Here is a 55,257-nt window from a genome sequence, read left to right as displayed (position 1 = left end):
GCGAAACGCACGTCCTCGGGCGCCACCCCCCGGCTTTCGGCGGCAAACGCCACCAGCCGCGCCTTGATCTGCTCGCAGGCATCCAGCGCCGCCATCCCGTTCAGGTCCGACCCCGACGAGGCCGCGGTGGCCGACGTGTTCGGCACCTTCTCGGTCGTGGTCTTCGTGATCCGGACCCGCTCGATATCCACCTGGAACGCGTCGGCCACCACCTGCGCCACCTTGGTGTTCAGCCCCTGCCCCATCTCGGTGCCACCATGGTTCAGGTGGATCGACCCGTCCTTGTAGACATGCACCAGCGCGCCCGCCTGGTTGTAATGGGTCGCGGTGAAGGAGATGCCGAACTTCACCGGCGTCAGCGCGATGCCCTTGGCGATGATCCCGCCCCGCGCGTTGTGCTCCAGCACCGCGGCCCGGCGCGCGGCATAGTCCGCGCTGGCCTCCAGCTCGTCGACCAGCCGGCCCACGATATTGTCCTCGACCCGCTGGTGATAGGGCGTCAGGTCGCGCCCCTCGCGGTAGAAATTCGCGCGCCTTATCTCCAGCGGATCGCGGCCCAGCGCACAGGCGATCTCCTCGATCATCCGCTCGGCGGCGATCATCCCCTGCGGCCCCCCGAAGCCGCGAAAGGCGGTGTTCGACACGGTGTTGGTCTTCAACGGCCGCGACCGCAGCCGCACCGCCTGATAGAAATAGGCATTGTCGGCATGGAACAGCGCCCGGTCGGTCACCGGCCCCGACAGATCGGCCGAGAACCCGCAGCGCGCGGTCACGGTCGCATCCACCGCGTGGATCACCCCGTCCGCGCCGAACCCCACCTCGTAGTCCACCACCACGTCATGCCGCTTGCCGGTGGCGATCATGTCCTGGTCGCGGTCGGGGCGGATCTTGACGGCCTGGTTCCAGCGCTTCGCGGCCAGCGCGGCCACCACGCAGAACAGGTTCATCTGGGTTTCCTTGCCGCCGAAGCCGCCGCCCATCCGGCGCACGTTCACCACGACCGCGTTCGCGGGCACCCCCAGCACCTGCGCCACCATCTGCTGCACCTCGGTCGGGTGCTGGGTCGAGGCATGCACCGTGACCTCGTCATCCTCGCCCGGGATGGCAAAGGCGATCTGGCCCTCCAGGTACATGTGGTCCTGCCCGCCGACCGTCATCCGGGCCCTGATGCGATGCGTCGCGGCGGCCAGCGCAGGCCCCACATCGCCGCGTTCCAGCACCAGCGGCGCGGTCACGTCCGGGTAGCCCGCCGCCAGCGCCGCCTCGATGCCGATCGCGGCGGGCAACGGCTCGATCTCCACCCGCGCCAGTTCCGCCGCCCGGCGCGCGGCGTCACGGGTCTCGGCGATCACGGCGAAGATCGGCTGGCCATGGAATTCCACCAGCGCCTCGGGAAAGACCGGCTCGTCGCGGCAGCCGGTCGGGCTGATGTCGTTCAGCCCCGGAATGTCGGCCGCCGTCAGCACGCCGACGACGCCCGGCGCGGCCACGACCGCCGACAGGTCCAGCCCCGTCAGCCGCCCATGGGCGCAGGGCGCGAGGCCAAGATAGCCGTGCAGCGTGCCCACCGGCTCGGGGATGTCGTCGGTATAGTCCGCCCGGCCGGTGACGTGCTTTTCGGCCGAATCGTGGGCCACATGCCCGTGCACCGCGCCCGTTATGCCCACATCGGTCTTCATCGCCGCCCCCTCACGCCCGTTCCAGCCGGGCGGGCTCGGGCCCGGCCTCCTGCTCCAGCCAGAACCGGCGCAGCAGGTTCTGCGCGACGCGCATGCGATAGGCGGCCGAGGCACGCCAGTCGGTCAACGGCGTGAAATCGCGCGGCAGTTCCTTGGCCGCCGCCAGCACCGTCGCCTCCGCCCAGGGCCGCCCCACCAGCGCCGCCTCGGCCTGCGCGGCCCGTTTCGGCACCCCCGCCATGCCGCCAAAGGCCAGCCGCGCACCGGTGATCGTGCCGCCCTCGACCGTCACGGAGAACCCCGCCGCGACCGAGGAAATATCCTCGTCCCGCCGCTTCGACACCTTGTAGGCGGCGTGCCGCACCCCCGGCGCCGCCAGCGGCACGCGGATCGCTTCGACGAACTCGCCCGGCGCGCGGTCCTGTTTGCCGTAATCGAGGAAAAACGCCTCCAGCGGCAGCACCCGCCGCGCATCGCCCCGCCGCAACACCACCTCGGCGCCCAGCGCGATCAGCACCGGCGGCGTGTCCCCGATGGGCGAGCCGTTGGCGATGTTGCCCCCGACCGTACCCATGGCGCGCACCTGCGGCCCGCCGATCCGGTCCCAGTAGGCGCCAAGGTGCGGGAACTCCGCGACCAGCGCCGCCTGCACCTCGGCATAGCTGGCCCCCGCCCCGATCCGCAGCGCGCCGTCCGCCCTGTCCACCCGCCGCAGCGCGTCCAGATGGCCGATGAAGAGCGCGGGCCCAATCCGTTTCAGCCCCTTGGTCACCCAAAGCCCCACATCGGTCGCGCCCGCGACAACCGTGGCCTCGGGGTGCGCCGCGAAGAGCGCGGCGAAATCGTCCAGATCCGCCGGCAGGATCGCCCGGCTGTCGCCCCGGGCCACCTCGACCCGCCGCCCGTCGCGCAGCGCGGCCAGCCGCGCCGCGACCCCGGCCCGGCCCGCCACCAGCGGATCGTCGGCCGGATCGCCGAAGTCCCGCGCGGATTTCGCGGCGCGCAGGATCGGCGCATAGCCCGTGCAGCGGCACAGGTTGCCCTGCAACGCGGTCTCGATCCGGGCCTCGTCGGGCGCGGGCGTCTCCATCCACAGCGCGGCCAGCGCCATCACGATCCCCGGCGTACAGAATCCGCACTGGCTGCCGTGATGTGCAACCATCGCCGCCTGCACCGGGTGAAGCCCGCCACCCGGCCCCGCCAGATGCTCGACCGTCACCACATGGCAACCATCGAGCGAGGGCATCAGACGGATGCAGGCATTGACCGGCTCGTAGACCAACCGACCATCCGACAGGCGGCCCACCAGCACCGTACAGGCGCCGCAATCCCCCTCGGCGCAGCCTTCCTTGGTTCCGGTGAGGCGGCGGTCGAGCCGGAGGAAGTCGAGCAGCGTATCCTCGGCGGCGACCGCGGCCAGCCGCACGTCGCCCGCGTTCAGCAGGAATCGGATCTCCCGGCGTTCGTCCATCGCGCGTCCCTCCATCCGGACCACTCTATGCCGGTAAAGGCACGGGGCAAACAGGCCCTTGGGCGTCGGGCGCGGCACATCGCGGCTGCCACAAGGCAAGGCAGAGACGGGCGGAGATGCCCGATCGGCCGGCCAAAGAAAAAGGGGCCGCGAAACGCGGCCCCTTTCCGTCCGTCCCGAAGGATGGCTTTACATCATGCCGCCCATGCCGCCCATGTCGGGCATGCCGCCGCCAGCACCCTGGCCCTTGGGCTCGGGCTTGTCGGCCACCATCGCCTCGGTGGTGATCAGCAGGCCGGCAATCGAGGCCGCGTCTTCCAGTGCGGTGCGGGTCACCTTGGCCGGGTCGATCACGCCAAACTTGAACATGTCGCCATATTCCTCGGTCTGCGCGTTGAAGCCGAAATGGGCATCGCTGCTCTCGCGGATCTTGCCCGCGACGACGGCACCGTCCACACCCGCGTTCTCGGCGATCTGGCGCAGCGGCGCCTCAAGCGCCTTGCGCACGATGGTGATCCCGGCGTTCTGGTCGTCGTTGGCCCCGGTCAGGCCTTCAAGCGTCTTGCCCGCCTGCACCAGCGCCACGCCGCCGCCGACCACGATGCCTTCCTGCACGGCCGCACGGGTCGCGTTCAGGGCGTCATCGACACGGTCCTTGCGCTCTTTCACCTCGACCTCGGTCATGCCGCCGACGCGGATGACGGCAACGCCACCGGCCAGTTTCGCGACACGCTCCTGCAGCTTCTCGCGGTCGTAGTCGGACGAGGTTTCCTCGATCTGCGCGCGGATCTGGCCGACGCGGGCCTCGATCTCGGCCTTGTCGCCGGCGCCGTCGATGATCGTGGTGTCGTCCTTCTTGATCAGGACCTTCTTGGCGCGGCCCAGCATGTCGAGGGTCACGTTTTCAAGCTTCATGCCAAGGTCTTCCGAGATCACCTGGCCGCCCGTGAGGATCGCGATGTCCTGCAGCATGGCCTTGCGGCGGTCGCCGAAGCCCGGCGCCTTGACCGCGGCGATCTTCAGGCCGCCGCGCAGCTTGTTGACCACGAGGGTCGCCAGCGCTTCGCCTTCGACGTCCTCGGCGATGATCAGCAGCGGCTTCTGCGACTGGATCACGGCTTCGAGCAGCGGCACCATCGGCTGCAGCGACGAGAGTTTCTTCTCGTGCAGCAGGATCAGCGCGTCGTCGAGTTCCGCAGCCATCTTGTCGGCATTGGTCACGAAGTAGGGCGAGAGGTAGCCGCGGTCGAACTGCATGCCTTCGACGACCTCGACCTCGGTCTCCATGCCCTTGTTCTCTTCGACGGTGATGACGCCGTCATTGCCGACCTTCTGCATCGCGTCGGCGATAAAGCGGCCGATATTGGCCTCGCCGTTCGCCGAGATGGTGCCGACCTGGGCAACTTCGTCGCTGTCGCTGACCGGGCGCGAGGCGGCCTTGATCGCTTCGACGACCTTGGTGGTCGCCAGATCGATGCCGCGCTTGAGGTCCATCGGGTTCATGCCCGCGGCGACCGACTTCATGCCCTCGCGCACGATGGCCTGGGCCAGAACGGTGGCGGTGGTGGTGCCGTCGCCGGCCTCGTCATTGGTGCGCGAGGCGACTTCCTTCACCATCTGCGCGCCCATGTTCTCGAACCGATCCTCGAGTTCGATCTCCTTGGCGACGGTCACGCCGTCCTTGGTGATCCGGGGCGCCCCGAAGGATTTCTCGATGACCACGTTGCGGCCCTTGGGGCCGAGGGTGACCTTGACCGCATCGGCGAGGGTGTTGACACCCTTCAGCATGCGGTTGCGGGCGTCGGTGTTGAACTTGACGTCCTTGGCAGCCATGTTGCTGTCTCCTGATTGTCCGGTTGAGTGTTGGTGCGACCGCTCAGGCGATGATGCCGAGGATGTCGCTTTCCTTCATGATGAGAAGTTCCTGGCCGTCGATCGTGACCTCGGTGCCCGACCACTTGCCGAAGAGAACGCGATCGCCGGCCTTCACGGCCATCGCGATCAGCTCGCCCGAATCCTTGCGGGCGCCTTCGCCACAGGCGATGATCTCGCCCTCGGCGGGCTTCTCTTTCGCGCTGTCGGGGATGATCAGACCGCCCTTGGTCTTTTCGTCGCCTTCCACGCGGCGGACCAGAACCCGGTCATGCAGAGGTTTGAATGCCATCTTTGAACGCTCCTTGGTTCAGGGTGTGAACTGTTGTCACTCGCACCCATCGAGTGCTAACAGCGCTGACCTAGGCACAACCCGGATATCTGTCAAGCACCCCCTGCGGCAAAAAATATCGGCCGCCGTGCCACATGCACCGGCCGTGCTGCCGTCACGAAACCTTCGCCCGCCGCCCCCGTGACAAGCCCCGCGCCCCTGCCTATAAGGGCGCCCGACTGACATTCCAGACAAGCGGACGCACCCCCATGACGATCAAGGTTCTTGGCCACAAGTCCCCCGATACCGATTCCACCGGCTCGCCCATCATCTGGGCCTGGTATCTTTCCGAGGTCAAAGGCAAGGCCGCCGAGGCCAAGCTGCTTGGCGAGCCCAATACCGAGGCGAAATTCGTGCTGAAGCGCTGGAGCCTCGCCCAGCCCGAGATCATTGCCGACGTGGCCCCCGGCGAGGACGTGGTCGTTGTCGACACCAACAACCCCGCCGAACTGCCCGCACATATCAACGAGGCCAACGTGATCGCGCTGATCGACCACCACATGCTGGTGGGCGGGCTCAAGACACGCAGCCCGATCGAGATCACCGTCCGCCCCGTGGCCTGCACCGCCACCATCATGCACGACCTGATGGGCTCGGATGCCACAAGGATGCCCGAGGCGATCAAGGGCGCGATGCTGTCCTGCATCCTGTCCGACACGCTGGAATTCCGCTCGCCCACCACCACGCCCGACGACCGCGCGCTGGCCGAGGCGCTGGCCGCCGATCTGGGTGTCTCGATCCCCGACTACGCCGCCGAGATGTTCGCGGCCAAGTCCGACGTCTCGGCCTTTTCGGATGCGGAGCTGCTGCGGATGGATTCCAAGGAATTCGAGATCGCGGGCAAGAAATTCCGTGTTTCCGTGCTGGAAACCACCTCGCCCGCGACCGTGCTCGACCGCAAGGCCAGCCTGATGGAGTCCATGGTCAAGGTGGCCGAGGAAGACGGCGCCGACCAGGTGCTGCTGTTCGTCGTGGACATCCTGCGCGAAGAGGCGACGCTGCTGGTCCCGAACGATCTGGTCAAGCAGGTCGCCGAGAAAAGCTTCGCCGCCAGGGTCGAGGGTGACGCGGTGGTCCTGCCCGGCATCATGAGCCGGAAAAAGCAGATCCTGCCGAACCTGCAACTCTGAATCCCTTCCGGGGCGCCCGCATCGGGCGCCCCTTTCTCCGTCGAGGACCGCCCATGACCCAGATCATCGAAAGCCTCGCCGAGGTGTCCGGCCGCTACCGTGCGCTGTTCGTCGATCTCTGGGGCTGCCTGCACAACGGGCGCGAGGCGTTTCCCGAGGCGGTTGCCGCGCTGCAGCGCTACAAGGCGGGCGGCGGGGCGGTGGTGCTGCTGACCAATGCGCCGCGCCACCGAAAGGCGGTCGAGGGGCAGTTGGCGCAGCTGAACGTGCCGACCGATTGCTGGGACACCATCGCCACCTCGGGCGATGCGGCGCGCGCGGCGATGTTCCGCGGCGCGGTGGGGCAGAAGGTCTGGTTCGTGGGCATCGAGTTCGACCTGACCTTCTTCGACCCCATCCGGATCGTCGAGAACCCGGTCGAGATTGAGCGCGTGCCGCTGGACCAGGCCGAGGGCATCGTCTGCACCGGCCCCTTCGACGCCCATGCCGACCCTGCCGAGATGCGCCCGCAACTGCTTTACGCCAAGCAGAAGGGTCTGAAACTCCTTTGCGCCAATCCCGACATCGTCGTGGACCGGGGCGAAACGCGGGAATGGTGCGCGGGCGCGATCGCCGCGCTCTACACCGAGATGGGCGGCGAAAGCCTCTATTTCGGCAAGCCACAGCCGGCGATCTATGACCTTGCCCGGCAGCGGCTGGCGGAGATCGCCGACGTGCCCGACCATCAGATCCTGTGCATCGGCGACGGGATCGCCACCGACATCCGCGGCGCTTTGGGCGAAGACCTCGATTCGCTTTTCATTACCGGGGGTCTGGCCGCCGAAGAGACCAGGACCGCGCGCGATCCGGATCCGGCCACGCTGGAGGGTTATCTGGCCCGTGCGATGGCCAGCCCCACCTACGCAATGGGCTTTCTGCGCTGACGCACAAAGCGCACGCAACAAAGTTACGACATTCGCTCCCCGCGTAACGAAATATTACTCTTGGCCGTTGCAGGCTGAAGACCGCTTCGCTATGCTGCGCTGCAACATCACGGGCCGGGAGCCGGGGGAATGCTCGACAACATGCCACGCGGAACCATCTGCATCGAGGATCTCGAGATCGGCATGATCCGCCACCTGCGCAAGCAGGTGACCGACCGTGACATAGAATTGTTCGCCGAGGTCTCGACCGACCGGAACCCGGTTCACCTGGACGACGACTACGCGCTTGAGACGATCTTCGAAGGCCGTATCGCCCACGGCATGCTGACCGCGGGGCTGATCTCGGCGGTGATCGGCGAACAGCTTCCGGGACATGGCACGATCTACCTAGGCCAGACCTTGAAATTCATGGCCCCCGTCCGTCCCGGCGACGTGGTAGTGGCCGAGGTCGAGGTCACCGCCATCGACTATGGCAAGCGCCGCGTGACGCTCGACACCCGCTGCCTTGTTGACGGCAAACCCGTTCTCAAGGGCGAGGCCACGGTTCTGGCGCCGACCAAGAAATTCGATTGACGCCGCCCGGCCTTGGGTGCAATCCGGGGCCGATGAAGACCTTCACCACATGGGCAGGCGCCCCCTTGGGCGAACGCGGCGCGGTGGCCGCCATCGGCAATTTCGACGGGGTGCATCTGGGCCACCGCGCGGTGATCGAGATCGCCCGGAACGAGGCCGCCAGCCACGGCGTGCCGCTGGGCGTGCTGACCTTCGAACCCCATCCACGCCAGATTTTTGCCCCCGACGCCCCCCCCTTTCGGCTGATGAACGCCGAGGCGCGGTCGAACCGGCTGGCCAAGCTGGGCATCGACCACCTGTACGAACTGCCCTTCGACGCGAGGCTTGCAGGCCTCACGCCCGAGGCATTTGCCCGCGAGGTCCTGCACGAGGGCCTGGGGCTGGCCCATGTCGTCGTCGGGCAGGATTTCCGCTTCGGCAAGGGGCGTGCGGGCGACGTGGCCGCGCTCCGGCAGTACGGCGACGACCTGGGCTTTCGCGTCACCGTGGTGGAGCTGGTGTCGAACGCCGAGGGCGAGGTGTCCTCGACCGCGATCCGCGACGCGCTGACCGACGGGCGGCCGCGCGACGCCGCCGCGATGCTGGGCCACTGGCACCGGATCGAGGGCGCGGTGCTGCATGGCGATTCGCGCGGACATGCGTTGGGCTTTCCGACGGCGAACATGTCGATCCACGGGCTGCACCGGCCGCGCTTCGGGGTCTATGCCGTCCGCGTCGACGTACTGGCGGGCCCGCATGCGGGAACCTATGACGGCGCCGCCTCGATCGGGGTGCGGCCGATGTTCGGCGAGAATGTCCCGAACTGCGAGAGCTTCCTGTTCGATTTCAGGGGCGATCTCTACGGCACCCACCTGTCGGTCGCTCTCGTCGAGTTCCTGCGCGACGAGGCGAAATACGATAGCCTGAACGCGCTGGTCGCCCAGATCGAGAAGGACTGCGCGCGCGCGCGCCAGATCCTGTCCGAGGAACCGCCCCTGCCCTGGCGGCCCTGAGCCATGACCGGCCCAATCGATCGCACAGGCCTGCGCCCCCGCTTCTGGGAACGGGTCCCGATGAAGAAGCTGACCCGCCAGGAGTGGGAGGCGCTCTGCGATGGCTGTGGCAAGTGCTGCCTGAACAAGCTGGAAGATGCCGATACCGGCGAGGTGGTCTTTACCCGCATCGCTTGCAGGCTGCTGGACGACGACACCTGCCGCTGCGCAAACTACGCGTGCCGCAAGTCCATCGTGCCCGAATGCGTGGTGCTGACGCCCAAGAACATCGCAGAGATCGCCTATTGGATGCCCGCCAGTTGCGCCTATCGTCTGGTCTGGGAAGGCAAGGCCCTGTACGACTGGCACCCGCTGGTCTCGGGCGACCCCGACAGCGTGCATCGCGCCGGGATGTCCGTCAAAGGCTGGACGATCCCCGAATTCGACGTGCCAGTCGAGGATTGGGAAGACCACGTGATCGAAGAGGAGCTTTGAGCGCCCATGCATTTCGCCTCGGACAACACCTCGCCCGTGCCGCCCCAGGTCCTTGAGGCGCTGATCGAGGCCAACCATGGCTATGCCATGCCCTATGGCAACGACGTCGCGACATCAGAGGTGCGCGACGCGGTTCGCGCAGCCTTCGAAGCCCCCGAAGCCGAGGTCTATCTTGTCGCCACGGGCACTGCGGCCAACGCGCTGGCGCTGGCCTGTCTGTGCCCGCCCTGGGCCACGGTCTATTGCCACCGGACCGCCCATGTCGAAGAGGACGAATGTGGCGCGCCCGAGTTCTATACCGGCGGCGCCAAGCTGACGCTGCTGGGCGGCGAACATGCCAAGATCGACCCCGGCGAGTTGGAGCGGGCCATCGGCTTCACCGCGCGGGCGGGCGTGCACAACGTGCAGCGGGGCGCCGTCTCGATCACCAACGCGACAGAGGCCGGCGCAGTCTACACGCCCGAAGAGGTCGCCGCGATCAGCCGGATAGCCAGGGACGCAGGACTGCCCGTCCACATGGACGGCGCACGATTTGCCAATGCCGTGGTGTCGGCAGGCTGCAAGCCCGCCGAGATGACATGGAAGGCAGGCGTCGATGTCCTGTCGCTTGGCGGCACCAAGAACGGTCTGATGGGGGTCGAAGCGGTGATCCTGTTCGATCCGTCGCGTGCGTGGGAGTTCGAGTTGCGGCGCAAACGGGGCGGACATCTGTTCTCCAAGCACCGCTACCTCTCGGCGCAGATGGCAGCCTATCTCCGGGACGATCTGTGGCTGAAGATGGCCAGCCGGGCAAATGCGGCGGCGGCACGGCTTTCGGCCGGTCTCGCCGCGCTGCCGGGGGCAACACTGCTGTTTCCGACCGAGGCGAACGCCGTCTTCGCCGCCTGGCCCCGCGAGGGTCACCGGCGCGCGCAAAAGGAAGGCGCACAATATTACCTCTGGCCGATGGACCAGGGCCTGGAGGGGCCAGGCGACGTGCCACTCTCGGCACGGCTCGTCTGTTCGTGGTGCACCATGGACGAGGAGGTGGACGCCTTTCTTGCCCTGATCGATGGCGGAACCGAGTCTGTTCCGACGCAGGTGCCTCCCCCGAACAGCTGATCCGGCGGATGGACGAGTAGTTCCCATTCCTCGGGATCGTGCACCGGCCCAAAGGCCATCGGGTCCGCCCGGATACGGGCGACAGGGGGGGATCGGCCCGGATCTGGAACGCCGGCTGGACCCCCACCCGCCCGATATCCTTTTGCATCGCTTGCCGTCCCTACCCCCGCGAGCCCGGTTTTCGTCCCCTACCCAGTCGCAGAGGGGTAACGCGACTCAAGCGCCGTCTTGTCCGGCAGGCGAAACGGCAAAGGCCCCGCCGGGGCGGGGCCTCTGGAAACCGATCGGGGACCGGTCGTTCAGCCCTGCGGTTCAAATCCCATATGGGTGCCCATTGCAACCATGTCGGCCAGCATCTTGGCCGAAGAGTCGACCACATCGGGATGGGCTTCCTTGTAGGACGCGCGGGCCTCGGCGACCATCTCGTTGATCATTTCCCGCGTCACTTCCTCGACCGGATGCGAGCGCTCTGCCAGCACCGTGGCGCGGTCGGCGGTGATCTCGGCGAAACCGCCGGTGACGATATATTTCTGGCTGCCCTTCTCGGTGAATACCTCGAGAACGCCGGGGCGCAGCGTGGTGATCAGCGGCGCGTGCAGCGGCATCGCGGTCAGATCGCCCTCGAAGCCGGGAATGACCACCTGCGTGGCCCGCTCGGACGCGACACGCCGTTCGGGCGCGACGAGGTCGAATTGCATCGTATCGGCCATGTTGCCTCCTTGGGGAACCGGCGCCGGGCGGTTTGCACCCGGCGCCCAAGCCAGTATCAGGCCGCGTCGGCCGCCATCTTCTCGGCCTTGGCGATCACCTCGTCGATATCGCCGACCATGTAGAAGGCCGCTTCCGGCAGGTGATCGTATTCGCCGGCGACCACGGCCTTGAAGGACGCGATGGTCTTTTCAAGCGGCACCTGGATGCCGTCAGAACCGGTGAACACCTTGGCCACGTCGAAGGGCTGCGACAGGAAGCGCTGGATCTTGCGGGCGCGCGACACGGTCAGCTTGTCCTCTTCGGACAGTTCGTCCATGCCGAGGATCGCGATGATGTCCTGCAGCGACTTGTAGCGTTGCAGGATGCCCTGCACGTCGCGGGCCACCTGGTAATGCTCTTCGCCGACGATCGCCGGATCAAGGATCCGCGACGAGGAGTCGAGCGGGTCCACCGCCGGGTAGATGCCAAGCTCGGAGATCGCGCGCGACAGCACGGTCGTGGCGTCAAGGTGGGCAAAGGTGGTGGCGGGCGCGGGGTCGGTCAGGTCGTCCGCGGGAACGTAAACTGCCTGGATCGAGGTGATCGATCCCGCCTTGGTCGAGGTGATGCGTTCCTGCATCGCGCCCATGTCGGTGGCCAGCGTCGGCTGGTAGCCCACCGCCGACGGGATCCGGCCCAGAAGCGCCGACACCTCGGACCCGGCCTGGGTAAAGCGGAAGATGTTGTCGACGAAGAACAGAACGTCGGTGCCCGACTGGTCGCGGAACTGCTCGGCCAGCGTCAGGCCGGTCAGCGCGACACGGGCGCGCGCGCCCGGCGGCTCGTTCATCTGGCCATAGACCAGCGCCACCTTGGATTCCGCAAGGTTGTCGATCTTGATGACTTCGGAGTCCATCATCTCGTGGTAGAGGTCGTTGCCCTCGCGGGTCCGTTCACCGACACCGGCGAACACGGAATAGCCCGAGTGCACCTTGGCGATGTTGTTGATCAGTTCCATGATCAGCACGGTCTTGCCCACGCCGGCGCCGCCGAACAGGCCCACCTTGCCGCCCTTGGAATAGGGAGCGAGGAGGTCGATCACCTTGATGCCGGTCACGAGGATGTCGGACGAGGTCGCCTGTTCGGCGAATTCGGGCGCGGGCTGGTGGATCGAGCGCTTCTCAGAGGCGACCACGGGGCCCTTCTCGTCGATCGGTTCACCGATCACGTTGAGGATGCGGCCAAGGGTGGCGTCGCCCACCGGAACCGAGATCGGCCCACCGGTGTCGGTCACCTTGGCGCCCCGGACGAGGCCCTCGGTCGCGTCCATGGCGATGGTGCGCACGGTATTCTCGCCGAGATGCTGGGCAACTTCGAGGACCAGGCGCTTGCCGTTGTTCTCGGTTTCCAGGGCGTTGAGGATTTCGGGCAGGGCACCGTCGAACTGAACGTCGACGACGGCACCGATCACCTGGGTGACTTTGCCTTGAGCGTTTGCCATTTCGTATCTCCGGTTCGTCTTCTAGAGCGCCTCGGCGCCCGAAATGATTTCGATGAGTTCCTTGGTGATCGCGGCCTGGCGCGAGCGGTTGTACTCGATCGTCAGCCTGTCGATCATGTCGCCGGCGTTGCGGGTCGCGTTGTCCATCGCGGACATGCGCGCGCCCTGTTCCGAGGCCCCGTTCTCGAGAAGCGCGGTGAAGATCTGCGTGGCGACGTTGCGCGGCAGCAACTCGGCCATGATCTCGCCCTCGGTCGGCTCGTACTCGTAGATGGTCGAGCTGCCCTCGGGTTCTTCGAACCGGGCCGGGATGATCTGCAGCGCGGTGGGCTCTTGCGAGATCACCGACTTGAAACGGCTGAAGAAGATCGTCGCGACGTCAAACTCGCCCGCATCGAAACGGCCGATGATGTCCTGGGCGATCTGGCGGGCATTGGCATAACCGATGCGCTTGACTTCCGACAGGTCGACATGGCCGACGATAAGATCGCCGAACTCGCGCTTGAGCTGTTCGCGGCCCTTGCGGCCCACGGTCAGGATCTTGACCGTCTTGCCCTGCCCGGCCAGCGCGTTGATCTTGGCCCTGGCCAGCCGCACGATAGACGAGTTGAAGGCGCCGCACAGGCCCCGTTCGGCGGTCATGACGACAAGCAGGTGCACCTTGTCCGACCCTGTGCCGATCAGCAACCGGGGCGCATTCGCCGCCCCGGTGGACGACGCGGCGAGGCCGGCCATCACCTTCTGCATCTGCTCGGCATAGGGGCGCGCGCTTACGGCGGCATCCTGGGCGCGGCGGAGCTTGGCCGCCGCGACCATCTGCATGGCCTTCGTGATCTTCCGCGTGTTCTTGACGCTTCCGATCCGGTTCTTGAGATCCTTGAGGCTGGGCATCTATCCGGTCCTGACCCGCGCTCTTACGCGAAGTTCTTGGCGAATTCGTCGAGCACCGCCTTGATCTTGTCTTCCAGTTCGCCCTTCACCTTGCGATCGTTGTTGGTGATGTCATCCAGCAGGTCGCGGTGCTTGTTGCGCAGGAAGTTCAGCAGGTCCGACTCGTACCGGCCGACATCCTTGACGGCGATCTTGTCGAGATAGCCGTTGGTGCCGGCATAGATCACGCAGACGATCTCGGCGTTCGAGAGCGGCGAGTATTGCGGCTGCTTCATCAGTTCCGTCAGGCGCGCACCACGGTTCAGCAGACGCTGGGTCGAAGCGTCGAGATCCGAGCCGAACTGGGCAAAGGCCGCCATCTCGCGATACTGGGCCAACGACAGTTTCACCGGGCCCGCGACCGAGGACATCGCCTTGGTCTGGGCCGACGAGCCCACCCGGCTGACCGACAGACCGGTGTTCACGGCGGGGCGGACGCCCTGATAGAACAGGTCGGTTTCCAGGAAGATCTGGCCGTCGGTGATCGAGATCACGTTGGTCGGGATGTAGGCCGACACGTCGCCCGCCTGGGTCTCGATGATCGGCAGTGCCGTCAGCGAACCCGCACCGTGATCCTCGTTCAGCTTGGCCGAACGTTCCAGCAGGCGGGAATGGAGGTAGAAAACGTCACCCGGATAGGCTTCGCGCCCCGGCGGGCGGCGCAGCAGCAGCGACATCTGGCGGTAGGCCACGGCCTGTTTCGACAGGTCGTCATAGATCATCAGGGCGTGGCGGCCATTGTCGCGGAAATACTCGCCCATCGCGGTTGCCGAATAGGGCGCGAGGAACTGCATCGGTGCGGGGTCGGACGCGGTGGCGGCCACCACGATCGAATAGGCCATGGCGCCGGTCTCTTCCAGCTTCTTCACCAGCTGGGCGACGGTCGAGCGCTTCTGCCCCACGGCGACGTAGACGCAATAGAGCTTCTTGCTCTCGTCGTCGCCGGCGGCCTCGTTGTAGGATTTCTGGTTCAGGATCGTGTCGAGCGCCACGGCGGTCTTGCCGGTCTGGCGGTCGCCGATGATGAGTTCCCGCTGGCCGCGGCCGATCGGGATCATGGCGTCGACCGATTTCAGGCCGGTCGCCATCGGCTCGTGCACCGACTTGCGCGGAATGATGCCGGGCGCCTTGACGTCGGCGACGCGGCGCTCGGTTGCCATGATCGGGCCCTTGTTGTCGATCGGGTTGCCGAGACCATCGACCACCCGGCCCAGCAGCGCGTCGCCCACCGGCACGTCCACGATCGAGTTGGTGCGCTTGACCGTGTCGCCTTCCTTGATGTCCCGGTCCGAGCCGAAGATCACGATACCGACATTGTCGACCTCGAGGTTCAGCGCCATGCCGCGGATGCCGCCAGGGAATTCCACCATCTCGCCGGCCTGCACGTTGTCCAGGCCGTGGACACGGGCGATCCCGTCGCCGACCGACAGCACGCGGCCCACCTCTGCGACTTCGGCCTCCTGACCGAAATTCTTGATCTGCTCCTTGAGGATCGCAGAGATCTCAGCTGCTTGGATACCCATTTATCCGACCTCTTTCATGGTGTTCTGGAGTGCACTCAGGCGCGTGCGGATCGAGCTGTCGATCATCTTCGAGCCCAGTTTGACAACGAGCCCGCCGATGAGACGCTCATCGACGGTGGCATTGATCTTGACGTCCTTGCCCGCATTGGCCTTGAGCGCCGCGGCGAGTTTCGCCTTCTGCGCATCCGATAGCGGCCGGGCCGATACCACATCGGCGCTGATCTCGCCCTTGTGCTCGGCGATCAGCGCGCGCAGCCGGGCGACCAGTTGCGGCAGCGCGAAAAGCCGCCGCTTGGACGCCATCAGCCGCATCGTGTTCGCGGTCATCGCGCCGATCCCCATCTTGGGCGCAAGCGTCGCGATGGCGTTCGACTGCGCCTCACGCGTGTAGATCGGCGAGGCGATGAGAGCGCGAAAATCGGCGCTATCCGTCAGAACCGCATCGATGATTTCCACATCGGCCTCAAGGGCCGCAACGGCATTGGCTTCCTTGGCGATCTCGAACAGAGCGGTGGCGTATCGCGCGGCGATGCCGGACGAAATCGAGGCTGGTTCGGACACGTCAACCCTTCCGATATCTATGGCCCCTGTTTGCGCCGCGGGAACGGGTAAGGGGCAGATCAAGCAGCGCACCCCCACCGGCACGCTCAGAAATCGGCGTGGGTGTAGCAGAGGCAACGAAACCTCGCAACCGCCTATAGGGCCTTATTCGCGCCAGAGTCACGGTCGCGCCGCAGGCATGCGTTGGCAAGCGAAAAGGCCCGTGGCGGACGTGGCGTGGCGGCGCATGCTGCGGGGCAGCGATTCCCTTGATTGACTGGGGCTCAGGCGGGTTCGGCGCCGGGCTTGGGCAGCCCTTCGAGGATGCGCAGGGGACGGGGCATGTCGGCCCTTACCGAAAGCCCCGTGGGCCGGTAGACGCGCTTGGTTGCCTCGACGATCAGCACACCGCCCGCGTAATAGGCAGAGATGCGGCGGCCCGCGTTTTCCCACATGCTCGCCGTCCTCAGCCAGAATCGCCGGGCCGTCGGCGGCGCGAACAGCGCCGCGCGGTGACTCTCGGGCTCGAAGCCGTGGTGGCGCAATTGCGATTCGAGTTGGCCATTGGAATAGGGCCGCCCGAACCCGAAGGGCGTGCCGTCGCGCCGCGCCCAGAGCCCCGAGCGGTTCGGCACGATGAACAGCGCCCGCCCGCCCGGGCCAAGCACGCGCGCACACTCCTCAAGCACCGAGGTGGGGTTCTCGCTGGTCTCGAGCCCATGCAGCACGATCAGCTTGTCGACAAACCCGTCCGGCAGCGGCCAGGACGTCTCCTCGCACAGCACCGACACATTCTCGGCCCCCGCGGGCCAGGGCATTACCCCCTGCTGGCCCGGCATCAGCGCGATCACCCGCCGCGCGTCCACAGTGAAGGGCCGCAACAGCGGCACGGCAAAGCCGAAGCCCGCAACCGTCTGGCCCTTGGCCTCGGGCCAGATGTCCACCACCTGGTCGCGTATTGCCCGTTGCGCCACGCGCCCCAGATTGGTGCGGTAGTAAAAGTTCCTCAGGTCCAGAACGTCCAGATGCATTGCGGCGCGTGCTGCCTTTGGGCCAGTGTCTCGGGAACCAAGATAACGACGCGGAGCGAGATTGCCATGCCCCTGGAGATCGTCACCATCCCCTGCCTCGGCGACAACTACGCGTATCTCGTCCACGACGCCGCGACGGGTGCCACGGCAGTCGTCGATGCCCCCGAGGCCGCACCAATCGCTGCGGCGCTGGCCGATCGCGGCTGGCGGCTGACCGACATCCTGGTCACCCATCACCACCACGACCACGTGGGCGGGGTCGAACCGCTCAGGTCGGCCCATGGCGCCCGTGTGGTGGGGGCTGCGTCCGACGCCCACCGACTGCCGCCGCTCGACCTCGCCGTAGCCGAGGGCGACACGGTGACGATCGGCGGCGAGACGGGGCATGTGCTGGACGTCTGGGGTCACACGGTCGGCCACATCGCCTACCACTTTCCCGCCTCCGGCGCGGTCTTTACCGCCGACAGCCTGATGGCGCTGGGCTGCGGACGGGTGTTCGAGGGGACGGCCGAGATGATGTGGGCGAGCCTTGGCAAGCTTGCCGCGCTACCGCCCGAGACACTGGTCTTTTCGGGCCACGAGTACACCGCCACCAACGGCCGCTTCGCGTTGACCATCGAACCGGACAACCCCGCGCTCCTGGCGCGCGTCGAGGACGTCGCCGCGCGGCGCGCCGCGGGCCAGCCCACGGTGCCCTCGCGGCTGTCCGAGGAACTCGCCACCAATCCGTTCCTGCGTGCCGGGCGCCCCGAGGTCAAGGAAGCGGTCGGGATGGCAGGAGCGGCCGATGCGGCGGTTTTCGGCGAGATCCGGGGGCGCAAGGACCGATTTTGACCAAGGGAAATGCCGAAAAACAGGGCGTTTCCGTTGCCGCGGTCAAGATTTGAACAGAAAAAACTTGAAGCGCGCCAGCAAACACCAAAACTTAATCTCAAGAGGCCATGGTTGAGACAGGGTGTCGCCCCGATCGGCCGCATGCAGAAAGGAGCACGTCTCGTGCCTTCGTTTTCGAACACACTCGAGCAAGCCATCCACGCCGCGCTCGCGTTGGCCAATGCCCGACGGCATGAACTGGCCACGCTCGAGCATCTTCTGCTGGCGCTGATCGACGAGCCGGACGCCGCAAAGGTGATGAAGGCGTGTTCGGTCGACCTGGACGATCTGCGCAAGACCCTGACCGAGTTCATCGAGGACGAGCTTTCGACGCTCGTCACCGATATCGAGGGGTCCGAAGCGGTGCCGACCGCCGCCTTCCAGCGCGTGATCCAGCGCGCCGCGATCCATGTGCAAAGCTCGGGCCGCACCGAGGTGACCGGTGCGAACGTGCTGGTCGCGATCTTCGCGGAACGGGAGTCGAACGCCGCCTACTTCCTGCAGGAGCAGGACATGACGCGCTATGACGCGGTGAACTTCATCGCCCATGGCGTGGCCAAGGACCCCTCGTTCGGCGAGCATCGCCCCGTCACCGGAGCCAGCGATTTCGAGGAAGAGGTTCAGCCGAACGGCCAGTCCGAAAGCAGTGACGGCCGGGAATCCGCGCTGTCGAAATATTGCGTGGACCTGAACGCCAAGGCCAAGAAGGGTGACGTCGATCCGCTGATCGGCCGCGAGCAGGAGGTGGAGCGCTGCATCCAGGTCCTGTGCCGTCGGCGCAAGAACAACCCGCTTCTGGTGGGCGATCCGGGCGTCGGCAAGACCGCCATCGCCGAAGGCCTCGCGCGCAAGATCGTCAAGGGCGAGACGCCGGACGTGCTTGCAAAGTCGACGATCTACTCGCTCGACATGGGCGCGCTGCTCGCTGGCACCCGCTATCGGGGCGATTTCGAGGAACGGCTGAAGGCCGTGGTGAACGAGCTTGAGGACCATGCCGACGCGATCCTCTTCATCGATGAAATCCACACGGTGATCGGCGCGGGTGCGACCTCGGGCGGCGCGATGGATGCCTCGAACCTGCTCAAGCCCGCGCTGCAGGGTGGCAAGCTGCGCTGCATGGGCTCGACCACCTACAAGGAATTCCGCCAGCATTTCGAAAAGGACCGCGCGCTGTCCCGCCGGTTCCAGAAGATCGACGTGAACGAGCCCACGGTCGAAGACGCGGTCAAGATCCTCAAGGGCATCAAGCCCTATTTCGAGGAACACCATGACGTGAAATACACCTCGGATGCGATCCGCACCGCGGTGGAACTGTCCGCGCGCTACATCCATGACCGCAAGCTGCCCGACAAGGCGATCGACGTGATCGACGAGGCGGGCGCGGCCCAGCATCTTCTGGCCGAAAGCAAGCGGCGCAAGACCATCGGCACCCGCGAAATCGAGGCCGTGGTGGCCAAGATCGCGCGCATCCCGCCGAAGAATGTCAGCAAGGACGATGCCAGGGTGCTGAAGGATCTCGAAGCAACGCTCAAGCGCGTGGTCTTCGGACAGGACAAGGCCATCGAGGCGCTGGCGTCTGCGATCAAGCTGGCCCGCGCCGGGCTGCGCGAACCGGAAAAACCGATCGGCAACTACCTCTTCGCCGGGCCCACGGGCGTCGGCAAGACCGAGGTGGCCAAGCAGCTTGCCTCGACGCTGGGCGTGGAACTGCTGCGCTTCGACATGTCGGAATACATGGAGAAGCATGCGGTCAGCCGCCTGATCGGCGCGCCGCCCGGCTATGTCGGCTTTGACCAGGGCGGGCTTCTGACCGACGGCGTGGACCAGAACCCACACTGCGTACTTCTGCTCGACGAGATCGAGAAGGCGCATCCGGACGTGTTCAACATCCTGTTGCAGGTGATGGACCACGGCAAGCTGACCGACCACAACGGCCGGCAGGTCGATTTCCGCAACGTGGTGCTGATCATGACCTCGAACGCGGGCGCCGCCGAACAGGCCAAGGCCGCCATCGGCTTCGGCCGCGACCGGCGCGAGGGCGAGGACACGGCCGCCATCGAGCGGACCTTCACGCCCGAATTCCGCAACCGTCTGGACGCGGTTATCAGCTTCCAGCCGCTGCCCAAGGAGGTCATCCTGCAGGTGGTCGAGAAGTTCGTCCTGCAGCTCGAGGCGCAGCTCATGGACCGCAACGTGACCATCGAACTGACGAAACCCGCGGCCGAGTGGCTGGCGGACAAGGGCTATGACGACAAGATGGGCGCACGCCCCCTGAGCCGCGTGATCCAGGAGACAATCAAGAAGCCTTTGGCCGAGGAACTCCTTTTCGGCAAGCTCGCCAAGGGTGGCGTGGTCAAGGTCGGCATAAAGGATGGCGAGATCGACCTGCAGATCGAGGAACCCGAGAAACGCCGCATCGACTCGAAGAAACCGCCGTTGCTGACGGCCGAGTAATCCTCGGCGCAATCGCGGCGCTTGCCTTGTCCCTCGCGGCCCGCCCGGCCGCGGGGGATATTCTTCTGGCGGTCCCTCTCGATTGCTGGCCGGGTTACGACTGCACGATCCTTGCCCATGTCGACCGCGACCCGGGGCCCGGGACGGCGGACTATACCTGCGGACCGCTCAGCCGGGACGGGCTCGTCCGGACCGAGTTCGCCGCTCCGCCCGGCACCGCGGTCCTGGCCCCTGCCCCGGGCACCGTCATCGCGCTGCGCGATGGTCTGACAGACACCCCCCAGCCCACCGACAACACGACACCTGCCGATTGCGGCAACGGCGTCGTCATCGACCATGGCGCCCACTGGCAGACCCGCTACTGCCACCTCGCCCAGGGCAGCGTCGCCGTTCCCCTAGGCCGGCGGGTCGCCAAGGGAACCCGGCTTGGCAGTGTCGGCACCAGCGGCGGGGCGGGGCGCGCAATGCTGGGCTTCGAACTGCGGCGACGGGGTTCGGTCGTAGACCCCTTCGCCCCGGACGATCCTGTAGCCTGCGACGGGCGGCCCCGGCGAACGCTCTGGCAGGCCCCTCCAGCGTATCCCCGCCGGGACGGCGCGTTCTAGCGATTGCGTTCTTTGCCCCGCGGCGTACCCGGTCGCGGCGCCCGGGTTTCAGGATTTCCCGGAACCGCCCCAGGTGCGGCGAAGGTCCAGCACCGTGGCGGCATAGGCCAGGACCAGCACGATCACAGCCCCGGCGAGAAACAGGCCCAGCGCAACCGCCATGGCCGCACCGCCCTCTGCTGCCAGCCCGCCCGGCAGATCACCGGTCACCAGCACCACGCCGATTGTCGCCGCGAAGACAACCGCCAGCGCCACGGCGGCACCCTGCGTGGCCCGCCCGATCCCGCGGCCGCGAGCACGCAGCGCACGACGCGACGCCCTCAGTTGCCGGCCTGCATCCTGCTGGATCGCCAGAAGCGCCGGAACCACCAGCAGCACCAGCACCATCCCGAAGCCCAGCCCGTAGACCAACGTGATCACCGTCGGCTTGAGGAATTGCGCCTGCTGGGACTTCTCGAACAGAAGCGGCGCAAGCCCCAGGACCGTGGTCAACGTCGTCAGCACAACCGGCCGCAGCCGGTCGGCCGCCCCGTCCACAATGGCGGGCAACAGCCCCCGCGTCTCGGCGTATTCGTCCACCGTGCTGACCAGCACGATCGAGTCGTTGATGATGATCCCCACCATCCCGATCAGCCCCACCACGGTGAACATCGACAAGGGCACGTCCCAGACCAGGTGGCCGTAGATCGTGCCGACCAGCCCGAAGGGAATGATCGCCATCACCACCACCGGCCGCGACCAGCTGGCGAAGATCCAGGCGAGCGTCAGATAGATGCCGATCAGCCCGAAGATCAGCCCCAGCAGCGCGTCGGCCATGAACTCGGACTCCTGTTCGGACAGGCCCGAGAGGCGCCAGGCGACGCCGTGATCCGTCTCGATCCGGGGCAGGATCACGTCTTCGATCTCGCGCATGATCTCTTCGGCCCGGGCGGGGTCGTCCTCGGAAATATCGCCGGTGACCGACACGACGCGCAGCCCGTTCTCGCGCCGCACCGTCGAAAAGCCGGTGCGGCTCTCGACCGAGACGATGTCGGCCAGCGGCAGGTATTCGCCCGAGGGCGCGCGCAGCAATGTCCGCTCGAGGAAATCGGCGGTCAATTCGTCCTCGGGCAGTTCCACCCGGATTGCGGCCGAACGCGGCCCGTCGGGATAGGTCGCCGCCTCGATCCCGTTCAGGCGATGGCGCAGCACGCGGCCAAGCTCCTCCATGGTGAAGCCCAGCGCCGCACCCTGGGGCGTCAGGTCAAGGATCAGCTCGTCCTTGTCATAGGCCATCGAATCCTCGACCGCCGATACCTCGCCATACTGCGCAAGCGCGGTCTTCAGCGCCTCGGCGGCCGATTTCAGTGTACCGGCATCCGCCCCGTAGAACTGCACGTCGATCGCATCGCCCCCGGGCCCGGACCGCCAGCCGCGGAAGCTGACGGTTTCGGCCTTGGGGTGCTGGCGCACCTCGTCCTGCAGCTCGGCCACGAACTGGAACGACGAATAGGGACGCAGGTCCGGGTCGATCAGTTCGATCGCAATCGAGCCCAGCAGGTCGGCGTCCTTGGTGTCGGCGCCCGCCAGCCCGGGGCCGGTGTTCCCGCCGATCTCGGCGATCACGTAGTCGAGGGGGTTCACGCCATGTTCGGCCTCGTAGCGCGCCGCCACCGCATCGGCCGCGCGCTGCATCTCGCGCATCATCGACAGCGTGTCGGCACGGCTCGCACCCGGCAGCATGGCGAAATTGCCCGAGACGGAACTCTGCTCGGGCGCGTTGAAGAACCGCCAAGGCACGTCACCCCGGATCAGCAGAGCCACCTGGCTGGCCAGCAGCAGGATCGTCAGCGCCAGGACCGGATAGCGCCCCCGGATCACAAGCTGCATGAAGCGCCGAAAGATCCGTTCCCGAAACCAGCGAAACCCGCGGTTGAAGACGCGCGAAGGCGCGTCGTACCAGTGTTCCCTGGCGGAGTGGGCCAGCGCGTGCGCCATGTGGTTGGGCAGGATCAGAAAGCACTCGACCAGCGAGGCGGTCAGCACCGCGATCACGGTAAAGGGGATGTCGGCGATCATGTTGCCCATGCGCCCGCCGATCACCACCAGCGCAAGAAAGGCGATGATCGTGGTCAGCGTGGCCGAGAAGACCGGCGCGGCCATCCGGCGCGCGGCGTTCTCGGCGGCGGTGACGGGATCCTCGCCCAGACGCCGGACGCGGAAATCGGCGTGCTCGCCCACCACGATGGCGTCGTCCACCACGATGCCCAGCGTGATGATCAGCGCAAAAAGCGAGATCATGTTGATCGTGAGGCCAAAGGCATACATCAGCGCCACGGTTGCCAGCATCGCCACCGGGATGCCCGCCGCCACCCAGAAGGCCGTGCGCGCGTTCAGGAACAGGAACAAGAGCGCCAGCACCAGGCCCAGCCCCATCAGCCCGTTGTCCAGCAGGATGTCGAGCCGGCCCGAGATATACTCGGCCCGGGTGCGGATCAGTTCGACCGAAACGCCCGCGGGCAGCGTTGTTCGCAGCTCGGCCGCGACCTCCTCGACCTGGCGCTGCATCTCGATCGCATCACCCTTGTCGGACCGGTCCACGCGGATCGAGATCGCAGGATCCTCGCGCACGAAATAGGTGCGTTCGCGGTCCGCGCCCTCGACTCGCACGGTCGCGATGTCGGCGATGGTCAGTTTCGACCCGTCGTCGTTCGACCGCAGCACCAGCCCCCCGATCTCGTCGGCGCTGCGCTTCTCGACGCCGGTGCGAACCCGCGCATTGCCGCCCGAGACGTCGCCTGCGGGGTCGGTCGCGGCCTCGGCCGCAATGACCTGGGCGATCTCGGCCATCGAGATGTCGTGCCGGATCAGTTCGGATGACGGAACCTCGACGATGGTTTCGGGTGCGGCAAGGCCCTGGATCGTTGTGCGCGTCACTCCCACGGCAAACAGGCGCGCCACCAGTTCGTCGGCGAAACGGGCCAGTTGGTCCACGCCGACCGGGCCGGTGATGACGACATCGGTCACCCGGTCACGCCAGGCACCGCGGCGCACCTCGGGTTCCTCGGCCTCTTCGGGCAGGTCGGTGATGCTGTCGACGGCCACCTGCACATCGTCTGCGGCGCGGCCCATGTCCCAGCCGGGTTCGAAATCCAGCGTGACCATGGCCCGGCCCTCGGAGGACCGCGACTGGGTTTCCTCGACCCCCTCGACCGCCATCAGCGCGGGTTCCAGAAGCTGCACGATCCCGGCATCCACGTCCTCGGCACCCGCGCCTTCCCAGGTGATCGAAACCGTCACGCTGTCGATCACGACATCGGGAAAGAACTGGGCCCGCATCCGCGGCATGGCGGCAAGGCCAAGGGCGATCAGCACGACGAGCAGCAGGTTCGCGGCCGTCCGGTGGCGAGTGAAGTAGGACAGCACGCCCCCGGCCGCGCTGGGAACAAGTCGTGCCAAGGGCCTAGCCCCCCATCCGGGATTCGATCCGCTCGACAACCCGAGCGGGGACTTGCGACTGTTCAAGTTGCGCCCGGACGCGCGCCTTGGCCTCTTGCGGCATCATCGGGTTCGATTCGATGAAAGTGATCAGCGCCGCCCGGCGCTCGGGCGTCAGTTCGACCATGTCGGGCTGGGCGGGCGCGGCGGCGGCATCCCCGGCCCCGGGGCGCAGCGGGCGTACCCTGATACCCGCTCCCAGCAGCGGCGAGCGTTCGGTCACCACCTCGCGGCCGTAAAGCCCGGACGCCCGCACGATCACCTCGTCGCCCTGACGGCGCAGAAGCTCGACCCGGTGCAATTCAAGCCGGTCGTCGGCCGCCAGAACCAGAACCTCGGACGCGGAACTGACCGCCGTCGCGGGCAACCGCGCGACCGACTCGAGCGGCGGCTCCTCGACCCGCACGGTCACGAAATCGCCGGGGCGGAACCCCGGCGCCGCATCGAGATCGGCATAAAGCATCCGGCCCACCTGCCCCTCGGCCACGGATCCGCTCTCGCGGGTCAGCCGCCCCGTCGCGGTCAGGTCGGCCCCGAACACGTCCAGAACGACCGACACCGTGGCCGGGCGCAAGGCGCCATTCGCGTCGATGAGCCTTGTGTATTGCTCGGTCGAGACGCGGAACGCGACCTCTAGCGCGCCTGCGTCGATCAGGTCGGCCACCCGCTCGTTCGTCGAGACCAGCCCGCCCTCGACCAGGCTCACGTCGCTCAGCGTGCCGGAAAAGGTCGCGTAAAGCTCGGTATCGGCCAGCGCCCGCTCGGCCTCGGCCAGGCGGATGCGCGCGCGGTCGAGCCCCGTGCGCGCGGTCGCAAGCGCCGCCTCGGCCTGGGCTTGCGCCTGGCGGCGGGCGACCACGGCCTGGTTCGCGGCGGCGGCGGCCAGCGCCGCATCCTCGACCGCGGCATCGGTACCGACGCCGCGGGCGCGCAGATCCTCCTGCCGGGCCAGGGCCAGCTTGCGCAGCCGCGTCTGTTCCTCGGTCGCGGCCAGTTCCTCGCCGGCCAGTTCCAGCGTGCGCCGGGCGTCGCGCAGGTCGGCCTCGGCCTCGGACAGGTCGGTGCGCGCCACGTCCAGCGCCCATTGCGCGGTCGCGGGATCGACCCGCAGGATCAGTTCACCCGCCGCGACGCGCCCGCCCTCCTGAAAGGCGGGATGCAACTCGACCACCCGTCCGCCCGCCTCGGCGCGCAGCTCCAGCGTCCGCCGGGACTGCACCTCGCCAAAGGCGGTCAGCACGGGCGCAATGGTCTCGGGCGTCAAGGTCACGACATTCGCGGCAAAGACCCGCTCGCGGGCGGGGCGCTCGGCGGGCCGGTCGTTCAGGCGGGCCTGGATCGCCGAACTGACCATGTACCCGGCATAGCTCAGCAGACCGACCGTCAAGGCCACGAGGAACACCCCCACGAGGCTGCGGCGGAGAAATCTCATCTGCTGGCTTCCTTTCCGGCGCGGGGGATCAGTGGCGCGCACCAATCAGATAGTGGCAAGGCCCTGATCCGCCAAGCCACTTCCCCGTTACGGATAACGCTGTCATTTCCGTCGCCGGTGCTCGTCCAGACGCGGAAAAATCTCGACGAAGTTGCAGGGCCGGTGGCGGTAGTCGAACTGATGCACCAGGATCTCGTCCCAGGCGTCCTTGCAGGCACCGGGGCTGCCCGGCAGCGCGAAGAGATAGGTGCCCTGTGCCACGCCCCCGGTCGCGCGGCTCTGCACCGCCGAGGTGCCGATCTTCTGCATCGAGACGATGGTAAAGACCGTGGCGAAGGCCTCGATCTCCTTCTCGTAGACGTCCCGGTGCGCCTCCACCGTGACATCGCGGCCCGTCAGCCCGGTGCCGCCGGTGGAAATCACCACGTCGATCCCCGGATCGGCGCACCATTCCCGAAGCTGGCCCGCGATCTGCGCCCGCTCGTCGGGCAGGATGGTGCGGGCGGCAAGGATGTGGCCCGCCGCCGCGATCCGGTCGACCAGCGTCTGGCCCGAGCGGTCGTCCTCGGGCGTGCGGGTGTCCGACACGGTCAGCACGGCGATGCGGACGGGGATGAAGTCCTTGGTCTTTGCGCTGTGGCTCATGGCCGGGCTCCGATCTCGAACCAGTTGACGGTAGGGCCGAGGTTGACGACGCGGCTTTCGCCGATCATGCCCTCGCGCCCCCAGCAATCGTGGATGTGCCCGCATACCGCAAGCCGGGGCTGAACCCGCGCGATGGCGTCGCGGATCGCGACCGACCCGACCGGGAACCACCCCCCGGTGACATCGGCGATGCCCTTGGGCGGGGAGTGCAGCACCAGGATATCGGTCCGCTCGCACGCGGCCAGCCGCTCGGCCGCCTCGTCCTCGGTCATGTCGCAGGACCACGCCCCGAAGGGCGTCGGCGGGATGCCATAGCCCAGCCCGAAGAGCCGAAGCCCGCCGATCTCGCAGCCCTCGCCGTGCAGCACCGTGGCCCCGGGCGGCGCGGCCGCGCGCAGCTCGTCCGCGCTTTCGCAATTGCCGGGGACCATGACGCAGGGCGCGGCGATGCCCGACAGCATCGCCATCGCCCGATCCAGCCCCTCGCGCCGGTTGCAGAAATCCCCAGCCCCGATCACCAGGTCGGCCCGGGCCGAGGCGGCGACCAGCGCCTCGGCCGCGTCGTGTGACAGGTGCAGGTCGGAAAAGGCCAGGATCCTCATGGCGCCCCCCGCAATCGGGCCTGAAGCATCAAGAGGTCATGCCAGGCCTCGCGCTTGGCATGCGGGTTGCGCAGCAGGTAGGCCGGGTGGAACATCGGCAGCGCCGGCCGGCCCAGCGCCTGTGCCCAGTTCCCCCGAAGCCGCGTGATCCCCTTGCGGCCCAGCAGCGCGCCGCAGGAATGGTTGCCCATCAGGATGAGTATCCCGGGGTTCGCCAGATCCACGTGGCGTTTCAGAAAGGGCAGCATCATCGCCACCTCGGCCGGCTCGGGGTCGCGATTCTGCGGCGGGCGCCAGGGCAGGACATTGGTGATGTAAAGCGCGTGCCGGGGATCGGGCGAAGCGCGATCAAGGCCGATGCAGGCGAACATCCGGTCGAGCAACTGGCCCGCGCGCCCGACGAAGGGCTTGCCCTGGATGTCCTCGTCGCGGCCCGGCGCCTCGCCGATCACCATGACGCAGGCGGCCGGGTTGCCGTCGGAAAACACCAGCGACTTCGCGCCTTTCCTCAGTTCGCAATGGTCATAGGCTGCCATCGCGTCGCGCAGCGCCCCGAGATCACCCGTCGCGGCGGCGGCCATCCGCGCCACCTCGACCGGGTCGACGGCGCCGAAGGACGGGGCGTCCTCGGCCATTGCGGGCGCACGCGGCACCGCAACCGCTGGCCGGGCCGGGGGCACGGCCTCGTAGCGGTTCACCGGCGTCTCGCCGATCGCCTCGGTCGCGCCAAGCTCGATCTGCCATTCCAGAAGCGCCAGCGCAGTATGGGGGTCGAGTGCGGGGTCCATCGGCCCAAGGCTAGGCCGCCCCCGCGGCATCGGCAATGGCCATCGCGTCCCTTGCCGGGGCCGGGCGCGCTTTCTATAAGCGGGGCGATCTGGTCGGAGGCCCCATGACGTTCCGCTTGCGCCATCTTCTGGGCATCGAGCCGCTGACACCCGCGGATATCCGTACAATCCTCGATCTGGCAGACCAGTACGTCGACCTCAGCCGGGGCGCGTCGAAACATTCCGACGTGCTGGCGGGCCTGACGCAGATCAACATGTTCTTCGAGGCGTCGACCCGCACCCAGGCCAGTTTCGAGATCGCGGGCAAACGGCTGGGCGCGGACGTGATGAACATGGCGATGCAGGCGTCCAGCATCAAAAAGGGCGAGACGCTGATCGACACGGCGTTGACGCTGAACGCGATGCACCCCGACCTTCTGGTCGTGCGGCATCCGCAATCGGGCGCGGTGGACCTGCTGGCGCAAAAGGTCAACTGCGCGGTGCTGAACGCGGGCGACGGGCGGCACGAACACCCCACCCAGGCGCTGCTGGACGCGCTGACGATCCGCCGGGCCAAGGGGCGGCTGCACCGGCTGACGATTGCGATCTGTGGCGATATCGCGCACAGCCGCGTCGCCCGGTCGAACATCCTGCTGCTGGGCAAGATGGAGAACCGGGTGCGCCTGATCGGCCCGCCGACGCTGATCCCGGCCAAGGCGGCCGAGTTCGGGGTCGAGGTCTTCGACGACATGCGTGCTGGGCTGGAGGGCGCCGACGTGGTGATGATGCTGCGCCTCCAGAAGGAGCGGATGGATGGCGGCTTCATCCCCAGCGAGCGGGAATACTACCACCGCTTCGGGCTGGACGCCGAGAAGCTGGCCCACGCGAAGGACGACGCCATCGTGATGCATCCGGGGCCGATGAACCGGGGGGTCGAGATCGACGGGACGCTGGCCGACGACATCAACCGCAGCGTGATCCAGGAACAGGTGGAAATGGGCGTGGCGGTCCGTATGGCGGCGATGGACCTTCTGGCGCGGAACCTGCGGGCGGAACGGGCGGCCGGGGGGGGCGTCTATGTTTGACCCGAAAACCCCGATCGAACTGGAAGAGGGCGAACGTGTCGTCGCCAGATTTCGGGCCGACCGCAGCACCTATATCAAGGCGCATGTTCTCATGGCGGCGGTCGCCGGAATCGGTGCGACAGTGCTGCTGGCGCTTGTGGGAAATGCACACCCCTGGGTCGGGATCGTCGCTGCGATCCTCGGGATCGGGGTGCGGGGGACCTATCTGATGAGCGAGGAACTGGGCGCGGTCTGGACGCTGACCGACCGTGCTCTGATCGGCCCCGGCGGGCGGCGGGTGCTGCTGGAGAACATCGCCAAGGTGCGCAAGCTGGGCAGCGCGGCGCAGGTCATTACGCGCACGGGCAGCAAGCACCTGATAAAGTTCCTTGCCGAGCCCGACGCAGTGGTGAACCGGATCGACGCGGCCAAGGGGGCGCAGGCATGAGGACGCTGTTTGCCAATGCCCGGCTGATCGACCCCGAGGCCGGGACCGACGCGCCGGGCTGGCTGCTGATCGAGGGCGAGACGATCCTTGCCACCGGTAGGGGCGACGCGCCGCCCGCAGAGGCGGTGATCGACTGTGCCGGGCGCTGCCTCGCCCCGGGCATCGTCGATATCGGGGTGAAGGTCTGCGAACCGGGCGAGCGGCACAAGGAAAGCTTCGGCTCGGCGGGGGCGGCGGCGGCGGCGGGCGGGGTGACCACGATGGTCACCCGGCCCGACACGGCACCGGCCATCGACACGCCCGAGGTTCTGGAATTCGTCACCCGCCGCGCCCGCGACGCCTCGCCCGTCCGGATCAAGCCCATGGCCGCGCTGACCAAGGGCCGCGAGGGGCGCGAGATGACCGAGATCGGCTTTCTGATGGATGCGGGCGCTGTCGCCTTCACCGATGGCGACCGGGTGGTCGAGAACACCAAGGTCCTGTCCCGCGCGATGACCTATGCGCGCAGCCTCGGCGCGCTGGTGATCGCGCATCCGCAGGATCCGGGCCTGTCGGACGGGGCCTGCGCGACCACGGGAAAGTTCGCCTCGCTGAGGGGCCTGCCCGCCGTTTCGCCGATGGCCGAACGCATGGCGCTCGACCGCGACCTTGCGCTGGTCGAGATGACGGGCGTGAAGTACCACGCCGACCAGATCACCACGGACCGCGCCCTGCCCGCGCTGGACCGCGCCAAGCAGAACGGCCGCGACGTGACCGCCGGCGTGTCGATCCACCACCTGACGCTGAACGAACTCGACGTCGGCGACTACCGCACCTTCTTCAAGGTCAAGCCGCCGCTCAGGGCCGAGACCGACCGGGTGGCGCTGGTCGAGGCGGTTTCAAGCGGGCTGATCGACGTGATCTCGTCGATGCACACGCCGCAGGACGAGGAATCGAAGCGCCTGCCCTACGAGGAGGCCGCGAGCGGTGCGGTGGGGCTGGAGACGCTTCTGCCCGCGGCGCTGCGCCTGTATCACGCCGGCGCGATCGACCTGCCGCGGCTCTGGCGGGCGCTGTCGCTGAACCCGTCGCGGCGGCTGGGGCTGGCCACCGGGCGGCTGGCCCGGGGCACGCCCGCCGACCTGGTGATGTTCGACCCGGATGCACCCTTCGTGCTGGATCGTTTCACCCTGCGGTCGAAATCCAGGAACACGCCCTTTGACGGGGCCCGGATGCAGGGCCGGGTTCTCGGCACCTGGGTCGCGGGCACCCGCGTCCACGAGAAAGGCTGAGCCCATGCCCGCGATCGAAGCCGCGCCCCTGATCCTCGGCCTCGTCGCGCTGGCGGCCTACCTGCTGGGGGCGGTGCCCTTCGGCATCGTCATGGCGCGGCTCTTCGGGCTGGGGGATCTCAGGAAGATCGGGTCGGGCAATATTGGCGCGACCAACGTGCTGCGCACCGGCAACAAGCTGGCGGCCCTGCTGACCCTGGTTCTGGACGCGGGCAAGGGCGGCATCGCGGTGCTGGTCGCGCGCGCGCTGGCGGGCGAGGACGCCGCGCAACTGGCGGGATTCGCGGCCTTTCTCGGCCATCTCTTCCCGGTCTACCTGGGCTTCAGGGGCGGCAAGGGGGTCGCGACCTTCCTCGGCACGTTGCTGGCGCTGGCCTGGCCGGTGGGGCTGGCGGCCTGTGGCACCTGGCTCGCCGTGGCGGCGGCGCTGCGCTATTCCTCGCTGTCCGCGCTGGTGGCGGCGGGGCTTGCGCCGGTCTGGGCGGTGCTGCTCGGCCGGGGCGAAATGGCGGTCCTCGGCGTCGTGCTTGCGGTGCTGATCTATGTCCGCCACGCCGCCAACATCCGCCGCCTGATCGCCGGCACCGAGCCGAAGATCGGCAAGAAGGGCTGATGTCACCGGCGAGGCGGCCGGGTGACCGCAGGGTGGGGTTTCCCTGACCCTGCGTCATTTCCGCTTTGTCGCCGGTCGGCATGCACCTATTGTAATTCCAGACAAGCACATCCTTTTCTTGGCTCGGCGCCCCCTCGGGGCAGAGTTCGATCCCTCACCGGAGGTCGGATATGGATACGTTTTTCTGGTTGGTGCTCGCCACGGGCCTCACGGTGACCGGCGATTATCTCATCAAGCTGTCCACCGGTCACGCCGACGGAATGACCTCGTCGGTGTTCCTGATCGGCGCAGTCTGCTACGGCATCCCGGCGATCGCGTGGTATTTCATGATGCAGCAACATTCGCTGGCGATGATCGGCGTGCTTTATTCCTCGGCAACGCTGGTCATCCTCGCCCTGCTGGGCATCGTGGTCTTCAAGGAGGCCGCAACCTGGCGCGACGCGCTGGGAATCGGGCTGGCACTCGCGGCGGTGGCCGTCATGCATGGGGGCGACTGAGACCACGCGTCGTCCGTGATCTCAATGCCGTCCTCGATCGCGTGCAGGAAGCGGCGGTCCTCCGGCAACTGGCCTCAGTTCGGACAGGGCGCGCGGTAGGTTCCACCGGTACGTTGGTCGCGATAGAGGCAGGTCCGGTTGCTCGACCTGTTGCCAGCATTGGCGCCGATGGCCGTGCCGGCCGCAGCGCCGGCCAGCGCAGCCGCGGTCCTGCCACTGCCGGAGCCGATCTGGCTACCAACGGCCGCGCCCGTCAGGGCGCCGGTCGCGGCGTTAATGTTCCGGTCATCGGTGCAGCCCGCCATCACGGCCATCGAGCCACCAAGAACGCCGGTCAAAAAGAGACTTCTCAACATGGTTTTCCTTCCCGTCGACTGACGCGCACCCTGCCCCCGCCCTTCCGAACGTTGGGCCAGGCGCTGGACAAGGACTCACCTGACCGGATGTCAGATGCATCCCTGTTGCATCAACGCGAGAATCCGACCGGGGTTCCCGGCACCCCCTGCAATCGGCGGATTTCCGAAGGCGGGATCCTAGTAACTGAATTCTTCGTAGACCCGGCTGAGATCGCCGTTCCAATCGCCGTGATAGTGATCCAGCAACTCGTCGGCGGGCGCCTTGCCGCTTTCGATGCTGTCCTCCAGCGCGTGCAGGAAATGGCGTTCGTCCTGCACCATGCCGCCCAGCCCGGGACGGGCGCGAGCCTTCAGCCCCGCCTGCGCGATCAACAGAACCTCGGCAGCCAGCGACAGCATGGACCGCCCCCCCACCATCGCCTGCAACCCCTCGACCGAGGCAGCCACCCGCCAGGCATCGCGGGTCTCGGCATCCCAGTCCTTGACCAGATCCCAAGCCGCATCCAGCGCGCCCTGGTCATAGGTCAGCCCCACCCAGAAGGCCGGCAGCGCGCACAACCGCCGCCACGGGCCACCATCAGCGCCACGCATCTCGATGAACTTCTTGACGCGGGCCTCGGGGAAGATGGTGGTCAGATGGTCGGCCCAGTCCGACAGCGTCGGCGTCTCGCCGGGCAGCGCAGGCAGCCGCCCGGCCATGAAATCGCGGAAGGACTGGCCCAGCGCGTCGATATATTTCCCGTCGCGGTAGACGAAATACATCGGCACATCCAGCGCGTAGTCGACCCAGCGCTCGAACCCGAATCCATCCTCGAACGCGAAGGGCAGCATGCCGGTGCGCGCCGGATCGAGGTCGCGCCAGACACGCGCGCGCCAGGACTTGTGGCCGTTGGGCTTGCCGTCCAGGAACGGTGAATTGGCGAACAGCGCGGTCGCAACCGGCTGCAGGGCCAGCGCCACACGCAGCTTCTGCACCATGTCGGCCTCGGATGCGAAGTCCAGATTCACCTGTACCGTGCAGGTGCGGTACATCATCGTCTTGCCCATGGTGCCGACCTTGTCCATGTAGTCGGTCATCAGCCGATAGCGGCCCTTGGGCATCACCGGCATGTCCTCATGCCGCCAGATCGGCGCGGCGCCCAGCCCGATGAAGCCCACCCCGATCTCATCGGCGACGCCCTTGACCTCGCGCAGGTGCTCGTTCACCTCGTCGCAGGTCTGGTGGATGGTCTCCAGCGGCGCGCCGGACAGTTCCAATTGTCCGCCCGGTTCGAGGCTGACATTGGCGCCGTCCTTTTCCAGCCCGATGATGTTGCCGCCCTCGTGGATCGGCGCCCAGCCATGGCGGTCGCGCAGCCCCTCCAGCACCGCCAGAACCGACCGTTCGCCGGCATAGGGGATCGGCTTCAGCGTCGCCTTGTCATAGCCGAACTTCTCGTGCTCGGTGCCGATGCGCCAGTCGGACTTCGGCTTGCACCCGGCTTCGAGATATTCGGCCAGTTGCGCTACATTCTCGACCGGGCCGCCGCCGGACTGGGGGATGGACATCGGGCTTTGGCCTCCGGGTTCGTTCGCGTCATTCCGCCCGTCACCTGCGACGGGGGGTCGGTCAAGTCAAGGCCGGGCGACGGGTGCGCCGCCAAACCGTGACCGGGCCCTGACCCGGGCGCCGGTCGAGTGCCGCGACAATATGACCGGGACGCGCGCCCGGCAATGATACGAAAGCATCGAACAGCGCCTCGGCGCCCTGTGCCGCCGCCGGGATCGTGACGGTCGGGAAACCGGATTGCGACAGCCGCCAGAGCCGCGCGCCCGTCAGATCGAAGACCATCTCGACTTCGTCCAGTTCCGACAGCGCAACGAACCCGCCGCCCTGCGGCGCCAGATAGGTGATCTGGCCCTCGTCCACCTGCACGATGCCCGGCGCGCTGCCGCCGACGCGGAAGCGGAGTTGCCGGATCGCCGACAGGCCAAGGCCAAGCCCGGTCAGAACGATCAGGAGACCAAGCCCGAGATAGAACGCGCCCCCCCAGGTCATCACCCAGACGCCCCCCGCCGCGATCGCGAGGGCGCCGAGAAGCTCTCGCCACCGCAGCAACCTGGCGAGCAGTTCCGGGCGGATCACGCTCATCCCCAGTCCCCCAGCGCCTGCTGCCAGACGGTCAATGCGGCCACGGCGGCCGTGTCGGCGCGCAGCACCCGGGGGCCGAGGCTGACCGGATGAGCAAAGGGCAGGCTGCGAAGCCGCGCCCGTTCGGCATCCGAAAACCCGCCCTCGGGGCCGATCAGGATCGCCCAGGGGCCGCGGGCCGCATCGCCCAGGGCCGCCCCCGCCCCTGCCAGCATCTCGTCACAGAACATCAGCCGCCGCCCCTCGGGCCAGGCATCCAGAACGTCGGACAACCGTTGCAGGTCGCAGACCTCGGGCACGAAGGTGCCGCCGCATTGCTCGGCCGCCTCGACCGCATGGGCCTGCAACCGGTCGCGGCGGATGCGTTCGGCATTGGTGAAATCGGTCTGCACCGGGCAGATCCGCGCGGCCCCCATCTCGGCCGCCTTCTCGACGATGAAATCGGTACGTGCCTTCTTGATCGGCGCGAACAGCAGCCAGAGGTCCGGCGGCAGGCGCAGCGGTTTCGTCCGCGTCTCGCAGACCAGCGCCCCATCCCGCTTGCCCGCATCGGCGATCCGTGCCAACCACTCGCCCGTATGGCCGTCGAAGACCCCCACCGGATCGCCAACCCCAAGCCGCATCACGGAAAAGAGATAATGCGCCTGCTCCCGCGACAGAGGAACGGTTTGCCCCTCCCCCAACGGCTGCTCTACATAGAGCCTGACTTTCGCAGACCGGGTATCGCTCATGGGGGTCATTGATATGCCTGACACATCCGAAACGCCAGAGGCCGATGGCCAGGTCTCCGATGCCTACAGGGGCAACTGGGTCGACCGCGGGGCGCCGGAGTGGACACGGCCCTATCTGCGGCTTTCCCGCGCCGACCGGCCGATCGGAACCTGGCTGCTGCTGCTGCCCTGCTGGTGGGGGGTGGCGCTGGCGGCGGCCAGCACGGGGTTCCGCTGGATCGACATCTGGATCGTGATTGGCACCGGCATCGGCGCGTTCCTCATGCGCGGGGCGGGCTGCACCTGGAACGACATCACCGACCGGGACATCGACGCGGGTGTCGCCCGCACACGGTCGCGGCCGATCCCATCGGGGCAGGTGACCGTGTCGAACGCCATCGTCTGGATGGTGTTGCAGTCGCTGACGGCCTTCCTGATCCTGCTGACCTTCAATACCACGGCGATCGCGCTGGGGATCGCCTCGCTGGTTCTTGTCGCGATCTATCCCTTCGCAAAGCGGTTCACCTACTGGCCGCAGATGTTCCTGGGCCTTGCCTTCAACTGGGGCGCGCTGCTGGCATGGACGGCGCATACCGGCAGCCTGGGCTGGCCATCCTTCTTCCTGTATCTCTCGGGCATCGCCTGGACGATCTTCTACGACACGATCTATGCCCACCAGGACAAGGAGGACGACGCGCTGATCGGGGTGAAATCGACGGCGCTGTTGTTCGGCGAACAGACCGGATTGCGGTTGCGGCAATTCGGAATCGCCAGTGTCGTGCTGATGGCGCTGGCGGTGCTTGGCGCGCTGACCCACACGGCGGGCCAGACCGCGGTGATCGTCGGCCTCTTGGGCGTCGCGGGTTTCGGTGCGCATCTCTACTGGCAACTTCGCCTGCTTGACCCGGACGATACCGAAACCTGCCTGCGGCTGTTCCGCGCCAACCGCGACGCGGGGCTGATCCCGGTGCTGTTCTTCGGCCTCGCGATCCTCGCGTGATTGCGTGGGGTGCTGCACGGGTCTAGAGAGGAACGACCCATGATCCAGACGTCCGGGATGCGCCGATGACCCGCCTGAGTTCACGCCTGATCGCGCCGGCCGTGATCACGCTGGCGGCCGGGCTCTGCCTGTTGGCCGCCGTTCTGGCCGTGGGTCAGATCGAAACCCGCACCAAAGCAGCCGTCCGCGCGGCCCTGTCCGACCAGGGGATGACCTGGGCCGAGGCGACACCCGACGGGATGCGGATCCGCCTGTCGGGCACGGCCCCGGACGAGGCGGCACGATTCCGTGCCCTGTCGGCTGCGGGCGCGGTGATCGACGCGGCCCATGTGCTGGACGGGATCACGGTCGAACCGGCGAACCCGCTGGCGGCGCCGGACTTCACGGTGGAACTCTTGCGCAATGCCTCGGGCATCTCGATGATCGGGCTGGTTCCGGCGGCGACGGATCGCGACGGGCTGGCCCGCGACCTTGGGCGGATCGCTGGCCGGCAGACGGTCACCGACATGCTGGAAAGCGCCGACCACCCCGCGCCCCCGGGCTGGGAGGCAGCGCTTGCCTTCGGGCTCGAGGCGCTGGGCCGGTTCGACAGCGCCAAGGTCTCGATCGCGTCCCGGCGGGTGGCCGTGGCCGCCATCGCCGAGACGGCGCGCGAGCGCGACCGGATCACTCGCGAACTGCGCGGCACGGCGCCCGAGGGGGTGACGCTCGATCTGGACATCTCGGCGCCGCGGCCAATGATCGCGCCCTTCACCCTGCGCTTTCTGCTCGGCGACGAGGGCGCCCGGTTCGACGCCTGCGCCGCCGATACCGCGGAGGCCGCCACGCTGATCGCCGAGGCGGCGCGCCGGGCCGGCGTGGTCGCGCCCGCCGACTGCCCGCTTGGCCTTGGCGTACCCGCACCGACCTGGGGTCAGGCGGTCGCACGCGGGATCGACGCGCTGGCCGAGATCGGCAGCGGCACGCTGACCTTCTCGGATAGCAACGTCACGCTGGTCGCCGCCCCCGGCACCGACCGGACGCGGTTCGACAAGGCGGTGGACAGGTTCCGCGCCGATCTGCCCGCCCCCTTTGATCTGACCGCAACACTGGCTGGCCCGGTCAAGGTCGATGGCAATGGCACCGCCGATGGCCCCCGCGAATTCGTCGCGACCCTCAGCCCCGAGGGGCTTGTCCAGTTGCGCGGGCGCGTGCCCGACGCCCTGGTGCAGTCAGCCGCCGAAAGCTATGCCCGGGCACGGTTCGGTCAGGGCAGCGTCCATTCCGCGATGCGGCTCGACGCAGGCCTGCCCGAGGGCTGGCCCCTCCGCGTGCTGGCCGGGCTAGAGGCGTTGTCGCAGCTTCGCAACGGCTCGGTGATCGTCCAGACGGGCTTCGTCCGGGTGACCGGGCTCACGATGGACGACACCGCCCAGGCGCGGGTGGCGCGGCTGCTGTCGGACCGGTTGGGCGACGCGCAGGTCTTCGACATCGACATCGCCTATGTCGAGCCCCCGGAAACGCCCGAGGGCCGGCCGTCGCCCGAGGCCTGCGTGGAGCGGATCGGCGAGATCCTCGCCGAGGAAAAGATCACCTTTGCGCCCGGATCGACCACGATCGAAGGCTCAGCGGTGCGCGTCGTGGACCGGATCGCCGAGGTGCTGCGCGGGTGTCCCGATGCCCGGATCGAGATCGGCGGCCACACCGACAGCCAGGGCCGCGAAGAGATGAACGAATCGCTCAGCCGGCAGCGGGCCGAGGCTGTGCTGACCGCGCTGATGGCGCGCCGCGTGCTGACCTCGAACCTGAGCGCGCGCGGCTTTGGCGAAAGCCGGCCGATCGCGGACAACGACACCGAGGACGGGCGCGAGGCGAATCGGCGGATCGAATTCCGGCTGATCGCCCCCGAAGCCGAGCCGGCGGCGGCGGATGGCGATGACGCGGAAGGCGACGGAGAGGCAGATGGACAGGACTGAATTCATCATCGTGACCACGCTGGTCCTTTTCGCGACCTTCCTGATGGGATGGCTCGCCTCATGGCTGGTGCACCGCGTCAGCCAGGTGACTCATGAGAACATGGACGATCTCGACCACATGGCACAGGCCCTGCACGAAGCCGAGGAGAGCCGCGACCAGGCGATCGCCTATCTGCACCAGCGCGAGGCCGAACTGACCAACCGCCTCAGCCAATCCGAGGCCGAGCTGCGCGCGGCGATGGAGGGGTTGCGGGATGCCCGCGCCGAGGCCGAGGATCTGCGCGCCTATGTCGAACGGATCAGCGCGGACTGAGGGGGGCGCTTCAGTCCCCGGTCCAGCGGTCCAGCGCGGCCTCGTCCTCGTCCTTCGCGGCCACCCAGGCGGCACCATCCGTGCCGAATTCCTTTTTCCAGAACGGCGCGCGGGACTTGAGGTAGTCCATCAGGAATTCGGCCGCGGCAAAGGCATCCGCCCGGTGCGGCGCGGCGGTGGCGACCATCATGATCGTCTCGCCGGGGCGCATCGGCCCGTGGCGGTGGATCACCAGGCAATCCTTCAGCGCCCAGCGCTGCGTGGCCTCGGCCGCGATCCGCTCCAGCGCGCGTTCTGTCATGCCCGGGTAATGTTCCAGTTCCAGCCGCGCCAGCCCGCCATCGTCGCGCACGATCCCGGCGAAGGTCACGACCGCCCCCGCGTCTGTGCGCCCCGCGGCAAAGGCGCCACATTCCGTGCCGAAATCGAAGGGCGCGGCCTGGACGCGAACGGCCATGGTCAGCCCCCGGTCATCGGCGGAAAGAACGCCACCTCGCGAACGCCCGCAAGCGGCGCGTCGAACTCGGCCAGTTCCTGATCCAGCGCGACCCTGAGCGCCGAGAGATCGGCAAAGGCGACGGCATAGCGCTCTTCCCGCGCTTTCAGGTCCTCGACCAGTTCTGCAACGGTCGCGGCCGATGTCTCGACCCGCTCCTTCGGCAGGCCGATCCGCTCTCGCACCCAGGCAAAGTAAAGCACGTCGATCATGGCCTGTCGTTCTCGCTGAGATAGGGCCAAGCCTTGGCGAAATAGTCGAGCCCCGTGACAAGCGTCAACACCGCGGCGACCACCAGCAGCGCGGTGCCGATGAGTTCGACCGCGGGCTGTGCCACGATTCCGTGGCCGATCAGCACCGAGATCGCCACCATCTGCACCGTGGTCTTCCACTTGGCCAGTTTCGTGACCCTGAGTTGGCCCGCCCGCGCGCCCAGGAACTCGCGCAGGCCCGAGACGAAGACCTCGCGGAAGAAGATCACGCCAGCCGCCAGGGTGATCGTGACCGGCATCCCGAAATGCGCCACCACGACCATCAGCGCGATCAGCACCATCGCCTTGTCGGCGATCGGATCGACCATCGCGCCGAACCGGCTGACGAGGTTCCATTTCCGCGCCAGATAGCCATCGACCCAGTCGGTCGCCGACGCGCCGACGAAAACGAAAAGCGCGATCCAGTCCGCAAGCGGACTGTCCCAAAGGAAATAGACCGCCGGGAACAGCGGCGCCGCGAAGAGCCGCAGCACGGACAGGATATTGGGCAGGGTCCACCTCATGGATCGCTGCATAGCGCGTCAGCCACGCTCATGGAAGAAGCCGTGGATGGTTTCCGCAAGACTGTCGGAAATCCCCTCGACGGCCTTGAGATCGGCGAGCCCCGCCCGCCCCACGGCCTTGGCGCTGCCGAAATGCGACAGCAACGCGCGCTTGCGGGTGGCGCCGACGCCGGGGATCTCGTCCAGCGGTGTCGCACCCACGGCCTTGGCGCGTTTCTGGCGGTGCGCGCCGATGGCGAAGCGGTGCGCCTCGTCGCGCAGGCGCTGGACGAAATAGAGCACGGGATCGTTGTGTTGCAGCGCGAAGGGGCGTGCGCCCGGCCGGTGGAATTCCTCTTTCCCCGCATCGCGGTCGATGCCCTTGGCGACACCGACGACGGGAATGCCCTCGACGCCCAGATCGCCGAGGATGCCCGCCACTGCCGAAACCTGCCCGGCGCCGCCGTCGATCAGCAGAAGGTCCGGCCAGGTCTCGCCCTCGCGGTCGGGATCCTCCTTCAGCAGGCGCTGGAACCTGCGGGTCAGCACCTCTTTCATCATGCCGAAATCGTCCCCCGGCGTCAGGCTGTCGCCCCGGATGTTGAACTTGCGGTACTGGCTTTTGACGAATCCCTCGCGCCCCGTGACCACCATCGCGCCCACCGCGTTCGTGCCCTGGATATGCGAGTTGTCGTAGATCTCGATTCGCCCGGGCGGCGCCTCCAGCCCGAACGCCTCGGCCAGGCCCGCCAGCAGCTTGCCCTGCGCCACGCTTTCGGCCAGCCGGCGGCCCAGGCTTTCGCGGGCGTTACGCGCAGCCCCGGCCACCAGGTCCGCCTTTTCGCCGCGCTGGGGCACCGCGATCTCGACCTTGCGGCCGACACGGCCCGACAGCGCCTCGGCCAGCAGATCCCGGTCCTCGATGTCGTCGGACAGCAGGATCAGCCGGGGCGGTTCCTTGTTCTCGTAGAACTGCCCGAGAAAGCCGCGCAGGACCTCGGCTCCCTCGGCACCGGACCCGGTTTTCGGATAGTAGTCGCGGTTGCCCCAGTTCTGGTTCGCCCGGATGAAGAACACCTGCACGCAGGCCTGCCCCCCCTCCATGTGAAGCGCGACCACGTCGGCCTCGGCCACGCCGCGCGGGTTGATGCCCTGCACCGACTGCACCTGGGTCAGCGCGCGGATGCGGTCGCGCAGGGCCGCGGCCCGCTCGAACTCCATCGCGTCCGACGCCGCCTGCATCTCGGCGGCCAGCGTTTCCTGCACGCTCGTGGACCGGCCTTGCAGGAAGCGTTCGGCATCGCGGACCGAGACGGCATAATCCTCGCGGCTGATCCGGCCGACGCAGGGCGCGCTGCACCGCTTGATCTGGTACAGAAGACAGGGCCGCGTCCGGCTTTCGAACACCGAGTCGGAACAGGTCCGCAGCAGGAACACCTTCTGCAACTGGTTCAGCGTGCGATTCACCGCGCCCGCGGACGCGAAGGGGCCGAAATAGGCCCCCTTCTCGGTCCGGGCGCCGCGGTGCTTCCCGATCTGCGGAAACGGGTGGCCCTTGGGGATCAGGATGTTGGGAAAGCTCTTGTCGTCGCGCAGCAGCACGTTGTAGCGCGGCTTGAGCTGCTTGATGAGGTTCTGTTCGAGCAGCAGCGCCTCGGTCTCGGTCCGCGTCGTCAGGAACATCATAGACGCGGTTTCCGAGATCATCCGGGCGATGCGGGGGGAATGGCCGGACGGCTTGGCATAGTTTGCCACCCGCTTCTTCAGGCTGTTGGCCTTGCCGACATAGAGAACGCGCGCCTGGGCATCGAGCATCCGGTAGACGCCGGGCGAATTGTCCAGCGTCGCCAGATAGGACTGGATGCAGGCATGGCCCTGCGCGCGGGGGGGCGTCTCGGCGTCGGTCGGGTGCGTTGTCATATCAGGCAGATCGTGATTCCACGCCTTGGCTGCAACGACAGGGGCCGCGCATCAAGACCAAACATGTCCACGACTTCTGTGGATAAGGATGCGCATAACCTTGGGGCGCCCGAGTTTTTCCCTTGTTTTTCCACCCCATTCGACACTTTGCCCAAATTTTCAGCAGCATTGCAAGCCATTGATATGATGTCTTAAAATTCATGGCAGCCACAAATTGTTGAAATTCCTAAAGAAATCGTGAAGTTTTTTTGACGATTCCGGGGCGTGGTGGAAAAGTTAACGCCCGCTGCAACCCTGAAGGGCCTACTCCACGCCCAGGACGTCCGGCGTCTGCCAGGCCAGATGTTGGCCGCCATCCACACAGATCAGCTGTCCGGTGACCGAGGGTGCGCCGAGGAAATAGTCGAGCGCGGCACAGATCTCGTCTGGATTGGCGCCCCGGCGCAGGATCGTCGCGGCGCGTTGGCGGGCAAAGTGATCCTCGGACTGCCGCCCGCCGCGCAGCGTCGGCCCCGGCCCGATGGCATTCACCCGGATCGCGGGCGCAAGCGCCTGCGCCGCGGTGCGGGTGAACGCCCAAAGCCCCATCTTGGCGATGGTGTAGGTCATGAATTCGGGCGTCGGCTTCAGCACCCGCTGGTCGATCATGTTGATCACCAGCCCGGCGGCCAGCGGTTCGCCCCGCGTGCAATGGCCGTGCGCGGGCGCCTGCGCCGCAAAGGCCTGGGTCAGCACGAAGGGCGCGCGCAGGTTCGACCCGATATGCCGGTCCCAGCTTTCGCGCGTGGCGGTATGGATGGTGTCGTACTCGAAGATCGAGGCGTTGTTGACAAGCACGCCGAGCGGCCCGCCCAGCTCCTCGGCCGCACGCCCGATCAGACCGGCGGCAGCGTCCTCGTCCAGCAGGTCCGCCTGCAATGCCGCGCCATGGCGGCCAAGCGCGCGGATATCGGCCGCCGTCTCCTCGGCCGCCTCGGCGCTGTCCACGTAGTGGATCGCAACATCGAAACCCCGCTCCGCGAGGTGCAGCGCCATGGCGCGCCCCAGCCGCTTCGCCCCGCCGGTCACCAGCGCACGGTCGGTCATGTCAGCACCATCACCGCATAAAGGATATAGAGCGCCGTGAACGCCACGCCCCAGGCCCGGTTCAACGGCCATCCACGGAACACGAAGGGCAGAAGCAGCACCGAGGCGCCCAGCATCACCCAGAGATCGAAGCGCAGCATTTCGGGCGGCACGGGGATCGCGCCGAACAGGCTGGCGATCCCGACGATCCCGAGCAGGTTGAACATGTTCGACCCGATCACGTTGCCCAGCGCCACATCCGCTTGGCGGCGCAGCGCGGCCATCACCGTGGTCGCAAGCTCGGGCAGCGAGGTGCCGATGGCGACAAGCGTCAGACCGATCACCGTCTCGGAGACCCCGATCGCGCGGGCAATGTTCACCGAGCTGTCCACCAGGAGATCCGCCCCCAGTGGCAGGCCAAGCAGGCCAAGGACCAGGAACAGCGTGATCTTCGCCCAGCCGAGATTGGGGTCGGCGCCCTCGATCTGTGCCGCGTCTTCAGGAATGGACACGTCGGCATCTTCGGGGGGACGATCGGCCAGCGCCGCGGCCCTGGCGCCGTTCTCGCGCCGATGGTTCCGCGCGGCGATGAAGGCATCGAACAGTACCACGCTCAACGCGAGCAGCAGGCCGATCCCGTGCACCCAGGTGATCGGCCCGATCAGCGCGAGCGACAGGAAGAACACGGTCGCGCCCAGCATCATCATATAGGTGCGCCGCGTGTCACATTCGTCGGTCCGGATCGCCGTGATCAGGGCCGGCAGGCCCAGCACCAGCAGCACGTTCGCGATGTTCGAGCCGACGACATTGCCCAGCGCGATGCCCGGCGAGTTGTCCAGCACCGCCTTGACCGACACCAGCAGTTCCGGCGCCGAGGTGCCGAAGGCGACGATGGTCAGCCCGACGATCAGGGCCGGCACCCCCAGCCGCAGCGACAGGTTGACCGCTCCCTTCACAAGGCTGTCCCCGGCCAGCAGCAGGATCACAAGCCCGAGCCCGGCATACAGCAGGTCCGCCGCCATGACGCGTCAGCCCTTGCCGCAGGCGCAGGGCCCGCGGCCGATCCGGTGACGCCCGCAGGCCGGGCATTTCCCGGTCTTCGCGCGGCCGAACGATATCCGGCGGCCACCCGGCCCGGGCAGGCGCAGCCGGCCGAACATCGCAAGCACGGCCATGCCGATCAGGAACAGGAGGACGATCTTGAAAAGCATGACCTACAAACCGTACCGCGCCCAGAGCGCGCGCGCCTCGATCTCGTCCAGCACGCCCGCCACGGCGGGGGCGCCAAGCCGCGACCACAATCCCCTGCGCGGGCTGTGCAGGACGAATTTCACCTTGTCACCAAAGCGCGCCTTCATCACCGGCACCAGATGGCCGATGCCGTCCGCCAGACCCAGATCCACCGCCTGTTCGCCGACCCAGATATCGCCGGTGAAAAGATCGCGATCCTGTTTCAGCCGCGCGCCGCGACGATCGCGGACATGGGTCTTGAACGCCTCGTGGATCGGGGTCTGAAGCTGCATCAGCCGCGCGATATCCTCGGATTTCTCGGGCTGGAAAGGGTCGAGGAAACTCTTGCTTTCGCCCGCGGTATGAACCCGGCGTTCGACGCCGTAGCGCGCGATGAAGTCGGGAAAGCCGAAGCCCGCGTAGATCACGCCGATGGACCCCACCAGCGACGCGCGGTCGACCCAGATCTCGTCGGCGGCGCAGGCCAGCCAGTACCCCCCCGAGGCGGCGACGTCCTCGACGAAGGCGAGGACCGGCACCTCGTGCTCCTCGGCAAGCCGCCGGATCCGCGCCGCGATCAACGCGCTCTGCACCGGAGAGCCGCCGGGTGAGTTCACCGCCAGTGCCACGGCGGCGGGCCGGCCCTTGCGGAACGCGCGCTCGATCATCGCGGCAAGCGCCGCGTCAGACAGGCTCGCGCCACTGCGTGTGCTGGCCGCGATCGGCCCCGACAGACGGATTACCGCCACCAGCGGATCGGATTTCACGAAGGGAAGCCATCGTTTCATGGAACCGCATGTAGAGCGGCCCGGAGCGGCGAACAAGGCGCCGGGCGAAATGGATCGGAGCTTTTGCCCCTCTGCCGGGCGCGCGACGGCCCTAGCCGGGCGCGCGGGCCACGATCTCGGCGCGCCGCCGCTGGCGGGCCGCGCCGAGGGCGGGCGCGTCGGCGCGCGGCTTGCAGGCGATGCGTTCGACCGCCAGACCCGCCGCCCGGAAATGGCCGCGCAGCTCGGCCTCGGTCAGGCCGCCGGTGCGGTCCGAGGGGCGGGTGGCCCAGACCCGGCCCGCGACATCCGCAAGTTCCGCAGCCTCAGCGGGCGTCAGCCCCGCACCCCGCGCCTGCGCTTGCAGCCGGGCCTTGCGGGCCGGGATGTCGTCGGCAGATGCGGGCCGCCACAACGCGCCCGGCCCCTCGTCGGCCAGCGCGCTCGACATCAGCAGGGCGCCGCCGGGCGCAAGGCTTTCGGCCCAATTCGCGACGACCCTGGCGCGCTCGGCCGTCTCGAAAAAGACAAGGAAGGAATGGGCGATCACAAGATCCATGCCGTCCGCGCGGAACTCGCGCAGATCCGCTGTCTCGGCCCGCAGATCGAGGCCCAGTTCGGCGCCCAGCAGGCGGTTCTGCATCACCGGCGTCGCGCACCGGTCGACGAAGGTGATGCGGGGCACAACACCAGCATTGCGAAACCCCGAGGCAACAATGGCCAGAAGCCCGGCATCGGCCCCGCCAGAGATCAGCACCCGCCGCGCCCCCCGGGCCGCCGCGCGGGCAATCTCGGCGTGGAAGAAGCGCCAGCCTGCGGGTGGCTTGCCGCCCGCCCGGACGAGCCGCAGCATCGACCAGCTGCGGTGATAGTCGGCGCAGCCATCCCGCGACGCACAAAGCGCGGGCGCGCGATCCCATGCCAGCCGGGCCAGCCGCGGCAATGGCTCGATATCCACGGGTGTCATGGGGGCATCTGCGACCATCGCCCGCAATCAATCCGACCAGGGGCCGGATCGCAACCGCAAACCGTGTCGGCTCAGGCGTCGCGCCGGGTGGTATCCAGATAGCGGCAAGTCCAGCGGGCGATCGTCCAGTTGGGGTGCGTCTCGACCCAACGGGCCAACTCGGGCTCTGCGCCCATCACGCACTCGAGCGGCGTGACCTCGGTATAGAGAAGTCTGCGTTGCTCGCAAACCCCCGGCGCCTGTTGCGTGATGCCAAAGCAGGCAACGAAGACAAGCTCGATCATGGAAGCCTCGAAAGCCGGTTCTGCACGAAGGATGCCGCGCAGTCCTAGATCTATTATAACCGAAACAGGCCCTCTGCCGCAAATCCGCGGCGCTTCGCCAGCGGTCACCTCTCCAACCTTCTGGATCGGGGGCAGTTTCAGACGGATCTGCCCGTTTCTGCAGCAGGCGCCGCTCCTATCCCCGCCGCCGCATCAACCCCCGTGCAGGATCGTAGCCGACAAGCGCCAGCAGGAAGAACACCACCGTCCCCGTCACGACCCAGAGCAGCGCCCAGCCGTTGAACGTCTCGTACAGCGAGAAGCGGATCAGTTCCACCGCGTGGGTAAAGGGGTTCACCGCGCAGATGTCGCGCAACAGGTCCGAGCTTTCGGCCATCTTCCACAGCGGATAAAGCGCCGAGGACAGGAAGAACATCGGGAAGATCACGAAGTTCATCACGCCCGCGAAGTTTTCGAGCTGCCTGATGGTGGACGATATCAACAGCCCCAGCGCCCCCAGCATCAGCCCCGACAGCACCAGCGCCGGGAAGACGTAGACATAGCCCATCGCGGGCATGTCGATGCCGAACAGCGCGGCGATCCCGAGAAAGGCATAGACCTGCACCAGCGAGACCGCGACACCCGCCATCAGCTTGCAGAACAACAGCCACCAGCGCGGCCGGGGCGAGGTCAGCAAAAGCCGCATAGAGCCCATCTCCTGGTCGTAGACCAGCGACAGCGAGGACTGCATCCCGTTGAACAGCTGGATCATGCCGCACAGGCCCGGGACGATGTAGACCTCGTAGGTGATGTAGGTCTGGTAGGGCGGGATGATCGACAGGCCCAGCGCCGCGCGGAACCCCGCCGCGAACACCACCAGCCAGACCAGCGGGCGCACCATCGCCGACAGGAACCGCCCGCGGTTCTGCACGAAGCGCAGCGCCTCGCGGATCACGATGGCGTTCAGCGCGACCAGCCAGGCTTTCATGCCAGGGCCTCGTCATTGCCGCCGGTCATCTCGATGAAGGCGTCGATCAGCGGGCGGTTGCCCGCCACCTCGGCGGCGCTGGCCTGTTGCAGCACGCGGCCCCGGTGCAGCACCACCACCTCGTCGCCGGGGCCGATCTCGTCCACCAGATGCGTGGCCCAGAGCACCGTCAACCCCTCGGCCGCCAGGTCGTGGACATGGGCGGTGATCGCGCGGCGCGACGCAGTGTCGAGCCCCACGGTCGGCTCGTCCAGCAGCAGCACCTCGGGCGCATGGACCAGCGCGCGGGCGATCTCCATCCGCCGGCGGTGCCCGCCGTTCAGCGCGCGCACCGTCTCGCCCGCCCGTTCACGCATGTTCAGCCGGTCCAGCGCGGCCTCGATCCGCATGGTGGCGTCGCGCCCTGCCAGCCCGTGCAGCGCCGCGAAATAGCGCATGTTGCGCATCACGCTGGTATCGAGGTCCAGCGTCGGCTGCTGGAACACCACCCCGATCCGGGCCAGCGCCGCCCGCGGGCTTCGGGCCAGGTCGTGGCCCGCCACCTCGATCGTGCCCTCGCGCGTGACCAGAAGGCGGGTGAGCAGCGAGAAGAGCGTCGATTTTCCCGCCCCGTTCGGCCCCAGCAGCGCGCAGAACCGGCCGCGCGGCAAGGCAAAGGACACGTCGTCCAGCGCCTTCTTGGCCCCGTAGGACAGGCTGACATGGGAAACGCGCAGGGCGGGCGGACGGGTCATCGGGTGCGGTCCGGCATGGGGTGGAGGGTAGCGGGCGCCCCGGCAAGGTCCAGAACCCGCGTCGCCAGCCGCTCGGCCTCGGCGCGGGCATGGGTGACGAACAGCGTGGCGGGCCGCTCTTCGGCGATCAGCCGCTCGGTCAGCGCCAGCATGGTCTCGGCGGTGGCGGGATCGAGCGAGACGAAGGGTTCGTCCATGATCAAGAGGTCGGGATGCCCGGCAAAGGCACGCGCCAGCGCCAGCCGCCGCTGCTGGCCCAGCGACAGTTGACCCGGAAAGGCGCGTTCCTTGTCGGCAAGGCCGACGCGGGCCAGCATCTCGCGCGCCCCCTTGCGCGAGAGATCCGGGTGCACCAGCGTCAGGTTCTTCAACGCGCTGCGCCAGGGCAGAAGCGTCGGCTCCTGGAACACCATGGCCAGCCGCGCGGGCCGCTCGACATGGCCCTCGAAGTCGTCGTCGAGCCCCGCGACGATCCGCAGAAGCGTGGTCTTGCCGATACCCGAAGGGCCGAGGATCGCCACCGTCTCGCCCTGCGCGATGTCGAAGGCGACGGGGCCGAGGACGGGCGTCTCGCCAAAGAACTTGGCGCGGATGTCGACCCGGATCATGCCAGCCGCCAGCGCCGCGCGCGCCGCTCCCAGGGTTGGAGGAACAACCATTCGACAGCCAGCATCACCACGATGAAGGACAGCGCGTAGATCAGTACCATGCCCACGTCAAAGAGCTGGAAATAGAGGTGGATCTGGAAGCCGATGCCCGACGAGCGGCCCAAAAACTCGACCACCAGGACGATCTTCCAGATCACCGCCACCCCGCCGCGCGCCGCCGCCGCGACGAAGGGGGCAAGCTGCGGCAGCAGCACGTGGCGCAGCCGCGCCCCGGCGGACATGCCATAGACCCGCGCCATCGCGTCGAGCTGCGGCGAGAAGGCCCGTGCGCCCTCGCGGATCGTCACCGTCACGTTCGGCACCTTGTTCAGCGTCACCGCCACGATCGCGGCCGTCTCGTTCAGCCCGATCCACAGATAGCACAGCACGATCAGCACCAGCGCGGGCAGGTTCAGGAACACCACCAGCCATGGGTCAAGCCATCGGTTCAGCCGCTCGAACCGGCCCATCAGCAGACCGAGGATCATCCCCAGCGTCATCGCCAGCCCAAAGGCCCAGAGCACCCGGACCAGCGTCTGGCCAAGGTGATAGGCCAATTCGCCCGACCGCAGTTCGGACAGGAACGGCGCCACCAGCGAGAACGGCTGCGGCAGCACCTGCGGATCCGCGGTCAGGGTGGCGGCCACGATCCAAAGGGCCAGCAGGCCAAGAAGCGAGAGCGCCGGGACACCGAGACGGCTGGTCATCGGCGCCGCTCACTCCACCTGGACGAAGGTGCCCTCGGGCAGCGTCGTGGCCTGGCCCACCAGGTCCTCGCCGCCAAGCCGGGCCATCAGCGCGAGAAACCGGTCCGCGGCCGCCGGGTCGACATTGCCCGCCGCCGGGATGCCCGCGCGGAAATCGTCGCGCAGCCGCTCGAACTCGGCATCGGTGGCCGCGTTCATCATCGGGCGGATCGCGTCCCAGGCGTCGTCACTGTCCAGCAGCAGCGCCTTGGCCTCGCGTGAGGCGGCATAGAGCGCCTGGGCGATGCCGGGATTCGCGGCAAGGAAATCCTCCTTCAGCACGTAGCTCAGCAGCGGCGTGTCGGGATCGAGTCCCAACGCGGCCGAGGCGTCGGTTACCGAGACCAGTTCGCGCATGCCCGCGGCCTTCATCTTGGCGAGGAAGTGCCAGAAGTTGACGGCCCCCGCGGTCTCGCCGGATAGTCCCGCCTTGAAGATCAGCGGCGGCGCGCCGTAGACCTGCTCGGTCTCGGCCTCCAGGTCCATGCCGTATTCGGCCTGCGCATAGGCCCTCAGGATCAGCCAGCTCTTGTCCAGCGGCCCCCCCGCGATGCCGATCTTGCCACCCGCCAGATCCGTCAGCGTCGCGGCCGCGCTGTCCTCAGGCACCACCAGCCCGCCCACGGCGCGCGAATAGGGAATCGCAACGAAATCCTTGCCGGCCGCGCGCTGGCGCGCCACCCAGATCCAGTCGGCCACCATCACGTCGGCCTCGCCGCCCTCGACCGCGACCCGGGTCGCGCCGTTGTCGGCATAGGGCTCCATCACCAGTTCGAACCCATGCCTGCGGTCAAGACCGTTGCGCGTGATCGTCGAAAGCTCCCAGTTCACCGTGCCGATTTTCAGCACCGCGGCGCGCAGCTTTGGCAGATCCTCGGCCCATCCGGCCCCGGCCGCGATCAGCGCAAGGACCACGGCAAGCGCGCCGGTCAATCCTTTCAGCATGGCTTTCCTCCCCTCGGGATTGCGCGTTTCCCGAAACCTCCCCGTCCGTTGTCCCCCGGGCAGGACCCGATGGCAAGCCCTGCCGCCGGAACGCCATACGCAACCGTTTTGCCCGCCGCCCCAGCCATTCCGGCCCGGGCCGTCGGACCCCGGCCACCCGCGAACCTTGCCAGACAGGGACCGCGGCGGGAAACCGATACTTAAGGCGCATTGCGAGGCGCGGCAGCCGGACTAAGCTCGCATGATGAGATTTCATGTCCCGACGCTGCCGCTCGCCGCCATGCTATTGCTCGCTGCCGCCCCGCTCGCGGCGCAATCCGTGGCGCTCAAGCCCGGGGCGGACGTCGCCTTCTACGGGATCACCTTTCTCGACACCTCGACCGAGGGCGCCTATTTCGGCGCGCGGGAGGACGAACAGGCGCGGATCCGACTTCTGGAGGAAGAGGTCCGCGCCCGCTTTGGCGAAGAAGGCCTTGTGCTGCTCGATCTCGCCCCGGTGGCCGAAGAACTGGGCCGGATCGCGAACCCGGCCGACTGCTACGGCTGTGAGATCCGCATGGGCAAGAAACTGGGCGCCGACTACGTGCTGGTGGGCGAGGTTCAGAAGGTCTCGAACCTGATCCTGTCGATGAACCTTGTCCTGCGGGACGTCGAGACCGGCGCCATGGCGCGCGGAATGTCGGTCGACATCCGCTCGAACACGGACGATTCCTGGCTGCGGGGCATACGCTATATCCTCAAGAACAACGTATTCGGGGAGTGAGGGAGGAGACAGGTGACACGATTTGGACGACGCGCGGTGCTGGCGGTTCTCGCGGCGGTCCTGCCCGCCATGGCGCTGGCCCACGGGCCCACGCGGCAGAAGGTGACGCTGAGTGCCGACCTTGCCGCCCCGCCCGCCGAGGTCTGGGCGGCGATCGGCGATTTCCAGGACATGGGCTGGCACCCTGCCATCCATGCCACGACCGGCGAGGGCGGCAACGCGATCGACGCGACGCGGGTGCTGACGCTCGGGCAAGACGGCGGTCCGACGATCTCGGAACAACTCTACAAGTACGACGCCGACAAGATGACCTATTCCTACCGGATCACCGACGTCGCGGTCGATGTGCTGCCGGTGACGAACTATTCCTCGCATCTGACGGTCAAGCCCCGGCCGGACGGCGGCTCGGTAGTGGAATGGCGCGGCGCGTTCTACCGGGGGTACCCGAATAACGACCCGCCCCCGGACCTGAACGACGAGGCCGCGATCAAGGCCGTGACCGCGGTCTACCAGGCGGGTCTCGACGCGCTGGCAAAGCGTTTTGGCACACCCTGAGGCGATAGCCGCCTTTGGGCTATTCTGGTCCCTCGCCGCCACCCCTGCGGCGGGGGACATTGCCTATGTGACCAACCAGAACAGCGAGGAGGTCTCGATCCTCGACCTGACGGCGCGGGTCGAACGCGCGCGGATTTCCGTGCCCGGCAAGCCCGCGGGCGTGGCCGCGGGGAAGGACGGCTTTTTCACCGTATCCCCCGACAGCAAGACCGTGCGCCGCTTTGACCCCGCGGGGGCCGAGACCGGGCAGTTGATCCTCGACGGCGGTCCGATCGGGATCGCCCACGATCCCGCGCGCGGGCACCTCTTCGTGTCGGACTGGTACAATGCACGGCTCTGGGTCATCGACGCCGCCGCCATGGCGGTCACCGGCATGCTGGCCACCGGCAGCGCGCCTGCGGGCTTGGCCGTGTCGCCGGACGGCCGCTGGCTGGTGTCGGCCGACCGGGATGCCGACCGGGTTTCGGTCTTCGACCTCGACACCCTGCACCGCGTACGCGCCATCCCCGTCGGCACGCGCCCCTTCGGGCTCGGCTTTGCGCCGGACGGGCGGCTTTTCGTGGGCAACGTGGGCTCGAACGACGTCAGTGTGCTGGACCCCGCCACGGGCGAAATCCTGGCGACGGTGCCGGTGGGCGAACGGCCCTATGGGGTCGCCTTTGCCTGCGGCCGGGCCTTCGTCAGCAACCAGTATGCCGACACCGTCAGCGTGATCGACCTGGCCACCCTCGGCCCCGTGGCCGAGATCGCGGTTGGCGAATATCCCGAGGGGATCGACGCGACCGGCGACGGGGCAACGATTGTCGTGGCAAACTGGTTTTCCAACACCGTCAGCCTGATCGACGCCGAGCGGATGTCCGTGACCGCCGAGATCGCCACCGGCGACGGGCCGCGCGCTTTCGGCCGGTTCATCGCACCTGAAGGAAACTGAGCCATGCACCGCCGCACCCTTTGCCTGACACTTGGCCTTGCACTCGTCGGGGGGCAGGCCCTGGCCCGCACGGCCTGGGACGATCTGAAACCGATGATCTTCGACGACCGGGCGCTGCTCTCCGCAGGGGCCGATATCTCCATCACCAGCCCCTACCGCACCGACAACGATTCCCGGACGCCGGTCGGGGTGCGGGTCGCTGGGCCCGGCGGCCGACTGGTGGCCCGGGTCACCGTGATCCTCGACGAGAATCCGATGCCGGTCTCGGCCGTGATCGACCTGGCACAGCCCCTGCCCGAATTCTTCTTCGAGCTGACGCTCAGGTTCAATGGCCCGACGCCGATGCATGTCGTGGCCGAAACGACCGACGGACAGCTTTTCGTGGCCGAGGCCTTCGTCAAGACCAGCGGCCAGGGTGCCTGCGCATCGCCGCCGATCACCGACCCCGAGGCGGCGCTGGCCGCGCTTGGGCAGATGACCATCGAGATGGCCGGAATTGGTCCGGCGGGCGGCGCGGCCGCGCGTCTGGGTGCGCTCGCGCATCGCCAGGCCCGCGTTGATGTCGATATCCGGCATCCCAGCCTCTCGGGGCTTCAGAAGGATCAGGTGACGCTGCTGTTCATCCCGATGCGCTATGTCCAGACGCTGGACGTGGCGCTGGACGGCCAGCCCTATGCCACCGTGACGGGCAGCATCTCGCTCAGCGAGAACCCCAGGATCAGCCTCGCGGCGCCTGCCGGCACCCGTTCGGTGGACGCGACGATGACCGATACCGACGGCACCGTGACCCACGCCAAGCGCAGTTTCCCCGGTTACTGAGCGACCGGCTCGCCCGGCTCGGCCTCGACCTGCGTCAGCGGATAGTCGAGAAAAGCCCAGCCATCGGTCCCCTCGGGGAACCAGTAGACCGTGGTATAGCCGTAATCGAGCGCGCGCTTCGCGGCGTTCCAGCTCATCCAGCAGTCTTCGAGGCAGAAGAACAGCACCGGATGCGCCAGGTCGCCCCGGGTCGCCTTGTCCAGCCCCGCGCGGAAATACGCGTGGGTCACCTCGGCAATGGCACCGTAACCCACATTCGGCAGCCAGATCGCGCCGGGGATCGAAAAGCGCGGCTTGTCGCGCCAGATCGTGCCCACGGGCAGGTTCGGCGGTTTGGGCGCTCGCGGCAGGACATCGACAAAGGCCACCTGTCCGGACTGCCAGAGCACGTGCGCCGCCTCGGGCCCCACGACCGTCGCCCCGGCAAGCGTCGGTGGCACCGGGGCGCGGTAGTCATCCATCCGGAAATCGTCCGGCTCGGCCACCTGCGCCAGCGCCGCCGCAGGCAGCCCCAGCGCAAGCGCAAGGACCGCCACGCGGATCATTGCGCGCGGTCCAGCACCGCCTCGCCGAAATCTTCCAGCAATGGCACGCCTGCGTCGCGCAGGATCGTGTCGATCTCGTCCTGGTGGCGGCGGATCAGCGAGTTCAGCTTGCGCTGCCAGACCTTCTCGCCCAGCCTCACGCCCATGGTGATGCGGAAAAACAGCCGCGGCGGCAGTTCCTCGTGGATCAGCGGGATCACCTTGAACTCGGGATAGTCCTGTTTCACGAGCGGCCCGCCGATCGGCCCCCACAGGATGGCGCCGTCGATCTCTCCGGCCTTCAGCGCCGCCAGCATGTCGGGGGCGGGGGATTCATAGCGGCGGTCGACCACCAGATGATAGGCGCGTGCCTTGCCAATCAGGCCGTGCCGGGCCATGTGGGTCGCCGGCGGGCTGCCCGCAACAATGCCCAGCGACGTGCCTTGCAAGGCCGGATCCGACAGCGTCTCGACACCGGCCAGCGGCCCGTCCGCCGGCACGATCAGGGCATAGGCCGAGGTGAAATAGTGATTGGTGTTCAGCACCAGTTCATGGCCTTGGGCAAAGCCGATGACCACGTCGCACTTGTTGGCGCGCAGCGTGTTCCGGATGAAGCCGGTGGCCATCGGATACCAGCTGTATTCGACGGGCAGACCCAGCTTGGAGGCGAACAACTCCGCAAGCCGGTTCTCGTAGCCCCGGCCCTGGTCGTCCGACATCGGAAAATTCGCCGGATCCGCACACACCCGGAACGCGGTATCCGAGACCAGGTCCGAGGTTTGCGCCACGCCGGTCCCTGCCTGGGAGGACAGCAGGGCCGCGGCGATTGCACCGGCAAACAGACGCCTAGCCACCCGCCATGCACTCGTTTTCGAACGCCGTGATTGCATCCGGCTTCGCCTCTTTCTTCGCCGGGCGGCCGCGCTCAAGCACACCATCACCGCGCGCCTTGAGATAGACGTAGATGTCGTCGATGTAGCACATCACGTTCTTGTTCTGCCCGAAGGTCGGCATCACCGTCTGGTGCGAGGCGCTGACATTCTGGATGCCATTCGACACAGTATAGACGAAATCGTAGTAATCCATCCGCTCGACCGCGTCCTTCAGCGGCGGGGCGTAGGTCGACCCCATGCCGTCGGGACCGTGGCAGACGTGACATTCCGCGTGGTAGCGCCGGAAACCTGAAAACGTGGCCCAGTCGACCGTGCCATCCTCGGCGATGAAATAGGCCGGCACGCCGTCCTCGGTGTAGTAGCGCCCGTTCTCCTTGTAGGCGGCGGGGCCGTTGCCGGGCAGATCCCGGTTCTCGGTGGCACTGCCGGCGCTGGCCAGCCCTGCCATGGCGCCGAACACCAGCGCCTGTGCAAATCGTTTCATTTTTCCTCCCTGGATCGCTCTGGATGGGCACGGGGGATCCCCCCGTGCCCATCCGTTTCAGCGCGACGCTGCCGGTCAGTCGGGCAGCTTGAACACCGTCAGCTGGCCACCGAGCGCGGTGTAGTCGCTGAGCGCGGCATAGCCGCCCACGGCGCCCAGACCATCGTTCGGGTTGGTCAGGCCGGCCGCAAGGCCGATGCCCGCCCAGCCGCCGACACCCGACAGGATGCCGATGTACTGCTGGCCATCATGCTCGTAGGACATCACGTTCCCGATGATGCCCGACGGCGTCTTGAAGCGGTACAGCTCTTCGCCCGTCTCCGCGTCGATCGCCTTGAGATAGCCTTCAAGCGTGCCGTAGAACACCACGTCGCCCGCGGTGGCCAGGGCGCCCGACCACACCGAGAACTGCTCGGGGATCGACCACTTGATCTCGCCCTTCACGCCGTCCCAGGCGATGAAGTTGCCCATGCCGCCATGGCTGTCGGGGGCGGGATACATCGACAGCGTCGCGCCCACATAGGGCTGACCGGCGGTGTAGCTGACCCGGAACGGTTCGTAGTCCATGCAGACATGGTTGGTCGGCACGTAGAACAGGTTCGTCCGGGGCGAGAAGGCCGAGGGCTGCTGGTCCTTGGACCCCAGCGCCGCCGGGCAGATGCCGGTCGAGTTCACGTCCTCGCCGTTCTGCGCGGTGGAGTATTCGGGGACCACGGCCGGGCGGCCGTAGGTCGGCGAATTCGGGTCCATGTCGACACCGGTGGTCCAGTTCACCGCCGGGTCATACTTCTC

General features: G+C 67.6%; 59 protein-coding genes (2 of these 59 running past the window's edge). 21 read left to right on the top strand and 38 right to left on the bottom strand.

All coding sequences use genetic code 11. The annotated features are described in order from the left end of the window. The 4 genes from xdhB to EV655_RS09390 all read right to left on the bottom strand — a co-directional run. Positions 1-1,679 carry the 5' portion of a xanthine dehydrogenase molybdopterin binding subunit gene (xdhB, locus tag EV655_RS09405; protein ID WP_132544123.1) on the bottom strand. Its footprint begins 637 nt before the window's first position, so the window shows 1,679 of its 2,316 coding nt (coding positions 1-1,679); its start codon is at positions 1,677-1,679; its stop codon lies beyond the left edge, outside the window. Between the two features lie 10 nt (positions 1,680-1,689). After that, entirely contained in the window at positions 1,690-3,150 is a 1,461-nt protein-coding gene (xdhA, locus tag EV655_RS09400) for a xanthine dehydrogenase small subunit (protein ID WP_132544122.1), read from the bottom strand. A 189-nt stretch (positions 3,151-3,339) separates the two neighbouring features. Further along, positions 3,340-4,983, bottom strand: a complete 1,644-nt coding sequence (gene groL / locus EV655_RS09395) for a chaperonin GroEL (protein WP_132544120.1) — start codon at positions 4,981-4,983, stop codon at positions 3,340-3,342. Between the two features lie 43 nt (positions 4,984-5,026). Further along, on the bottom strand, positions 5,027-5,314 hold the full coding sequence (locus EV655_RS09390; RefSeq protein WP_132544118.1) for a co-chaperone GroES: 288 nt from the start codon (positions 5,312-5,314) through the stop codon (positions 5,027-5,029). Between the two features lie 248 nt (positions 5,315-5,562). Between EV655_RS09390 and EV655_RS09385 the strand changes: the two genes are divergently transcribed. From EV655_RS09385 to EV655_RS09360, 6 genes are all read left to right on the top strand, one after another. Beyond that, a complete protein-coding gene (locus EV655_RS09385; RefSeq protein WP_132544116.1) occupies positions 5,563-6,483 on the top strand; it encodes a manganese-dependent inorganic pyrophosphatase in 921 nt (306 codons plus the stop codon). A gap of 53 nt (positions 6,484-6,536) precedes the next feature. Further along, on the top strand, positions 6,537-7,406 hold the full coding sequence (locus tag EV655_RS09380; RefSeq protein ID WP_132544114.1) for a TIGR01459 family HAD-type hydrolase: 870 nt from the start codon (positions 6,537-6,539) through the stop codon (positions 7,404-7,406). Positions 7,407-7,535: 129 nt separating this feature from the next. After that, entirely contained in the window at positions 7,536-7,979 is a 444-nt protein-coding gene (locus tag EV655_RS09375) for a MaoC family dehydratase (protein ID WP_132544112.1), read from the top strand. 32 nt (positions 7,980-8,011) lie between these two features. After that, positions 8,012-8,971 (top strand): bifunctional riboflavin kinase/FAD synthetase, encoded by a 960-nt coding sequence (locus tag EV655_RS09370; protein WP_132544110.1) that lies wholly within the window; start codon positions 8,012-8,014, stop codon positions 8,969-8,971. Between the two features lie 3 nt (positions 8,972-8,974). After that, positions 8,975-9,445 carry a YcgN family cysteine cluster protein gene (locus EV655_RS09365; RefSeq protein WP_132544108.1) on the top strand — a complete coding sequence of 157 codons (471 nt, stop codon included), beginning with the start codon at positions 8,975-8,977 and terminating at the stop codon, positions 9,443-9,445. A 6-nt stretch (positions 9,446-9,451) separates the two neighbouring features. After that, positions 9,452-10,546, top strand: coding sequence for a threonine aldolase family protein (locus EV655_RS09360; protein WP_132544106.1), 1,095 nt, complete (start codon positions 9,452-9,454; stop codon positions 10,544-10,546). A gap of 299 nt (positions 10,547-10,845) precedes the next feature. Here the strand turns inward: EV655_RS09360 and EV655_RS09355 are convergent, their stop codons facing one another. The 6 genes from EV655_RS09355 to EV655_RS09330 all read right to left on the bottom strand — a co-directional run bounded on the left by EV655_RS09355 (position 10,846) and on the right by EV655_RS09330 (position 16,761). Next, positions 10,846-11,256: a F0F1 ATP synthase subunit epsilon gene (locus tag EV655_RS09355; protein ID WP_132544104.1), complete on the bottom strand. Its 411-nt coding sequence runs from the start codon at positions 11,254-11,256 to the stop codon at positions 10,846-10,848. A 56-nt stretch (positions 11,257-11,312) separates the two neighbouring features. Further along, a complete protein-coding gene (gene atpD / locus EV655_RS09350; protein WP_132544102.1) occupies positions 11,313-12,737 on the bottom strand; it encodes a F0F1 ATP synthase subunit beta in 1,425 nt (474 codons plus the stop codon). Between the two features lie 21 nt (positions 12,738-12,758). After that, positions 12,759-13,628, bottom strand: a complete 870-nt coding sequence (locus tag EV655_RS09345) for a F0F1 ATP synthase subunit gamma (RefSeq protein WP_132544100.1) — start codon at positions 13,626-13,628, stop codon at positions 12,759-12,761. Positions 13,629-13,651: 23 nt separating this feature from the next. Beyond that, a complete protein-coding gene (gene atpA / locus EV655_RS09340) occupies positions 13,652-15,190 on the bottom strand; it encodes a F0F1 ATP synthase subunit alpha (protein WP_132544098.1) in 1,539 nt (512 codons plus the stop codon). After that, positions 15,191-15,751, bottom strand: a complete 561-nt coding sequence (locus tag EV655_RS09335) for a F0F1 ATP synthase subunit delta (protein ID WP_132544188.1) — start codon at positions 15,749-15,751, stop codon at positions 15,191-15,193. Between the two features lie 263 nt (positions 15,752-16,014). Further along, positions 16,015-16,761 (bottom strand): class I SAM-dependent methyltransferase, encoded by a 747-nt coding sequence (locus tag EV655_RS09330; protein ID WP_132544096.1) that lies wholly within the window; start codon positions 16,759-16,761, stop codon positions 16,015-16,017. 66 nt (positions 16,762-16,827) lie between these two features. Between EV655_RS09330 and gloB the strand changes: the two genes are divergently transcribed. The 3 genes from gloB (at position 16,828) to EV655_RS09315 (ending at position 20,693) form a co-directional block, all read left to right on the top strand. Further along, entirely contained in the window at positions 16,828-17,595 is a 768-nt protein-coding gene (gene gloB / locus EV655_RS09325) for a hydroxyacylglutathione hydrolase (RefSeq protein ID WP_132544094.1), read from the top strand. A gap of 162 nt (positions 17,596-17,757) precedes the next feature. After that, complete coding sequence (gene clpA, locus EV655_RS09320; RefSeq protein ID WP_132544092.1) at positions 17,758-20,088, top strand: ATP-dependent Clp protease ATP-binding subunit ClpA; 2,331 nt, start codon at positions 17,758-17,760, stop codon at positions 20,086-20,088. Between the two features lie 26 nt (positions 20,089-20,114). Continuing rightward, positions 20,115-20,693, top strand: a complete 579-nt coding sequence (locus EV655_RS09315) for a M23 family metallopeptidase (RefSeq protein ID WP_165905314.1) — start codon at positions 20,115-20,117, stop codon at positions 20,691-20,693. Between the two features lie 48 nt (positions 20,694-20,741). On the opposite strand, the gene EV655_RS09310 is transcribed toward EV655_RS09315, so the two are convergent. From EV655_RS09310 to EV655_RS09290, 5 genes are all read right to left on the bottom strand, one after another. Next, entirely contained in the window at positions 20,742-24,131 is a 3,390-nt protein-coding gene (locus tag EV655_RS09310) for an efflux RND transporter permease subunit (protein ID WP_132544088.1), read from the bottom strand. A 4-nt stretch (positions 24,132-24,135) separates the two neighbouring features. Further along, entirely contained in the window at positions 24,136-25,602 is a 1,467-nt protein-coding gene (locus tag EV655_RS09305) for an efflux RND transporter periplasmic adaptor subunit (protein ID WP_132544086.1), read from the bottom strand. Between the two features lie 102 nt (positions 25,603-25,704). Continuing rightward, positions 25,705-26,247, bottom strand: a complete 543-nt coding sequence (gene moaB, locus EV655_RS09300; RefSeq protein WP_132544084.1) for a molybdenum cofactor biosynthesis protein B — start codon at positions 26,245-26,247, stop codon at positions 25,705-25,707. Further along, positions 26,244-26,849, bottom strand: a complete 606-nt coding sequence (locus EV655_RS09295; protein WP_132544082.1) for a metallophosphoesterase family protein — start codon at positions 26,847-26,849, stop codon at positions 26,244-26,246. Before EV655_RS09295 ends, moaB begins: the two co-directional genes overlap by 4 nt. Further along, positions 26,846-27,637, bottom strand: coding sequence for a uracil-DNA glycosylase (locus tag EV655_RS09290; protein ID WP_132544080.1), 792 nt, complete (start codon positions 27,635-27,637; stop codon positions 26,846-26,848). The genes EV655_RS09295 and EV655_RS09290 overlap by 4 nt, the downstream gene beginning before the upstream one ends. 104 nt (positions 27,638-27,741) lie before the next feature. Here EV655_RS09290 and EV655_RS09285 point away from each other — a divergent pair, with 104 nt between their 5' ends. The 5 genes from EV655_RS09285 (at position 27,742) to EV655_RS09265 (ending at position 31,509) form a co-directional block, all read left to right on the top strand. Next, the gene (locus EV655_RS09285) at positions 27,742-28,701 is read left to right on the top strand and encodes an aspartate carbamoyltransferase catalytic subunit (RefSeq protein ID WP_132544079.1); all 960 of its coding nucleotides are present in this window, start codon (positions 27,742-27,744) and stop codon (positions 28,699-28,701) included. Beyond that, positions 28,694-29,128, top strand: a complete 435-nt coding sequence (locus EV655_RS09280; protein WP_132544077.1) for a hypothetical protein — start codon at positions 28,694-28,696, stop codon at positions 29,126-29,128. Before EV655_RS09285 ends, EV655_RS09280 begins: the two co-directional genes overlap by 8 nt. Then, positions 29,125-30,399 (top strand): dihydroorotase, encoded by a 1,275-nt coding sequence (pyrC, locus tag EV655_RS09275; RefSeq protein ID WP_132544075.1) that lies wholly within the window; start codon positions 29,125-29,127, stop codon positions 30,397-30,399. Before EV655_RS09280 ends, pyrC begins: the two co-directional genes overlap by 4 nt. Positions 30,400-30,403: 4 nt before the next feature. Then, positions 30,404-31,012: a glycerol-3-phosphate 1-O-acyltransferase PlsY gene (gene plsY, locus EV655_RS09270; protein WP_132544073.1), complete on the top strand. Its 609-nt coding sequence runs from the start codon at positions 30,404-30,406 to the stop codon at positions 31,010-31,012. Between the two features lie 149 nt (positions 31,013-31,161). After that, positions 31,162-31,509, top strand: coding sequence for an EamA family transporter (locus EV655_RS09265; RefSeq protein ID WP_481404362.1), 348 nt, complete (start codon positions 31,162-31,164; stop codon positions 31,507-31,509). 74 nt (positions 31,510-31,583) lie between these two features. On the opposite strand, the gene EV655_RS09260 is transcribed toward EV655_RS09265, so the two are convergent. The 4 genes from EV655_RS09260 to EV655_RS09245 all read right to left on the bottom strand — a co-directional run bounded on the left by EV655_RS09260 (position 31,584) and on the right by EV655_RS09245 (position 34,727). Then, the gene (locus EV655_RS09260) at positions 31,584-31,865 is read right to left on the bottom strand and encodes a glycine zipper 2TM domain-containing protein (RefSeq protein WP_132544070.1); all 282 of its coding nucleotides are present in this window, start codon (positions 31,863-31,865) and stop codon (positions 31,584-31,586) included. A gap of 177 nt (positions 31,866-32,042) precedes the next feature. Further along, complete coding sequence (locus EV655_RS09255; RefSeq protein WP_132544068.1) at positions 32,043-33,413, bottom strand: glutamate--cysteine ligase; 1,371 nt, start codon at positions 33,411-33,413, stop codon at positions 32,043-32,045. 61 nt (positions 33,414-33,474) lie between these two features. Next, positions 33,475-33,996 carry a hypothetical protein gene (locus tag EV655_RS09250; RefSeq protein WP_243645041.1) on the bottom strand — a complete coding sequence of 174 codons (522 nt, stop codon included), beginning with the start codon at positions 33,994-33,996 and terminating at the stop codon, positions 33,475-33,477. Further along, complete coding sequence (locus EV655_RS09245) at positions 33,993-34,727, bottom strand: 16S rRNA (uracil(1498)-N(3))-methyltransferase (protein WP_132544064.1); 735 nt, start codon at positions 34,725-34,727, stop codon at positions 33,993-33,995. Before EV655_RS09245 ends, EV655_RS09250 begins: the two co-directional genes overlap by 4 nt. Before the next feature lie 13 nt (positions 34,728-34,740). On the opposite strand from EV655_RS09245, the gene ubiA reads away from it, so the two are divergent. From ubiA to EV655_RS09230, 3 genes are all read left to right on the top strand, one after another. After that, positions 34,741-35,706 (top strand): 4-hydroxybenzoate octaprenyltransferase, encoded by a 966-nt coding sequence (ubiA, locus tag EV655_RS09240; protein ID WP_132544062.1) that lies wholly within the window; start codon positions 34,741-34,743, stop codon positions 35,704-35,706. 65 nt (positions 35,707-35,771) lie between these two features. Next, entirely contained in the window at positions 35,772-37,661 is a 1,890-nt protein-coding gene (locus tag EV655_RS09235) for an OmpA family protein (protein WP_132544060.1), read from the top strand. Further along, positions 37,648-37,974: a hypothetical protein gene (locus EV655_RS09230; protein WP_132544058.1), complete on the top strand. Its 327-nt coding sequence runs from the start codon at positions 37,648-37,650 to the stop codon at positions 37,972-37,974. Before EV655_RS09235 ends, EV655_RS09230 begins: the two co-directional genes overlap by 14 nt. A 10-nt stretch (positions 37,975-37,984) precedes the next feature. On the opposite strand, the gene EV655_RS09225 is transcribed toward EV655_RS09230, so the two are convergent. From EV655_RS09225 to EV655_RS09155, 15 genes are all read right to left on the bottom strand, one after another. Continuing rightward, the gene (locus tag EV655_RS09225; RefSeq protein WP_132544056.1) at positions 37,985-38,431 is read right to left on the bottom strand and encodes a molybdenum cofactor biosynthesis protein MoaE; all 447 of its coding nucleotides are present in this window, start codon (positions 38,429-38,431) and stop codon (positions 37,985-37,987) included. 2 nt (positions 38,432-38,433) lie between these two features. Further along, a complete protein-coding gene (moaD, locus tag EV655_RS09220) occupies positions 38,434-38,682 on the bottom strand; it encodes a molybdopterin converting factor subunit 1 (RefSeq protein ID WP_132544054.1) in 249 nt (82 codons plus the stop codon). After that, the gene (gene pgsA, locus EV655_RS09215) at positions 38,679-39,245 is read right to left on the bottom strand and encodes a CDP-diacylglycerol--glycerol-3-phosphate 3-phosphatidyltransferase (RefSeq protein ID WP_132544052.1); all 567 of its coding nucleotides are present in this window, start codon (positions 39,243-39,245) and stop codon (positions 38,679-38,681) included. The genes moaD and pgsA overlap by 4 nt, the downstream gene beginning before the upstream one ends. An 18-nt stretch (positions 39,246-39,263) precedes the next feature. Continuing rightward, complete coding sequence (gene uvrC, locus EV655_RS09210; protein WP_132544050.1) at positions 39,264-41,144, bottom strand: excinuclease ABC subunit UvrC; 1,881 nt, start codon at positions 41,142-41,144, stop codon at positions 39,264-39,266. Between the two features lie 303 nt (positions 41,145-41,447). Continuing rightward, positions 41,448-42,230: an SDR family oxidoreductase gene (locus tag EV655_RS09205; RefSeq protein ID WP_132544048.1), complete on the bottom strand. Its 783-nt coding sequence runs from the start codon at positions 42,228-42,230 to the stop codon at positions 41,448-41,450. After that, a complete protein-coding gene (locus tag EV655_RS09200) occupies positions 42,227-43,231 on the bottom strand; it encodes a calcium/sodium antiporter (protein WP_132544046.1) in 1,005 nt (334 codons plus the stop codon). The genes EV655_RS09205 and EV655_RS09200 overlap by 4 nt, the downstream gene beginning before the upstream one ends. 6 nt (positions 43,232-43,237) lie before the next feature. Next, on the bottom strand, positions 43,238-43,420 hold the full coding sequence (locus tag EV655_RS09195; RefSeq protein WP_132544044.1) for a hypothetical protein: 183 nt from the start codon (positions 43,418-43,420) through the stop codon (positions 43,238-43,240). 3 nt (positions 43,421-43,423) lie between these two features. Continuing rightward, on the bottom strand, positions 43,424-44,227 hold the full coding sequence (locus EV655_RS09190; protein WP_132544042.1) for a S49 family peptidase: 804 nt from the start codon (positions 44,225-44,227) through the stop codon (positions 43,424-43,426). 91 nt (positions 44,228-44,318) lie between these two features. After that, the gene (locus EV655_RS09185) at positions 44,319-45,173 is read right to left on the bottom strand and encodes a class I SAM-dependent methyltransferase (RefSeq protein WP_132544041.1); all 855 of its coding nucleotides are present in this window, start codon (positions 45,171-45,173) and stop codon (positions 44,319-44,321) included. Positions 45,174-45,244: 71 nt separating this feature from the next. Beyond that, a complete protein-coding gene (locus EV655_RS09180; RefSeq protein WP_132544040.1) occupies positions 45,245-45,457 on the bottom strand; it encodes a hypothetical protein in 213 nt (70 codons plus the stop codon). Positions 45,458-45,632: 175 nt separating this feature from the next. Beyond that, positions 45,633-46,424, bottom strand: coding sequence for an ABC transporter permease (locus EV655_RS09175; RefSeq protein ID WP_132544038.1), 792 nt, complete (start codon positions 46,422-46,424; stop codon positions 45,633-45,635). Next, positions 46,421-47,158 carry an ABC transporter ATP-binding protein gene (locus tag EV655_RS09170; protein WP_132544036.1) on the bottom strand — a complete coding sequence of 246 codons (738 nt, stop codon included), beginning with the start codon at positions 47,156-47,158 and terminating at the stop codon, positions 46,421-46,423. The genes EV655_RS09175 and EV655_RS09170 overlap by 4 nt, the downstream gene beginning before the upstream one ends. Continuing rightward, entirely contained in the window at positions 47,155-47,766 is a 612-nt protein-coding gene (locus tag EV655_RS09165) for an ABC transporter ATP-binding protein (RefSeq protein ID WP_132544034.1), read from the bottom strand. Before EV655_RS09165 ends, EV655_RS09170 begins: the two co-directional genes overlap by 4 nt. Continuing rightward, positions 47,763-48,512: an ABC transporter permease gene (locus EV655_RS09160; RefSeq protein WP_132544032.1), complete on the bottom strand. Its 750-nt coding sequence runs from the start codon at positions 48,510-48,512 to the stop codon at positions 47,763-47,765. Before EV655_RS09160 ends, EV655_RS09165 begins: the two co-directional genes overlap by 4 nt. A gap of 9 nt (positions 48,513-48,521) precedes the next feature. Next, positions 48,522-49,496 (bottom strand): ABC transporter substrate-binding protein, encoded by a 975-nt coding sequence (locus tag EV655_RS09155; protein WP_132544030.1) that lies wholly within the window; start codon positions 49,494-49,496, stop codon positions 48,522-48,524. A gap of 241 nt (positions 49,497-49,737) precedes the next feature. Between EV655_RS09155 and EV655_RS09150 the strand changes: the two genes are divergently transcribed. The 4 genes from EV655_RS09150 to EV655_RS09135 all read left to right on the top strand — a co-directional run bounded on the left by EV655_RS09150 (position 49,738) and on the right by EV655_RS09135 (position 52,564). Continuing rightward, a complete protein-coding gene (locus EV655_RS09150; RefSeq protein ID WP_207901945.1) occupies positions 49,738-50,259 on the top strand; it encodes a DUF3280 domain-containing protein in 522 nt (173 codons plus the stop codon). Between the two features lie 69 nt (positions 50,260-50,328). After that, positions 50,329-50,814 carry an SRPBCC family protein gene (locus EV655_RS09145; protein WP_132544186.1) on the top strand — a complete coding sequence of 162 codons (486 nt, stop codon included), beginning with the start codon at positions 50,329-50,331 and terminating at the stop codon, positions 50,812-50,814. Between the two features lie 67 nt (positions 50,815-50,881). After that, a complete protein-coding gene (locus EV655_RS09140; RefSeq protein ID WP_341540300.1) occupies positions 50,882-51,745 on the top strand; it encodes a YncE family protein in 864 nt (287 codons plus the stop codon). Positions 51,746-51,748: 3 nt separating this feature from the next. Next, positions 51,749-52,564 carry a quinoprotein dehydrogenase-associated SoxYZ-like carrier gene (locus tag EV655_RS09135; protein ID WP_132544026.1) on the top strand — a complete coding sequence of 272 codons (816 nt, stop codon included), beginning with the start codon at positions 51,749-51,751 and terminating at the stop codon, positions 52,562-52,564. Here the strand turns inward: EV655_RS09135 and EV655_RS09130 are convergent. The 4 genes from EV655_RS09130 to xoxF5 all read right to left on the bottom strand — a co-directional run. Beyond that, positions 52,558-53,109, bottom strand: a complete 552-nt coding sequence (locus EV655_RS09130; protein ID WP_132544024.1) for a PQQ-dependent catabolism-associated CXXCW motif protein — start codon at positions 53,107-53,109, stop codon at positions 52,558-52,560. The genes EV655_RS09135 and EV655_RS09130 overlap by 7 nt on opposite strands. Continuing rightward, the gene (locus EV655_RS09125) at positions 53,106-53,978 is read right to left on the bottom strand and encodes a substrate-binding domain-containing protein (RefSeq protein ID WP_132544022.1); all 873 of its coding nucleotides are present in this window, start codon (positions 53,976-53,978) and stop codon (positions 53,106-53,108) included. Before EV655_RS09125 ends, EV655_RS09130 begins: the two co-directional genes overlap by 4 nt. Beyond that, positions 53,935-54,465: a c-type cytochrome, methanol metabolism-related gene (locus tag EV655_RS09120; protein WP_132544020.1), complete on the bottom strand. Its 531-nt coding sequence runs from the start codon at positions 54,463-54,465 to the stop codon at positions 53,935-53,937. The genes EV655_RS09125 and EV655_RS09120 overlap by 44 nt, the downstream gene beginning before the upstream one ends. 75 nt (positions 54,466-54,540) lie before the next feature. Beyond that, a protein-coding gene (xoxF5, locus tag EV655_RS09115; RefSeq protein ID WP_132544018.1) for a lanthanide-dependent methanol dehydrogenase XoxF5 crosses the window boundary here: on the bottom strand, positions 54,541-55,257 show its end. 1,086 nt of this gene lie beyond the right edge of the window; only the last 717 of its 1,803 coding nucleotides appear in the window; its start codon lies beyond the right edge, outside the window; its stop codon occupies positions 54,541-54,543.

The organism is Rhodovulum euryhalinum (genome assembly GCF_004342445.1).
GTDB lineage: Bacteria > Pseudomonadota > Alphaproteobacteria > Rhodobacterales > Rhodobacteraceae > Rhodovulum > Rhodovulum euryhalinum.
The sequence above is the reverse complement of the archived record's forward strand: the minus strand, read 5'-3'. Positions and strand labels throughout refer to the sequence as shown.

Coding starts and splice junctions, on each gene's coding strand:
- EV655_RS09260 (WP_132544070.1), bottom strand. CDS start 31,865: ATGTTGAGAAGTCTCTTTTTGACCGGCGTTCTTGGTGGCTCGATGGCC.
- EV655_RS09150 (WP_207901945.1), top strand. CDS start 49,738: ATGATGAGATTTCATGTCCCGACGCTGCCGCTCGCCGCCATGCTATTG.
- EV655_RS09375 (WP_132544112.1), top strand. CDS start 7,536: ATGCTCGACAACATGCCACGCGGAACCATCTGCATCGAGGATCTCGAG.
- pyrC (WP_132544075.1), top strand. CDS start 29,125: ATGAGGACGCTGTTTGCCAATGCCCGGCTGATCGACCCCGAGGCCGGG.
- EV655_RS09200 (WP_132544046.1), bottom strand. CDS start 43,231: ATGGCGGCGGACCTGCTGTATGCCGGGCTCGGGCTTGTGATCCTGCTG.
- EV655_RS09165 (WP_132544034.1), bottom strand. CDS start 47,766: ATGATCCGGGTCGACATCCGCGCCAAGTTCTTTGGCGAGACGCCCGTC.
- EV655_RS09125 (WP_132544022.1), bottom strand. CDS start 53,978: ATGCAATCACGGCGTTCGAAAACGAGTGCATGGCGGGTGGCTAGGCGT.
- EV655_RS09185 (WP_132544041.1), bottom strand. CDS start 45,173: ATGACACCCGTGGATATCGAGCCATTGCCGCGGCTGGCCCGGCTGGCA.
- EV655_RS09255 (WP_132544068.1), bottom strand. CDS start 33,413: ATGTCCATCCCCCAGTCCGGCGGCGGCCCGGTCGAGAATGTAGCGCAA.
- EV655_RS09365 (WP_132544108.1), top strand. CDS start 8,975: ATGACCGGCCCAATCGATCGCACAGGCCTGCGCCCCCGCTTCTGGGAA.
- xdhA (WP_132544122.1), bottom strand. CDS start 3,150: ATGGACGAACGCCGGGAGATCCGATTCCTGCTGAACGCGGGCGACGTG.
- EV655_RS09385 (WP_132544116.1), top strand. CDS start 5,563: ATGACGATCAAGGTTCTTGGCCACAAGTCCCCCGATACCGATTCCACC.
- EV655_RS09345 (WP_132544100.1), bottom strand. CDS start 13,628: ATGCCCAGCCTCAAGGATCTCAAGAACCGGATCGGAAGCGTCAAGAAC.
- uvrC (WP_132544050.1), bottom strand. CDS start 41,144: ATGACAACGCACCCGACCGACGCCGAGACGCCCCCCCGCGCGCAGGGC.
- EV655_RS09280 (WP_132544077.1), top strand. CDS start 28,694: ATGTTTGACCCGAAAACCCCGATCGAACTGGAAGAGGGCGAACGTGTC.
- EV655_RS09195 (WP_132544044.1), bottom strand. CDS start 43,420: ATGCTTTTCAAGATCGTCCTCCTGTTCCTGATCGGCATGGCCGTGCTT.
- EV655_RS09330 (WP_132544096.1), bottom strand. CDS start 16,761: ATGCATCTGGACGTTCTGGACCTGAGGAACTTTTACTACCGCACCAAT.
- EV655_RS09380 (WP_132544114.1), top strand. CDS start 6,537: ATGACCCAGATCATCGAAAGCCTCGCCGAGGTGTCCGGCCGCTACCGT.
- EV655_RS09355 (WP_132544104.1), bottom strand. CDS start 11,256: ATGGCCGATACGATGCAATTCGACCTCGTCGCGCCCGAACGGCGTGTC.
- EV655_RS09135 (WP_132544026.1), top strand. CDS start 51,749: ATGCACCGCCGCACCCTTTGCCTGACACTTGGCCTTGCACTCGTCGGG.
- atpD (WP_132544102.1), bottom strand. CDS start 12,737: ATGGCAAACGCTCAAGGCAAAGTCACCCAGGTGATCGGTGCCGTCGTC.
- EV655_RS09290 (WP_132544080.1), bottom strand. CDS start 27,637: ATGGACCCCGCACTCGACCCCCATACTGCGCTGGCGCTTCTGGAATGG.
- moaD (WP_132544054.1), bottom strand. CDS start 38,682: ATGATCGACGTGCTTTACTTTGCCTGGGTGCGAGAGCGGATCGGCCTG.
- atpA (WP_132544098.1), bottom strand. CDS start 15,190: ATGGGTATCCAAGCAGCTGAGATCTCTGCGATCCTCAAGGAGCAGATC.
- EV655_RS09295 (WP_132544082.1), bottom strand. CDS start 26,849: ATGAGGATCCTGGCCTTTTCCGACCTGCACCTGTCACACGACGCGGCC.
- EV655_RS09250 (WP_243645041.1), bottom strand. CDS start 33,996: ATGAGCGTGATCCGCCCGGAACTGCTCGCCAGGTTGCTGCGGTGGCGA.
- EV655_RS09245 (WP_132544064.1), bottom strand. CDS start 34,727: ATGAGCGATACCCGGTCTGCGAAAGTCAGGCTCTATGTAGAGCAGCCG.
- EV655_RS09170 (WP_132544036.1), bottom strand. CDS start 47,158: ATGACCCGTCCGCCCGCCCTGCGCGTTTCCCATGTCAGCCTGTCCTAC.
- EV655_RS09145 (WP_132544186.1), top strand. CDS start 50,329: ATGGCGCTGGCCCACGGGCCCACGCGGCAGAAGGTGACGCTGAGTGCC.
- EV655_RS09180 (WP_132544040.1), bottom strand. CDS start 45,457: ATGATCGAGCTTGTCTTCGTTGCCTGCTTTGGCATCACGCAACAGGCG.
- EV655_RS09155 (WP_132544030.1), bottom strand. CDS start 49,496: ATGCTGAAAGGATTGACCGGCGCGCTTGCCGTGGTCCTTGCGCTGATC.
- EV655_RS09230 (WP_132544058.1), top strand. CDS start 37,648: ATGGACAGGACTGAATTCATCATCGTGACCACGCTGGTCCTTTTCGCG.
- EV655_RS09225 (WP_132544056.1), bottom strand. CDS start 38,431: ATGGCCGTTCGCGTCCAGGCCGCGCCCTTCGATTTCGGCACGGAATGT.
- EV655_RS09130 (WP_132544024.1), bottom strand. CDS start 53,109: ATGATCCGCGTGGCGGTCCTTGCGCTTGCGCTGGGGCTGCCTGCGGCG.
- ubiA (WP_132544062.1), top strand. CDS start 34,741: ATGCCTGACACATCCGAAACGCCAGAGGCCGATGGCCAGGTCTCCGAT.
- EV655_RS09285 (WP_132544079.1), top strand. CDS start 27,742: ATGACGTTCCGCTTGCGCCATCTTCTGGGCATCGAGCCGCTGACACCC.
- EV655_RS09190 (WP_132544042.1), bottom strand. CDS start 44,227: ATGAAACGATGGCTTCCCTTCGTGAAATCCGATCCGCTGGTGGCGGTA.
- EV655_RS09305 (WP_132544086.1), bottom strand. CDS start 25,602: ATGAGATTTCTCCGCCGCAGCCTCGTGGGGGTGTTCCTCGTGGCCTTG.
- EV655_RS09120 (WP_132544020.1), bottom strand. CDS start 54,465: ATGAAACGATTTGCACAGGCGCTGGTGTTCGGCGCCATGGCAGGGCTG.
- EV655_RS09175 (WP_132544038.1), bottom strand. CDS start 46,424: ATGAAAGCCTGGCTGGTCGCGCTGAACGCCATCGTGATCCGCGAGGCG.
- groL (WP_132544120.1), bottom strand. CDS start 4,983: ATGGCTGCCAAGGACGTCAAGTTCAACACCGACGCCCGCAACCGCATG.
- moaB (WP_132544084.1), bottom strand. CDS start 26,247: ATGAGCCACAGCGCAAAGACCAAGGACTTCATCCCCGTCCGCATCGCC.
- plsY (WP_132544073.1), top strand. CDS start 30,404: ATGCCCGCGATCGAAGCCGCGCCCCTGATCCTCGGCCTCGTCGCGCTG.
- EV655_RS09205 (WP_132544048.1), bottom strand. CDS start 42,230: ATGACCGACCGTGCGCTGGTGACCGGCGGGGCGAAGCGGCTGGGGCGC.
- EV655_RS09160 (WP_132544032.1), bottom strand. CDS start 48,512: ATGACCAGCCGTCTCGGTGTCCCGGCGCTCTCGCTTCTTGGCCTGCTG.
- EV655_RS09390 (WP_132544118.1), bottom strand. CDS start 5,314: ATGGCATTCAAACCTCTGCATGACCGGGTTCTGGTCCGCCGCGTGGAA.
- pgsA (WP_132544052.1), bottom strand. CDS start 39,245: ATGAGGTGGACCCTGCCCAATATCCTGTCCGTGCTGCGGCTCTTCGCG.
- EV655_RS09370 (WP_132544110.1), top strand. CDS start 8,012: ATGAAGACCTTCACCACATGGGCAGGCGCCCCCTTGGGCGAACGCGGC.
- gloB (WP_132544094.1), top strand. CDS start 16,828: ATGCCCCTGGAGATCGTCACCATCCCCTGCCTCGGCGACAACTACGCG.
- EV655_RS09235 (WP_132544060.1), top strand. CDS start 35,772: ATGACCCGCCTGAGTTCACGCCTGATCGCGCCGGCCGTGATCACGCTG.
- EV655_RS09360 (WP_132544106.1), top strand. CDS start 9,452: ATGCATTTCGCCTCGGACAACACCTCGCCCGTGCCGCCCCAGGTCCTT.